General features: G+C 68.5%; 56 protein-coding genes and 1 riboswitch (2 of these 57 only partly in view). Of the genes, 32 read left to right on the forward strand and 24 right to left on the reverse strand.

Annotation, left to right across the window (positions count from 1 at the left end; genetic code table 11):
• Positions 1-399, reverse strand: partial view of an ATPase gene (locus GON09_RS00805; RefSeq protein WP_213930178.1) — the 5' portion only. It extends 60 nt beyond the left edge of the window; only the first 399 of its 459 coding nucleotides appear in the window; its start codon is at positions 397-399; the stop codon falls past the left edge of the window.
• Between the two features lie 187 nt (positions 400-586).
• On the opposite strand from GON09_RS00805, the gene GON09_RS00810 reads away from it, so the two are divergent.
• From GON09_RS00810 to GON09_RS00820, 3 genes are read left to right on the forward strand one after another with little or no spacing between them, the layout of a single operon-like run.
• The gene (locus GON09_RS00810; protein WP_213930179.1) at positions 587-3,835 is read left to right on the forward strand and encodes an error-prone DNA polymerase; all 3,249 of its coding nucleotides are present in this window, start codon (positions 587-589) and stop codon (positions 3,833-3,835) included.
• 11 nt (positions 3,836-3,846) lie between these two features.
• Positions 3,847-4,689, forward strand: a complete 843-nt coding sequence (locus GON09_RS00815; RefSeq protein ID WP_213930180.1) for a DUF4349 domain-containing protein — start codon at positions 3,847-3,849, stop codon at positions 4,687-4,689.
• Positions 4,682-4,990 (forward strand): rhodanese-like domain-containing protein, encoded by a 309-nt coding sequence (locus GON09_RS00820; RefSeq protein ID WP_213930181.1) that lies wholly within the window; start codon positions 4,682-4,684, stop codon positions 4,988-4,990. The genes GON09_RS00815 and GON09_RS00820 overlap by 8 nt, the downstream gene beginning before the upstream one ends.
• On the opposite strand, the gene GON09_RS00825 is transcribed toward GON09_RS00820, so the two are convergent.
• Positions 4,987-5,451, reverse strand: coding sequence for a tRNA (cytidine(34)-2'-O)-methyltransferase (locus GON09_RS00825; RefSeq protein ID WP_213930182.1), 465 nt, complete (start codon positions 5,449-5,451; stop codon positions 4,987-4,989). The genes GON09_RS00820 and GON09_RS00825 overlap by 4 nt on opposite strands.
• 124 nt (positions 5,452-5,575) lie before the next feature.
• On the opposite strand from GON09_RS00825, the gene GON09_RS00830 reads away from it, so the two are divergent.
• From GON09_RS00830 to GON09_RS00845, 4 genes are all read left to right on the forward strand, one after another.
• Positions 5,576-6,190 (forward strand): maleylpyruvate isomerase N-terminal domain-containing protein, encoded by a 615-nt coding sequence (locus GON09_RS00830; protein WP_213930183.1) that lies wholly within the window; start codon positions 5,576-5,578, stop codon positions 6,188-6,190.
• Between the two features lie 260 nt (positions 6,191-6,450).
• On the forward strand, positions 6,451-6,741 hold the full coding sequence (locus tag GON09_RS00835) for a WS/DGAT domain-containing protein (protein ID WP_213930184.1): 291 nt from the start codon (positions 6,451-6,453) through the stop codon (positions 6,739-6,741).
• 90 nt (positions 6,742-6,831) lie between these two features.
• A complete protein-coding gene (locus GON09_RS00840) occupies positions 6,832-7,686 on the forward strand; it encodes a bifunctional methylenetetrahydrofolate dehydrogenase/methenyltetrahydrofolate cyclohydrolase (protein WP_213930185.1) in 855 nt (284 codons plus the stop codon).
• Between the two features lie 24 nt (positions 7,687-7,710).
• On the forward strand, positions 7,711-7,995 hold the full coding sequence (locus GON09_RS00845; protein ID WP_213930186.1) for a DUF3017 domain-containing protein: 285 nt from the start codon (positions 7,711-7,713) through the stop codon (positions 7,993-7,995).
• Here GON09_RS00845 and metX read toward each other — a convergent pair.
• Positions 7,992-9,119 (reverse strand): homoserine O-acetyltransferase MetX, encoded by a 1,128-nt coding sequence (gene metX, locus GON09_RS00850; protein WP_213930187.1) that lies wholly within the window; start codon positions 9,117-9,119, stop codon positions 7,992-7,994. The genes GON09_RS00845 and metX overlap by 4 nt on opposite strands.
• Before the next feature lie 134 nt (positions 9,120-9,253).
• Positions 9,254-9,365: riboswitch (SAM riboswitch) on the reverse strand.
• Between the two features lie 268 nt (positions 9,366-9,633).
• On the opposite strand from metX, the gene GON09_RS00855 reads away from it, so the two are divergent.
• The 6 genes from GON09_RS00855 (at position 9,634) to GON09_RS00880 (ending at position 15,542) form a co-directional block, all read left to right on the forward strand.
• The gene (locus GON09_RS00855) at positions 9,634-10,851 is read left to right on the forward strand and encodes an NADP-dependent isocitrate dehydrogenase (protein ID WP_213930188.1); all 1,218 of its coding nucleotides are present in this window, start codon (positions 9,634-9,636) and stop codon (positions 10,849-10,851) included.
• Positions 10,852-11,001: 150 nt separating this feature from the next.
• Positions 11,002-12,216, forward strand: a complete 1,215-nt coding sequence (locus GON09_RS00860; RefSeq protein ID WP_213930189.1) for a hypothetical protein — start codon at positions 11,002-11,004, stop codon at positions 12,214-12,216.
• Positions 12,217-12,277: 61 nt separating this feature from the next.
• Positions 12,278-13,081, forward strand: coding sequence for an exodeoxyribonuclease III (locus GON09_RS00865; protein WP_213930190.1), 804 nt, complete (start codon positions 12,278-12,280; stop codon positions 13,079-13,081).
• Positions 13,082-13,156: 75 nt separating this feature from the next.
• On the forward strand, positions 13,157-14,197 hold the full coding sequence (gene trpS, locus GON09_RS00870) for a tryptophan--tRNA ligase (protein ID WP_213930191.1): 1,041 nt from the start codon (positions 13,157-13,159) through the stop codon (positions 14,195-14,197).
• A gap of 16 nt (positions 14,198-14,213) precedes the next feature.
• Positions 14,214-15,242, forward strand: coding sequence for a YhjD/YihY/BrkB family envelope integrity protein (locus GON09_RS00875; RefSeq protein ID WP_213930192.1), 1,029 nt, complete (start codon positions 14,214-14,216; stop codon positions 15,240-15,242).
• A gap of 114 nt (positions 15,243-15,356) precedes the next feature.
• Positions 15,357-15,542, forward strand: a complete 186-nt coding sequence (locus GON09_RS00880; RefSeq protein WP_244865331.1) for a LapA family protein — start codon at positions 15,357-15,359, stop codon at positions 15,540-15,542.
• A 117-nt stretch (positions 15,543-15,659) separates the two neighbouring features.
• Here GON09_RS00880 and GON09_RS00885 read toward each other — a convergent pair whose 3' ends face one another.
• Genes GON09_RS00885 through sdhC form a run of 4 tightly spaced genes read right to left on the reverse strand, consistent with a single transcriptional unit; the run spans position 15,660 to position 19,052 of the window.
• On the reverse strand, positions 15,660-16,436 hold the full coding sequence (locus tag GON09_RS00885) for a succinate dehydrogenase iron-sulfur subunit (protein WP_064063861.1): 777 nt from the start codon (positions 16,434-16,436) through the stop codon (positions 15,660-15,662).
• Positions 16,436-18,187, reverse strand: coding sequence for a succinate dehydrogenase flavoprotein subunit (sdhA, locus tag GON09_RS00890; RefSeq protein ID WP_213930193.1), 1,752 nt, complete (start codon positions 18,185-18,187; stop codon positions 16,436-16,438). The genes GON09_RS00885 and sdhA overlap by 1 nt, the downstream gene beginning before the upstream one ends.
• Positions 18,188-18,202: 15 nt before the next feature.
• Positions 18,203-18,643: a succinate dehydrogenase hydrophobic membrane anchor subunit gene (locus GON09_RS00895; RefSeq protein WP_213930194.1), complete on the reverse strand. Its 441-nt coding sequence runs from the start codon at positions 18,641-18,643 to the stop codon at positions 18,203-18,205.
• 1 nt (position 18,644) lies between these two features.
• The gene (sdhC, locus tag GON09_RS00900; RefSeq protein ID WP_159417853.1) at positions 18,645-19,052 is read right to left on the reverse strand and encodes a succinate dehydrogenase, cytochrome b556 subunit; all 408 of its coding nucleotides are present in this window, start codon (positions 19,050-19,052) and stop codon (positions 18,645-18,647) included.
• 253 nt (positions 19,053-19,305) lie between these two features.
• Here sdhC and GON09_RS00905 point away from each other — a divergent pair, with 253 nt between their 5' ends.
• From GON09_RS00905 to GON09_RS00915, 3 genes are read left to right on the forward strand one after another with little or no spacing between them, the layout of a single operon-like run.
• Complete coding sequence (locus tag GON09_RS00905) at positions 19,306-19,725, forward strand: cytidine deaminase (RefSeq protein WP_213930195.1); 420 nt, start codon at positions 19,306-19,308, stop codon at positions 19,723-19,725.
• Positions 19,718-21,001, forward strand: coding sequence for a thymidine phosphorylase (locus GON09_RS00910; protein WP_213930196.1), 1,284 nt, complete (start codon positions 19,718-19,720; stop codon positions 20,999-21,001). Before GON09_RS00905 ends, GON09_RS00910 begins: the two co-directional genes overlap by 8 nt.
• A gap of 56 nt (positions 21,002-21,057) precedes the next feature.
• Positions 21,058-22,143: an adenosine deaminase gene (locus GON09_RS00915; RefSeq protein ID WP_213930197.1), complete on the forward strand. Its 1,086-nt coding sequence runs from the start codon at positions 21,058-21,060 to the stop codon at positions 22,141-22,143.
• A gap of 65 nt (positions 22,144-22,208) precedes the next feature.
• Here GON09_RS00915 and GON09_RS00920 read toward each other — a convergent pair whose 3' ends face one another.
• The 5 genes from GON09_RS00920 to GON09_RS28665 form a co-directional block, all read right to left on the reverse strand.
• Complete coding sequence (locus GON09_RS00920) at positions 22,209-23,447, reverse strand: primosomal protein (protein WP_213930198.1); 1,239 nt, start codon at positions 23,445-23,447, stop codon at positions 22,209-22,211.
• A 60-nt stretch (positions 23,448-23,507) separates the two neighbouring features.
• Positions 23,508-23,855, reverse strand: coding sequence for a YbaB/EbfC family nucleoid-associated protein (locus GON09_RS00925; RefSeq protein WP_213930199.1), 348 nt, complete (start codon positions 23,853-23,855; stop codon positions 23,508-23,510).
• On the reverse strand, positions 23,852-24,166 hold the full coding sequence (locus GON09_RS00930) for a hypothetical protein (protein ID WP_213930200.1): 315 nt from the start codon (positions 24,164-24,166) through the stop codon (positions 23,852-23,854). The genes GON09_RS00925 and GON09_RS00930 overlap by 4 nt, the downstream gene beginning before the upstream one ends.
• 61 nt (positions 24,167-24,227) lie before the next feature.
• The gene (locus GON09_RS00935; protein ID WP_213930201.1) at positions 24,228-25,226 is read right to left on the reverse strand and encodes a C40 family peptidase; all 999 of its coding nucleotides are present in this window, start codon (positions 25,224-25,226) and stop codon (positions 24,228-24,230) included.
• On the reverse strand, positions 25,223-25,558 hold the full coding sequence (locus GON09_RS28665) for a type VII secretion target (RefSeq protein ID WP_213930202.1): 336 nt from the start codon (positions 25,556-25,558) through the stop codon (positions 25,223-25,225). Before GON09_RS28665 ends, GON09_RS00935 begins: the two co-directional genes overlap by 4 nt.
• Positions 25,559-25,671: 113 nt before the next feature.
• Here GON09_RS28665 and upp point away from each other — a divergent pair, with 113 nt between their 5' ends.
• Positions 25,672-26,295: a uracil phosphoribosyltransferase gene (gene upp, locus GON09_RS00945; RefSeq protein WP_213930203.1), complete on the forward strand. Its 624-nt coding sequence runs from the start codon at positions 25,672-25,674 to the stop codon at positions 26,293-26,295.
• A 219-nt stretch (positions 26,296-26,514) separates the two neighbouring features.
• Positions 26,515-27,162, forward strand: a complete 648-nt coding sequence (locus GON09_RS00950; RefSeq protein ID WP_213930204.1) for an MspA family porin — start codon at positions 26,515-26,517, stop codon at positions 27,160-27,162.
• Between the two features lie 36 nt (positions 27,163-27,198).
• Here the strand turns inward: GON09_RS00950 and GON09_RS00955 are convergent, their stop codons facing one another.
• Positions 27,199-28,698, reverse strand: a complete 1,500-nt coding sequence (locus GON09_RS00955; protein WP_213930205.1) for a phospho-sugar mutase — start codon at positions 28,696-28,698, stop codon at positions 27,199-27,201.
• The gene (locus GON09_RS00960) at positions 28,695-29,507 is read right to left on the reverse strand and encodes a purine-nucleoside phosphorylase (RefSeq protein WP_213930206.1); all 813 of its coding nucleotides are present in this window, start codon (positions 29,505-29,507) and stop codon (positions 28,695-28,697) included. The genes GON09_RS00955 and GON09_RS00960 overlap by 4 nt, the downstream gene beginning before the upstream one ends.
• Before the next feature lie 66 nt (positions 29,508-29,573).
• Between GON09_RS00960 and GON09_RS00965 the strand changes: the two genes are divergently transcribed.
• From GON09_RS00965 to GON09_RS00990, 6 genes are all read left to right on the forward strand, one after another.
• On the forward strand, positions 29,574-30,272 hold the full coding sequence (locus tag GON09_RS00965) for an enoyl-CoA hydratase/isomerase family protein (RefSeq protein WP_213934203.1): 699 nt from the start codon (positions 29,574-29,576) through the stop codon (positions 30,270-30,272).
• 102 nt (positions 30,273-30,374) lie between these two features.
• Positions 30,375-31,535 (forward strand): M20 family metallopeptidase, encoded by a 1,161-nt coding sequence (locus GON09_RS00970; RefSeq protein WP_213930207.1) that lies wholly within the window; start codon positions 30,375-30,377, stop codon positions 31,533-31,535.
• Positions 31,532-32,689, forward strand: coding sequence for a M20 family metallopeptidase (locus GON09_RS00975; protein ID WP_213930208.1), 1,158 nt, complete (start codon positions 31,532-31,534; stop codon positions 32,687-32,689). Before GON09_RS00970 ends, GON09_RS00975 begins: the two co-directional genes overlap by 4 nt.
• Positions 32,690-32,760: 71 nt before the next feature.
• Positions 32,761-33,804, forward strand: coding sequence for an iron ABC transporter substrate-binding protein (locus tag GON09_RS00980; protein WP_213930209.1), 1,044 nt, complete (start codon positions 32,761-32,763; stop codon positions 33,802-33,804).
• 107 nt (positions 33,805-33,911) lie between these two features.
• Positions 33,912-35,366, forward strand: coding sequence for an ABC transporter permease (locus GON09_RS00985; protein ID WP_213934204.1), 1,455 nt, complete (start codon positions 33,912-33,914; stop codon positions 35,364-35,366).
• Entirely contained in the window at positions 35,363-36,409 is a 1,047-nt protein-coding gene (locus tag GON09_RS00990) for an ABC transporter ATP-binding protein (RefSeq protein ID WP_213930210.1), read from the forward strand. The genes GON09_RS00985 and GON09_RS00990 overlap by 4 nt, the downstream gene beginning before the upstream one ends.
• Positions 36,410-36,421: 12 nt before the next feature.
• Here the strand turns inward: GON09_RS00990 and GON09_RS00995 are convergent, their stop codons facing one another.
• A complete protein-coding gene (locus GON09_RS00995; protein ID WP_060651290.1) occupies positions 36,422-36,892 on the reverse strand; it encodes a gamma-glutamylcyclotransferase in 471 nt (156 codons plus the stop codon).
• Between the two features lie 201 nt (positions 36,893-37,093).
• Here GON09_RS00995 and GON09_RS01000 point away from each other — a divergent pair, with 201 nt between their 5' ends.
• Positions 37,094-38,491 (forward strand): NAD(P)H-quinone dehydrogenase, encoded by a 1,398-nt coding sequence (locus tag GON09_RS01000; protein WP_213930211.1) that lies wholly within the window; start codon positions 37,094-37,096, stop codon positions 38,489-38,491.
• Positions 38,492-38,530: 39 nt separating this feature from the next.
• On the opposite strand, the gene glpK is transcribed toward GON09_RS01000, so the two are convergent.
• Complete coding sequence (gene glpK / locus GON09_RS01005; RefSeq protein ID WP_213930212.1) at positions 38,531-40,045, reverse strand: glycerol kinase GlpK; 1,515 nt, start codon at positions 40,043-40,045, stop codon at positions 38,531-38,533.
• A 122-nt stretch (positions 40,046-40,167) separates the two neighbouring features.
• On the opposite strand from glpK, the gene glpD reads away from it, so the two are divergent.
• Positions 40,168-41,898 carry a glycerol-3-phosphate dehydrogenase gene (gene glpD / locus GON09_RS01010; RefSeq protein ID WP_213930213.1) on the forward strand — a complete coding sequence of 577 codons (1,731 nt, stop codon included), beginning with the start codon at positions 40,168-40,170 and terminating at the stop codon, positions 41,896-41,898.
• A gap of 22 nt (positions 41,899-41,920) precedes the next feature.
• Here the strand turns inward: glpD and GON09_RS01015 are convergent, their stop codons facing one another.
• Together GON09_RS01015 and GON09_RS01020 are read right to left on the reverse strand one after the other, a co-directional pair.
• Positions 41,921-42,442, reverse strand: coding sequence for a hypothetical protein (locus tag GON09_RS01015; RefSeq protein WP_213930214.1), 522 nt, complete (start codon positions 42,440-42,442; stop codon positions 41,921-41,923).
• Between the two features lie 53 nt (positions 42,443-42,495).
• Positions 42,496-43,521 (reverse strand): oxygenase MpaB family protein, encoded by a 1,026-nt coding sequence (locus GON09_RS01020; protein ID WP_213930215.1) that lies wholly within the window; start codon positions 43,519-43,521, stop codon positions 42,496-42,498.
• Positions 43,522-43,546: 25 nt separating this feature from the next.
• On the opposite strand from GON09_RS01020, the gene GON09_RS01025 reads away from it, so the two are divergent.
• A complete protein-coding gene (locus GON09_RS01025) occupies positions 43,547-44,215 on the forward strand; it encodes a TetR/AcrR family transcriptional regulator (RefSeq protein WP_213930216.1) in 669 nt (222 codons plus the stop codon).
• On the opposite strand, the gene GON09_RS01030 is transcribed toward GON09_RS01025, so the two are convergent.
• Genes GON09_RS01030 through GON09_RS01050 form a run of 5 tightly spaced genes read right to left on the reverse strand, consistent with a single transcriptional unit; the run spans position 44,185 to position 53,105 of the window.
• Complete coding sequence (locus GON09_RS01030) at positions 44,185-44,985, reverse strand: DNA-formamidopyrimidine glycosylase family protein (RefSeq protein WP_213930217.1); 801 nt, start codon at positions 44,983-44,985, stop codon at positions 44,185-44,187. The genes GON09_RS01025 and GON09_RS01030 overlap by 31 nt on opposite strands.
• Before the next feature lies 1 nt (position 44,986).
• Positions 44,987-49,549 carry an ATP-dependent helicase gene (locus tag GON09_RS01035; RefSeq protein WP_213930218.1) on the reverse strand — a complete coding sequence of 1,521 codons (4,563 nt, stop codon included), beginning with the start codon at positions 49,547-49,549 and terminating at the stop codon, positions 44,987-44,989.
• A 28-nt stretch (positions 49,550-49,577) separates the two neighbouring features.
• On the reverse strand, positions 49,578-50,138 hold the full coding sequence (locus GON09_RS01040; protein WP_213930219.1) for a hypothetical protein: 561 nt from the start codon (positions 50,136-50,138) through the stop codon (positions 49,578-49,580).
• Positions 50,139-50,175: 37 nt separating this feature from the next.
• The gene (locus tag GON09_RS01045; protein ID WP_213930220.1) at positions 50,176-51,561 is read right to left on the reverse strand and encodes an FAD-binding oxidoreductase; all 1,386 of its coding nucleotides are present in this window, start codon (positions 51,559-51,561) and stop codon (positions 50,176-50,178) included.
• Positions 51,558-53,105 carry an AMP-binding protein gene (locus GON09_RS01050; RefSeq protein WP_213930221.1) on the reverse strand — a complete coding sequence of 516 codons (1,548 nt, stop codon included), beginning with the start codon at positions 53,103-53,105 and terminating at the stop codon, positions 51,558-51,560. The genes GON09_RS01045 and GON09_RS01050 overlap by 4 nt, the downstream gene beginning before the upstream one ends.
• A 100-nt stretch (positions 53,106-53,205) precedes the next feature.
• Here GON09_RS01050 and GON09_RS01055 point away from each other — a divergent pair, with 100 nt between their 5' ends.
• The 3 genes from GON09_RS01055 to GON09_RS01065 are packed head-to-tail and all read left to right on the forward strand — an operon-like array spanning position 53,206 to position 54,320.
• Positions 53,206-53,463: a DUF7218 family protein gene (locus GON09_RS01055; RefSeq protein WP_016692801.1), complete on the forward strand. Its 258-nt coding sequence runs from the start codon at positions 53,206-53,208 to the stop codon at positions 53,461-53,463.
• Between the two features lie 39 nt (positions 53,464-53,502).
• Positions 53,503-53,877: a hypothetical protein gene (locus GON09_RS01060; RefSeq protein WP_213930222.1), complete on the forward strand. Its 375-nt coding sequence runs from the start codon at positions 53,503-53,505 to the stop codon at positions 53,875-53,877.
• On the forward strand, positions 53,874-54,320 hold the full coding sequence (locus GON09_RS01065) for a pyridoxamine 5'-phosphate oxidase family protein (RefSeq protein ID WP_213930223.1): 447 nt from the start codon (positions 53,874-53,876) through the stop codon (positions 54,318-54,320). Before GON09_RS01060 ends, GON09_RS01065 begins: the two co-directional genes overlap by 4 nt.
• A 4-nt stretch (positions 54,321-54,324) precedes the next feature.
• On the opposite strand, the gene amaB is transcribed toward GON09_RS01065, so the two are convergent.
• Positions 54,325-55,830: an L-piperidine-6-carboxylate dehydrogenase gene (gene amaB, locus GON09_RS01070; RefSeq protein ID WP_213930224.1), complete on the reverse strand. Its 1,506-nt coding sequence runs from the start codon at positions 55,828-55,830 to the stop codon at positions 54,325-54,327.
• 36 nt (positions 55,831-55,866) lie between these two features.
• Here amaB and GON09_RS01075 point away from each other — a divergent pair, with 36 nt between their 5' ends.
• Both GON09_RS01075 and lat read left to right on the forward strand, forming a co-directional pair.
• Complete coding sequence (locus GON09_RS01075) at positions 55,867-56,331, forward strand: Lrp/AsnC family transcriptional regulator (protein ID WP_213930225.1); 465 nt, start codon at positions 55,867-55,869, stop codon at positions 56,329-56,331.
• A gap of 67 nt (positions 56,332-56,398) precedes the next feature.
• Positions 56,399-56,961: the start of an L-lysine 6-transaminase gene (lat, locus tag GON09_RS01080; protein ID WP_213930226.1), read on the forward strand. Its footprint extends 772 nt past the window's final position; the window shows 563 of its 1,335 coding nt (coding positions 1-563); the start codon lies at positions 56,399-56,401; its stop codon lies beyond the right edge, outside the window.

Here is a 56,961-nt window from a genome sequence, read left to right on the forward strand (position 1 = left end):
GACCCAGCCGCGGGAGTTCTCTTCGAAGCGAGCGCGGCGTTCGCCCGCGTCGCCGGGCAGGGAGCCGAATCCGCTTTCGATGACGCGTAATTCGGTCGTCCCGGTGTCGAGTGCGGTGAGCCGGAACTCGACGAGGGTGGACGGGCTGTCGGGATCGGTGTAATCGGCGAGCCACCGGAAGGCCGCGTAGTGCGGTTCGTCGAGGGCTACGGTACGGAAGACGAAGGCGCCGTGGACCGGGTCGTGCACCGTGGTCAGGTCTCCGTCGCGTTCGAGTCGATGCTCGGTCCACTCGTGGTCGTTGATGTACCAGCCGGGTTCGGACACGAGCGTCCACACCCGCTCGACGGGAGCGCCGATCGTGATGTCGCGTTCGATGCGATCGAGTTCGTCGGTCATGACTGTCTCCTCCGATGGGAATGCAACTCCAGGGTTGCACTGTAGTTGCCATGATGCAACCCCTTGGTTGCAGTCGATCGCGCAGTTCTCGTCGACGACTCCCGGCGTGTCGCGACGAGAACCGAGCGTGTTCGAACGTCTCGTTCGAACGCATGTGCGATACTGGGTCGGTCGAGGAGGTGCCGGAGTGGGATGGGGAAACGGTCCGCCGACCTGGTCGGAGATGGAACGTGTGCTCTCGGGACGGCCCGGTGCTTCCCGTCGCGATGCCGAACATCCCGGCGACGGGAGCGACAGCCCGGCGTGGTCCCGCACCCGTGCCGAGTACGAGGCGCGGGTCCGTCGGCCGGAAGGGCCGGTCGTGCCCTATGCGGAGCTGCACGCCCATTCCGCGTTCAGCTTCCTCGACGGTGCGTCGACCCCGGAGGAGCTCGCCGAGGAGGCGGCACGACTCGGGCTCGAGGCTCTCGCGGTGACCGACCACGACGGACTGTACGGAGCGGTGCGATTCGCCGAAGCCGCACGCGGACTCGACATCCGCACCGTCTTCGGGGCAGAACTGGGACTCGGCGAGGCACACCTGCTCGTCCTCGCCCGCGGTCAGGAAGGCTATCGGCGCCTGTCGCGGCAGATCGCCGACGCCCACCTCGCGGGAGGGGAGAAGAACAACCCGACGTACGACTACGAGGCGCTCACCGACGCCGCCGGCGGGCACTGGCAGATCCTCACCGGCTGTCGTCAGGGGCATCTGCGACAGGCGCTCGCCACCGGCGGGATCCCCGCTGCCGAAACGGCGCTGCTCGACCTCGTCGAGCGGTTCGGTGCCGACCGTGTGACCGTCGAACTGACCCGGCACGGATATCCCGACGACCACGAGCGCAACGCCGCTCTCTTCGATCTCGCCGCGCGACACGGCATCCCGTGCATCGCGAGCACGGCGGCGCACGTCGCGCACCCCCGCCGGCGGCGTCTGGCCATGGCCATGGCGGCGATCTCCGGCCGGCAGAGTCTCGACGACGCCGCCGGCCGGATCCCGCCGACCGGCGGCGGGCATCTGCGGTCGGGGGAGGAGATGGCCCGGCTGTTCGAAGCCTTTCCGGGTGTCGTGCACAATGCCGCCGAGCTCGGTCGTGAATGTGCCTTCGACCTGCGTCTCGTCGCACCGAAGCTGCCGCCCTTCGACGTTCCCGAGGGACACACCGAGTTCACCTGGCTGCGTGAGCTCACCTACGACGGAGCACGTCGCCGCTACGGGCCGGTCGAGCGTCGTCCCGACGCCTATCGGCAGATCGAGCACGAACTCGACGTCGTCGGCCGGCTGGGATTCCCGGGATACTTCCTCGTCGTCCACGACATCGTCGACTTCTGTAAACGGAACGACATCCTGTGTCAGGGAAGGGGATCGGCCGCCAATTCGGCGGTCTGCTACGCCATCGGCATCACCAACGTCGATCCCGTCGGCAACAAGCTGCTGTTCGAACGCTTCCTCTCACCCGAACGCGACGGTCCGCCCGACATCGACCTCGACATCGAGTCCGACCGGCGGGAGGAGGCGATCCAGTACGTCTACCGGAAGTACGGCCGGATCAATGCGGCGCAGGTCGCGAACGTCATCACCTATCGCGGTCGATCCGCCGTCCGCGACATGGCCCGCGCCCTCGGATATTCGCAGGGGCAGCAGGACGCGTGGAGCAAGCTGATCGGCCGGTGGGGTGGTGTGCGGGTCGAGACCGACGAGCGGATCCCCGGGGCGGTTCTCGATCTCGCCGAACAGATCGAAGGTCTGCCACGGCATCTGGGTATCCACTCGGGCGGCATGGTGATCTGCGACCGGCCCGTCGCCGACGTGTGCCCCGTCGAATGGGCGCGGATGGAAGGGCGCACCGTCCTGCAGTGGGACAAGGACGACTGTGCCGCAGCGGGTCTCGTGAAATTCGACCTGCTCGGCCTCGGCATGCTCTCCGCGCTGCACTACATGATCGACCTCGTCGACGAACACGAAGGAGTGCGGGTCGATCTCGCGCAACTCGACCTCTCCGAGCCGGGGGTGTACGAGATGCTGTGCCGCGCAGATTCGGTGGGCGTCTTCCAGGTGGAGTCGCGGGCGCAGATGGCCACTTTGCCACGGCTGAAACCGCGATGCTTCTACGATCTGGTCATCGAAGTGGCCATCATCCGGCCCGGCCCGATCCAGGGCGGTTCGGTGCACCCTTACATCCGGCGACGCAACGGTCTCGAAGCTGTCACCTACGACCACCCCTGCCTCGAGAAGGCCCTCGAACGCACCCTCGGCGTTCCGCTCTTCCAGGAACAACTCATGCAGATGGCTGTCGACGCCGCAGGATTCAGTGCGGCGGAAGCCGATCGGTTGCGGCGCGCGATGGGATCGAAACGGTCGACGGAGAAGATGGAACGTCTGCGGGGGCGCCTCTATCAAGGAATGCGGGACCTGCACGGCATCACGGGCGACGTCGCCGACCGCATCTACGAGAAACTCTATGCCTTCGCGAATTTCGGTTTCCCCGAAAGCCATTCGCAGAGCTTCGCTTCACTCGTGTTCTATTCGGCGTGGTTCAAACTGCACCATCCCGCAGCGTTCTGTGCGGGTCTGCTGCGCGCTCAGCCGATGGGTTTCTACTCGCCGCAATCGCTGGTCGCCGATGCTCGACGTCACGGCGTCGTCGTCCACGGCCCCGACATCGGTGCGAGTCTCGCGCACGCCACCCTCGAGAACTCGGGTCGGGAGGTCCGGCTCGGCCTGGCCACGGTTCGGCACATCGGCGACGACCTCGCCGAACGCATCGTGACCGAACGCGACCACGGCCCGTACACCTCACCTGCCGATCTCGCCGCGCGGGTCGGTCTCACCACAGCACAGGTCGAAGCACTGGCCACAGCGGGAGCGTTCTCCTCGTTCGGCGTCACCCGCCGCGAAGCGCTCTGGGCTGCGGCTCCGGCCGCGGCGCAACGTCCCGGACGGCTCCCCGGGATCGGGATCGTGTCGGCGCCCGCCCTGCCGGGGATGAGTGCTCTCGAACTCGCCGCCGCCGACGTCTGGGCCACGGGAATCTCGCCGGACAGCTATCCGACGCAGTTCCTGCGTGAGCGACTCGACGAACTCGGGGTGATCCCCGCTGTGGAGCTGCTCCGGGTCCCGGACGGGACACGCATCCTCGTCGGCGGGGCCGTGACCCACCGGCAGCGACCGGCGACCGCCGCCGGTGTCACCTTCCTCAACCTCGAGGACGAGACCGGAATGGTGAATGTGGTGTGCTCGGTGGGGTTGTGGGCGCGCTACCGCACCGTGGCCCACACCGCACCCGCCCTGCTCGTCCGTGGCCGGCTCCAGAACGCCGAGGGGGTGGTCACGCTCCTCGCCGATCACCTCGAGCCCATGGATCTGCGGATGCCGAGCAGATCACGCGATTTTCGTTAGCATCCCCGAGTGTGAAACGCCTGTCGGTGGTGGTGTTGGCTCTGTTCGCGCTGGTCGTCACAGGATGTGACGAGGGCGGGGGAGGCAGCGACTCGTCAGCCTCCGCGCCCGCGATTGTCGACGGCGGTCTTCGGGAGTCGCAACCCGTCGAAGAGTCCCATCGCAAGGAGGTCGTCACCGGCTACCTCGAAATGGAGACCGGCGATCCCGTGGCGACGGGCCGCCGGGTCGCGACGGTGGTCGAGGAGGCCGGTGGACGCGTCGACTCGCTCACCGAGCAACCCGAGGCGAGCAGCGTGCTGACCGTGCGGGTGCCCGCCGACCGGCTCGACGAGGTCGTCGACGAGATCCGCACGCTCGGTCGTGTCACGAGCCTGAGTACCACCCGCGACGACGTGACGATGCAGTACACCGACCTCGAGGCGCGGGTGGGTGCGCTGCGGGCCTCGGTGGACCGCCTGCGGGCGCTGCTCGAGTCGTCGGCGGACGTCGAGGCGCTGATCGCCGCCGAGACCGCGCTCGCCGAACGCCAGGCCGAACTCGACAGTCTCGAGGCACAGCGACGGCAGTTGGGCGACAGGATCGAACTGTCCACGCTCACCGTCGACATCACCACCGATCGCCTTCCCTCCGAGCAGGACAGCTTCGTGGACGGGCTCGTTGCGGGATGGAACAGCCTGTGGGCCGCACTGGGGGCCGCGGTGGTCGGTATCGGCGCCGCGATACCGTGGGTGGCGTTCCTGTTCGTGTGCGCTGCTGTCCTCTACTCGGTCATCCGGCTCATCACCCGACGGGGACGTTCGTCCGGAACCACCGGGACGCCCGATACCGAGAGGACCGACAGCGATGCGTGAGGTCGACCTGGCCGCACTCGAATCCGCACTCACCGACGGGGCGACCGTCATCGACGTGCGTGAACGCGACGAATACGCCCAGGTACGTGTGCCCGGCGTCACGAACATCCCGCTCAGCGAGTTCGTCGCGCGAGTCGACGAGATCCCCACCGAGGGCACCGTCTACGTCGTGTGCGCAGTGGGTGGGCGCAGCCTGCAGGCCGCGCAGTATCTCGCCGGTCGCGGTGTCGACGCCGTGTCCGTCGCGGGCGGTACCGACGGATGGGCCCGTTCGGGTCGTCCGGTGGAGAGCGGAGCCTAGACCGCGCCGGGGAAACCGTGCTGTCGCCACGCCTCGTAGCAGGCGACAGCGGCGGCGTTCGACAGATTCAGCGAACGACGCCCGGGCAGCATGGGGATGCGGACCTGCTCGGTGATGTGCGGGTCGGCCAGCACCTCGGGCGACAGCCCGGTCGGTTCGGGTCCGAACAACAGCACGTCGCCGGCCCGGTACTCGATCTCCGCGTAGCTCGACGTGCCGTGCGCGGTGAACGCGAAGACCCGCTCGGGAGCCAGCGCCGCCCACGCGGCGTCGAGACTGCTGTGCACGGTGACCGACGCGAGGTCGTGGTAGTCCAGGCCCGCGCGGCGCAGCTTCGGCTCGGATAGGTCGAAACCGAGGGGTTCCACCAGGTGCAGATCCGCGCCGGTCGCGGCGACCATCCGGATGGCATTGCCGGTGTTGGGGGGAATGCGCGGCTCGTGGAACATCACTCTGAACACAACGCAGGTTAACAAGACGGCAGTGTGTCGGTGTCGACCCGCGTGCGCACACCGGCGGTGTAGCCGCGGGACGCGTGCTTTCATTCTCGTGTCGGATTCGATTCGGTCGGCCGCGGGAGATGTCATGGAGTCACCGGTAGCGACGTACGTCTCGGCGGTACGCAGCTTCTCGGAGTTGGTCCGTGCCGTGCCGGAGAACCGCTGGGACGGTCCGGGCCTGGGCGAGTGGGACCTCCGATCGTTGATCGGCCACACCTCACGCTCGTTGACGACCGTCGCGACCTATCTCGACAGTCCAGCCGACACCGAGGACCTCGCGAGCGCGGAGCAGTACTACGTCCACGTCAAGGAATTGAGCGCCGTCCTCGGCGCGGGCGACATCGTCGAACGCGGACGGCGTGCCGGTGCCGACCTCGGCGACCACCCGGTCGCGTCGATCGATGTCCTGTCGACCGCGGTGATCGAGCGGCTCGGTGCCGGTGAGGACCGGCTCATCCGGGTGATCGGAGGCATGGGAATCCGGCTGCATTCCTATCTGCCGACGCGGACCTTCGAACTGGTCGTCCACGGCCTCGACATCGCAGCGGCCACGGACGTCCCCTTCACGCCTCCGGCAGACGCCCTCGAAGAGGCGACCCTGCTGGCCGCAAGGATCGCGCTGGCACTCGGCGATGGCAAGACCGTGCTGCGGGCATTGACCGGTCGGACGGCGCTGCCGAGCGGCTATTCCGTCGTGTGAGCGGGAGAGGTTCGGCGCGGCCGGGTCCGGAACATCGAATCCTCCAGCTGTGCAAGGACGGACGTCGAGGAGAAGACCCGACGGGAACCTTCGATTTCGTGGAGGACACGGACCCCGAAGCTCCGCAGTCGACCATGATGAGTGTCTATGTGTTCGATGCCCGAGCGGGCCAGGCCCCCATTCGCACCCGTGAGGACGCCGTCATCTGGATCTGAGAGCGCCTGCACCGCACACCGGCACTCACCCGACGCCTGCACCGCGTGCCGGCGAACCTCGACTTCCCCTACTGGGTGGAGACGGACGTCGATCCGGACCACCAACTGGCCGACACCGTCGTGACGAATGTCCCCCACGGCCCGGTCGAGGGACTCCGCTTCGGTGACAGTCCGGCCGTCGAGGCGATCGGTACTCCGATGCTCAACCGGAATTTCGGTCTCGTCCACTCCGCGACGTCGCTCGGTGAGGTCCTCACCTTGTCTTTTCTGGCATCGGAATCCTTGCATGCCCGACCGGGACGAGTACGAGCGGCATCTCACCGAGGCCTTCGCTGAACTGTCCCGGCACTGCCTGCCTCCACGCGGACGGACAGTCGCCGGTACCGGCGCTTCGACGTCGGGCGGGCGCCTGGAAGAATGAGCGACGTGACTGCGACGATCCTGGACGGCAAAGCAACCCGCGACGAAATCTTCGAGGACCTGAAGGTCCGCGTGGAAGCGCTGAAGGACAAGGGCGTCACGCCCGGCCTCGGCACGATTCTCGTCGGCGACGATCCGGGATCCGCGGCCTACGTGCGCGGCAAGCACAACGACTGCGCGAAGGTCGGCATCACGTCGATCCGCAAGGATCTGCCTGCCGACATCACCCAGGAGCAGCTGTTCGAGGCGATCGACGAGCTCAACGCCGATCCCGCCTGCACCGGTTACATCGTCCAGCTCCCGCTGCCGAAGCATCTCGACGAGAACGCGGCGCTCGAGCGTATGGATCCGGGCAAGGACGCCGACGGTCTGCACCCGGTCAACCTCGGCCGTCTGGTCCTCGGCAAGGAGGCCCCGCTGCCGTGCACGCCGCGCGGCATCATCCACCTGCTGCGCCGCTACGACGTGGAGATCGCCGGTGCGCACGTGGTGGTGGTCGGCCGTGGAGTCACCGTCGGTCGCCCGATCGGGCTGCTCCTGACCCGTCGCTCGGAGAACGCGACGGTCACTCTCTGCCACACCGGTACCCGCGATCTCGCCGCCGAGGTGCGTCGCGCCGACATCATCGTCGCGGCCGCGGGTGTGCCCGGCCTCGTGACGGCCGACATGGTCAAGCCCGGCGCTGCGGTGCTGGACGTGGGTGTCTCCCGCACCGAGGACGGACTGCGCGGCGACGTCGCCGCGGACATGCGTGAGGTCGCGGGCTTCGTGTCTCCGAACCCCGGCGGTGTCGGCCCGCTCACCCGTGCATTCCTTCTGAGTAACGTCGTGGAGCGGGCCGAGCAGCTCGCCGCCCGGTAACGGGTCGACACCCCGGGAGACGAGATGGCTCAGGCTCTGCGATTCACGCGTCTGAACCTGCCGCTGCTCGCGGTCACCCTGGTGATCGCGGCAGCGGTGATCCTGGTGATCGCCGACCGATGGCGACGCGGAGCGTTCGTCTTCGGCGGCGCGACGATCCTCGCCGGCCTGTTCCGCTGGGTTCTCGACGAGGACAAGGTCGGTGTCCTCGCGGTACGCAGCAAGGGATTCGATGTCGCGTCGATGATGGTTGTCGGCGGCATCGTGGTGGCGCTCGCCGCGTCGATCGACCCGCTGGGGACCGACTAACCCTCGGCGAGTTTCATCAGCTCGGCGAGGAGCTTGGCGACCTCGTCGGCCTCGGTGAGGAAGCCGTCGTGTCCGTCGCGCGAGACGAGTACACGCAGCTCGTCCGATCCCGGGAGGAGATCGGCGATCTCCTGCTGCAGGCGCAGCGGATACAGCCGGTCGGAATCGACGCCGGCGACGATCGTCGGCACCGGGGTGGACCCGAGTGCGGCTTCGACACCGCCGCGTCCGCGCCCGACGTCGTGCCGGTTCATCACGTCGGACAACAACACGTAGGTACCGGGATCGAAGCGCGCGACGAGTTTGCGCGCCTGGTGCTCGAGATAGCTCTGCACGGCGTACCGGCCGCCCCGCCACGGATCCTCACCGTCCTGGGGGAGATTCCCGAAGCGTGTGTCGAGCTCGAGTTCGGTCCGGTAGGTGAGGTGCGCGATGGTCCGGGCGATGGCAAGTCCGGCTTCGGGGCGCCGCCCCGTGCCGTAGTAGTCGCCGCCCTGCCAGTCGGGGTCGGCCGTGATGGCCGTCATCTGCGCGCTCTGGGTGCCGATCTGGTCGGCAGTGGCGCGGGCGCCGGTAGCGAGGACGAGCGACGCCCGTACGCGCTCGGGATGGGTGATGATCCATTCGAGGGTGCGCATGCCGCCCATCGAGCCCCCGGTCACGGCCGCGAGAACGTCGATGCCGAGCTTGTCGAGCAGGGTCACTTCGGCGGCCACCTGATCGCGCACGGTGATCAGAGGGAAGCGGGAACCCCACGCCTTGCCGTCGGGTGCGGCGCTGCCGGGACCGGTGGTTCCGCGGCAACCGCCGAGGATGTTGGTCGAGACGACACACCAGCGATCGGTGTCGATGGGGGCACCGGGGCCGACCATGCCCGACCACCACCCGGGGGACGGATGATCCGGGCCGGCGGGGCCGGTGACGTGCGAGTCGCCGGTGAGGGCGTGTTCGACGAGCACAACGTTGTCGCGGGCGGGGGACAGCTCACCCCACCTCTGCATAGCGATCGTGACGTTCGGCAGTGTCTCACCGCTCTCGAGGGCGAGATCTCCGATGTCGATGGTTTCGAGGCGTCCGTCCGCCGGGGGCAGTTCGACGCGACGACGCTCGGTGCCCGCCGTCAAGAGGTGACCGCCTCGACGCTCGGGGAGGGGTGGCAGCGCCGGCTGCGGATGTCGGTCATCGTGTCCTTCCGGCGGTGGTGGGAGGTTCGATCGTGGTTTGCGTGCGACAGCACATCATCATGTCAATCCTCCCGGCAGCAGGCTTGTCGGCGGGGTCCCGCCGACCGTGTCCTCACCCGGAGCACCCCACCCCGGTCGGAGGGTTGCCGGCCAGCAAGCCGGGGCTTGACGCTGGCACTCATGACTATCCCGGCAGTCTAGCGACTCTCCGGCGCAGGGTCTTATGCACCCTCTGAACAGCCCTGACCAGCATGAAAGTTACCGGTCGGTAAGGCTGGAGGGTAAGACGAGGCGCTTTGCGGACGCCGCGAATAGCAGTACGCTTGTCATGTTTGGCCGGGGTCCAGGACGTGGACACGGCCATGCTCGCGCATAGCGAGCCGACGGCGATCGCACCCACAAAGTGCGGTCGATTGGGGACCACAGAAACGTCCTAGGAGGACACGAAGCGCATATGTCCAAGATCAAGGTTGAGGGTAAGGTCGTCGAGCTCGACGGCGACGAGATGACCCGCATCATCTGGCAGTTCATCAAAGACAAGCTGATCCACCCGTACCTGGACGTGGATCTCGAGTACTACGACCTCGGCGTGGAACACCGCGACGCCACCGATGATCAGGTGACGATCGACGCGGCGAACGCCATCAAGAAGCACAACGTCGGTGTCAAGTGCGCCACCATCACTCCCGACGAAGCGCGCGTCGAAGAGTTCGGTCTGAAGAAGATGTGGCGGTCGCCCAACGGCACCATCCGTAACATCCTCGGCGGCACCATCTTCCGTGCGCCCATCATCATCTCGAACGTGCCGCGTCTGGTTCCGGGCTGGACCAAGCCGGTCATCGTCGGCCGCCACGCGTTCGGTGACCAGTACCGCGCCACCGACTTCAAGGTCGACCGCCCGGGTACCGTCACCATCACCTTCACGCCGGAGGACGGCAGCGAGCCGATCCAGCACGAGGTCTGCCAGATCCCCGAGGACGGCGGCGTCGTCATGGGTATGTACAACTACAAGAAGTCCATCCAGGACTTCGCGCGCGCCTCGCTCTCGTACGGCCTGCAGCGCAACTACCCGGTCTACCTGTCGACCAAGAACACGATCCTGAAGGCCTACGACGGCATGTTCAAGGACGAGTTCCAGCGGATCTACGAGGAAGAGTTCAAGGCGGAGTTCGACGCCGCCGGACTCACCTACGAGCACCGCCTCATCGACGACATGGTCGCGTCGTCCCTCAAGTGGGAGGGCGGCTACGTCTGGGCCTGCAAGAACTACGACGGCGACGTCCAGTCCGACACCGTCGCCCAGGGCTACGGTTCGCTGGGCCTGATGACCTCCGTCCTGATGACCCCGGACGGCAAGACCGTCGAGGCGGAGGCCGCACACGGCACCGTCACGCGGCACTACCGCCAGCACCAGCAGGGCAAGCCGACGTCGACCAACCCGATCGCATCGATCTTCGCCTGGACCCGTGGCCTCGAGCATCGCGGCAAGCTGGACAACACCCCCGAGGTGATCGAGTTCGCGCAGCAGCTCGAGGACGTCGTCATCAAGACCGTCGAGAGCGGACAGATGACCAAGGACCTCGCTCTGCTGGTCGGCCCGGAGCAGTCCTGGCTGACCACCGAGGAGTTCCTCGGCGCACTCGACGAGAACCTGCAGAAGGCTCGCGCCTGACCTTCCGCTCTCTTCTCGACAGCACGAACACGGGACGCCCGCACCGGGCGTCCCGTGTTCGTGTTTCCCGAGCGTTCCGGGCACGCGCTACCGTTCCGTGTACCACTGTCAGTCGCATCACCGTCGTAGGGCCCGGGAGGAGGTACGGCCGTGACCACCACTGCCACCGATTCCGAAGGTCGCGGCGGGGCGCATGCCCGCCGGCGGTTCTGGACCCGGGTATGGACGCTGATGTTCGGCTCGGCGCTGGCCTATCTGCCGGTCGCCCTCGCCCCGAACATGATCCACGCGATCGCCCGCCGCACCGACGAAATCGCCTACGACCGGTCCACGCCGGTGCGTAGCGGCGTGCTCACCACCCTCACGATGGGTGAGGCCGCCGCCGTTCTCGGGGTGCTCGCCGCCCTCGTCATCGCGCTCAATCTCATCGCCTGGTCGCTCGGGCCGGCCGTCACCTCCGACGGTGCGCCCCGCGCGACCGAGGCCCTGCGCCTCGAACACCTGGAACTGTGCGGGTCGGTATTCGGGGTGGGGGCGACGATGGCTTTCGTCGCAGCGCTGCTCGACGGCCTCCCGCATTCCGTCGATCTGGCGGCGCTGCTGCTGTTCCCCGCGGTGTTCGTGATCGTGGTGCTCAGCCAGGATCTGTTCCTCGCGACCCAGCGCGGTGTCGGTGCCCGTCGCCTGCTGCGCCGGGAGGCCTCGCTGCTGCGCCGACGCGAACTGCTCGCCACGGCGGCGAGACTCCGGCCGCGCGACTCGCGGGCATCCGCCCACCCCTTCGCGGCGCTCGCCGTCGAACTCGTCCTTCTGGCAGTCGTCACGGTGGCGACGGGATTGCTCATGATCATGGTGTTCGACGAGGAGCGGGGCGGCGGACCCGCGCTGGATTCCTCGGACGTCACCTTCGTGGTGGTGACCTCGGCGATCACGATGTTCACCGCGGTCGTGCTCGTGCTGTGGACGGTCCGCTGCTGGTTGCTCCGCCGGTACGTCGGTGCGGTCCTGGCCGCGGCCCTGGGCGGCACCCTCTACGTCGTGGTCGGCGCGGGAATCGTCTGGGCCGCGCTCGACGAGGTCGCCGTCGCCGAAGCGATCGCGTCCGCCGCCGTCCTGTACGCCTGGATCCTCCTGCCGGCGGCCGTCCTCCTCGCCGGCACGATCGGGATCGGCGGGCGGGGTCGATTTCCCGGTGTCACCGCCACGTTGCGTGCCGCGCTGCTGCGCGAGCGTTATCGGCTGCGGCGCGCCGACAGCGACGGTGGCCGGAGAGCCGGTCGCCCCGAGGGGTCCGTCCCACCGCTCCGTCATCTGATGGTGCGGGCGCGCACCGTCTCCCACTCCGGTCCGGCGAACCGGAGGTGACGACGGCGGGGACTTCCCACGGTGGCGCAGCCGCGTCGCCGATGTCCGCTACGGTGACCCGGTGCCTCTCGTCATCACCACCGTGAACGTCAACGGCGTGCGCGCCGCCGCAGCCAAGGGTCTCGTCGACTGGCTCGCCTCGTCGGCCGCCGACATCGTGTGCCTGCAGGAGGTGCGCGCCACCGAGAAGCAGTTCCACGCCGCCATCGCCCCGGCACTCGAGGCCGGCTGGCACTGCGTCGGCGCGGAGTCCTCGGCCAAGGGTCGCGCCGGGGTTGCGATCCTCTCGCGCGTACCGGCGGATGCCGTGCGGGTCGGCTTCGACGTCGACGAGTTCGCGTCGGCCGGTCGCTACATCGAAGCCGACTTCGGCGACGTGACGGTCGGAAGCCTCTACCTGCCGACCGGGGAAGCGCAGACCCCGAAGCAGGACGAGAAGGAACACTTCATGAAGAGCTTCGCGACCTACCTCGCCGAGCGGTACGCCGCGGCGACGGCCGCGGGCCGCGACATGGTGGTGTGCGGCGACTGGAACATCGCCCCCAGCGAACGGGACATCAAGAACTGGAAGGGCAACGTCAAGAAGTCCGGCTTCCTGCCCGAGGAACGCGCCTGGGTCGGCGACCTCCTCGAGGCGGGTTGGCACGACGTGGTGCGCACACTCCACGGCGACGTCGCAGGTCCCTATTCGTGGTGGTCGTACCGCGGCAAGGCATTCGACACCGACGCCGGCTGGCGCATCGACTACCACCTCGTGACCCCGGCTCTGGCGGCCCGCGCGACCGAGGCCCGCGTCGAACGTGCAGCGAGCTACGACCAGCGCTGGTCCGACCACGCGCCGGTGACGGTGGCCTTCGATCGCTGATCGCTTCTGCGGCATGCCGCAGAAGTGCCCACCTCGGTCGCAGCGCGGCGCGGCCTGCGTGAAATCATCGACGGCATGTCGAGCACTGCAGAACAGAACGCCACGAAGCCGAAGGCCCGCCCCCGTGTGCTGTCCGGCATCCAGCCCACCTCGGATTCGTTCCATCTCGGGAATTTCCTCGGGGCGCTGGCACAGTGGGTTCCGGCGCAGGACGAGAACGACGCCTTCTATTTCATCCCCGACCTGCACGCGATCACCGTTCCGCACGAGCCGAAGCTGCTGCGCAAGCGCGTGCTCGTCTCGGTGGCGCAGTTGCTCGCCATCGGTATCGATCCGGAGAAGTCCGTCCTGTTCGTGCAGAGCCAGGTGCCCGAGCACGCCGAGCTCGCCTGGGTCCTGAGCTGCATCACCGGTTTCGGTGAGGCCAGCCGGATGACCCAGTTCAAGGACAAGTCGGCCAAGCAGGGCACCGAGCACGCCGGAGTCGGCCTGTTCACCTATCCGATCCTCATGGCCGCCGACATCCTGCTCTACCGCGCCAGCCACGTGCCGGTGGGGGAGGACCAGCGTCAGCACCTCGAACTCACGCGAGATCTTGCGCAGCGCTTCAACTCCCGCTTCGGTAAGACTTTCGTCGTCCCCGAACCGATGATCGTGAAGGAGACCGCGAAGATCTACGACCTGCAGGATCCGACGTCGAAGATGAGCAAGTCCGCGGCGACCGACGCGGGCCTGATCAACCTGCTCGACGATCCGAAGGTCTCGGCGAAGAAGATTCGCTCGGCGGTCACCGACAACGAGCGCGAGATCCGCTTCGACCGCGAGAACAAGCCCGGCGTGTCGAACCTGCTCACCATCCAGTCGGCGCTGTCCGGCCGCAGCGTCGACGAACTCGTCGCCGGTTACGAGGGCAAGGGCTACGGCGATCTCAAGGCCGACACCGCCGAGGTGCTCACCGAGTTCGTCACCCCGATCCGCGCGAAGGTCGACGAATACCTCACCGATCCCGCCGAGCTGAACCGTATCCTCGCGGGCGGCGCGGACCGTGCCCGTGAGGTCGCGTCCCGCACCTTGGCTCAGGTCTATGACAAGGTGGGTTTTCTGCCGCGGACATAGACGAAGGAGCACCCGGATGGCCGGCGAACCCGACGAGAAGCCGGGATTTCTCGATCGTCAGCGGGCGGCACATCCGGTGCTCGACCGCATCCTCCGGGCCGGTGTGCGGTACCAGGACAACAAGGGCGACTACTACGCGGCCGGTCTGACCTACTTCACGGTGCTGGCCGTCGTCCCCATCATCATGCTCGTGTTCTCGGTGGCCGGCTTCGTACTCGCCGGACGACCCGAACTGCTCGATCAGATCCAGCAGGTCATCTCCGAGAACATTCCCGGTCAGCTCGGCGGCACCGTACAGAGCCTGATCGACTCGGCGATCGAATCCCGTGGCGCGGTCGGTCTCATCGGCCTGCTCACCGCGTCGTATGCGGGCCTGGGCTGGATCACGAATCTGCGCGAGGCCCTCACGGCCATGTGGGAACATCCGCGCGACAAGGGCAACTTCTTCGTGGTCAAGCTGCGCGACGGCGGGGCTCTCGTGAGTCTCGGACTCGCGATGGCTGTGTCGTTGGCGCTGTCGGCGCTCAGTAGCGGTCCGGTCGCGCACCGGCTCGTGGAGCTGTTCAACATGGAGAACCTCATCGGCATCGGTGTGGGACTGCGGGTGTTGGCGCTGGTCATGGCCACCGCCGCCTCGAGCCTCGTGTTCACCTGGGTGATCGCGCGCCTGCCCCGGGAACCCGTTCCGTTCCGAAGTGCGCTCGTTGCGGGTGTGATCGCCGGGATCGGTTTCGAACTGCTCAAGCAGACCGGTTCGCTCTACCTCGAACGCGTGCTCAACGGGCCGGCGGGCGTCGCCTTCGGTCCCATCCTCGGCATCCTCGTGTTCGGGAACCTCACAGCGCGTCTGGTGCTCATCTGCACCGCGTTCGCAGCGACGTCACGGGCGAGCCTGGCGCTCGCTCACCATCCCGCGCCCACAGGAGCGGTCATCACGCCCCGTCTCGAAGTACACGAGGGCCTCGACGCGCGCCGCGGCGCCGCTCTCCTGGGTGCGGGTCTGCTCGGTGGTCTCCTGGCCGGACGGCGACTCCGGCGGAAGTGAGCGAACTTCCGGGGTGAAAACCCCGATTCGGGGTGTCGCTCGTCCCGTGGGCGGACGACGATGGAAAGCGTGGGAAAACAGACGCAATCCGCCACGCCCCGACGCTCGTTCCGGATGACTCCGCGCAGAGTGTTCGCGGCCGTTCTGGTGCTGCTCGCCGCGCTGTTCGTCCTCCAGAACCGGAACAGTACGAGCATCGATCTCTTCTGGATCTCGCTCCAGGCGCCGCTGTGGCTGGTGCTCGTCGTCATCTTCGCGGTCGGGTGGCTGGCCGGCTTCCTGTTCGAGCGCGGCCGCTGACCGGCGTAGGTATCACCGTTCCCTCGAAGGGCGCGGCTCCGCCGGGTCCTCGGGGAGTGAGCACAGACGAGAGCAGGCCCGTCCCCGAAGGGGCGGGCCTGCTCACGTGCGAGGTGATCAGCGAGCGAACATGAGCGCGCGCTTGACCTCCTGGATCGCCTTCGTCACCTGGATGCCACGGGGGCACGCGTCGGTGCAGTTGAAGGTGGTGCGGCAGCGCCACACACCTTCCTTGTCGTTGAGGATGTCCAGACGCTCCGAAGCACCCTCGTCACGCGAATCGAAGATGAACCGGTGCGCGTTGACGATCGCGGCGGGGCCGAAGTAGCTGCCGTCGCTCCAGTACACCGGGCACGACGTGGTGCAGCACGCGCACAGGATGCACTTGGTGGTGTCGTCGAACCGGGCACGGTCGGCCTGCGACTGGATGCGCTCGCGAGTCGGCTCGTTTCCGGTGGTCATGAGGAACGGCTTCACGGCGCGGTACGCGTCGAAGAAGGGCTCCATGTCGACGACGAGGTCCTTCTCGACCGGCAGGCCACGGATCGGCTCGATCGTGATCGTGACGTCCTTGCCGTTCTTGTCCAGCAGATCCTTCATGAGGATCTTGCAGGCCAGACGGTTGACGCCGTTGACACGCATCGCGTCGGAGCCGCACACGCCGTGCGCGCAGCTGCGGCGGAAGGTGAGCGTGCCGTCGAGGTAACCCTTGACGTAGCCCAGCAGGTTGAGCAGACGGTCGGACGGCAGCGCCGGAACCTGGAACGAATCCCAGTGCTGGCCCTTGTCGTCCTCCGGGTTGAACCGAGCGATCTTGAGGGTGACCATCGTCGCGCCCTCGGGCACGGGCGGCAGGGTCGAAGCGCCTGCGTCGGTCTTCTCGATGGTAGTCATCAGTACTTACGCTCCATGGGCTCGTACCGGGTCTGGACCACCGGCTTGTAGTCCAGGCGAATGTCGGAGATCAGGTCCTCGCCCACCTTGTACGCCATGGTGTGCCGGAGGAAGTTCTCGTCGTCGCGCTTCGGGTAGTCCTCGCGGGCGTGGCCGCCGCGCGATTCCTTGCGGTTCAGGGCGCCGACGACCGTCACCTCGGCCATTTCGAGGAGGAAGCCGAGCTCCACGGCCTCGAGCAGGTCGCTGTTGTAGCGCTTGCCCTTGTCGTGGACGGTGATCTCCTTGTAGCGCTTCTTCAGCTCGTGGATGTCGTTGAGCGCCTGCGTCAACGTCTCCTCGGTGCGGAACACCGACGCGTTGTTGTCCATCGTCTGCTGCAGCTCGGTGCGGATGTCGGCGACCCGCTCCTTGCCACCCTGATGCAGGATCAGGTCGAGCCAGTCGTCGACGTACTTCGTCGGTTGCTCCGGCATCTCGACGTGCTTCGTGCTGTTGGCGTACTCCGCAGCGGCGATACCCGCGCGGCGACCGAAGACGTTGATGTCGAGCAGTGAGTTGGTGCCGAGACGGTTGGCGCCGTGGACGGACACGCACGCGCACTCGCCGGCCGCGTACAGGCCGGGCACGACGTTCTCGTTGTCGCGCAGGACCTCGCCGTCGACGTTGGTCGGGATACCGCCCATGACGTAGTGGCAGGTCGGGTACACGGGCACGAGCTCGGTGACGGGGTCGACGCCGAGATAGGTGCGCGAGAACTCGGTGATGTCGGGCAGCTTCTCCTCGAGGACGTCCTCGCCGAGGTGGGTCACGTCGATGTAGACGTAGTCCTTGTTCGGTCCGGCACCGCGACCCTCGAGCACCTCGAGCACCATCGACCGGGCGACGATGTCGCGCGGTGCGAGGTCCTTGATGGTGGGGGCGTAGCGCTCCATGAACCGCTCGCCGTCGGCGTTGCGGAGGATGCCGCCCTCACCACGCACGGCCTCCGAGATGAGGATGCCGAGCCCGGCCAGGCCCGTGGGATGGAACTGGTGGAACTCCATGTCCTCGAGCGGCAGGCCCTTGCGGAAGATGATGCCGAGGCCGTCACCGGTGAGGGTGTGGGCGTTCGAGGTCGTCTTGTACATACGGCCCGAGCCGCCCGTCGCGAAGACGATCGCCTTGGCGTGGAAGACGTGGATCTCGCCGGTCGCGAGCTCGTACGCGATGACACCCGTCGCGACGGGACCGTTCTCGGTCTCGGTGAGGGTGATGTCGAGCGCGTAGAACTCGTTGAAGAACTCGACGTCGTGCTTGACACAGTTCTGGTACAGCGTCTGGAGGATCATGTGACCGGTGCGGTCGGCGGCGTAGCACGCGCGACGGACCGGCGCCTTGCCGTGGTCGCGGGTGTGACCACCGAAGCGACGCTGGTCGATCTTGCCCTCGGGCGTCCGGTTGAACGGAAGACCCATCTTCTCGAGGTCGAGGACGGCGTCGATGGCCTCCTTGGCCATGATCTCCGCGGCGTCCTGGTCGACCAGGTAGTCGCCACCCTTGACGGTGTCGAAGGTGTGCCACTCCCAGTTGTCCTCTTCGACGTTCGCGAGGGCGGCACACATGCCACCCTGAGCGGCGCCGGTGTGGCTGCGGGTGGGGTAGAGCTTCGTGAGCACTGCGGTGCGCGCACGCGGGCCGGCTTCGATGGCCGCACGCATGCCGGCGCCGCCGGCGCCGACGATGACTACGTCGTAACGATGTTCCTGCATGAAGGTTCGGCTCCCCTAGCTCGCCGTGATGTTCGGGTCGAAGGTGAAGATCACGTAGGTGCCCAGGCCCATGATCAGGATCATCGACACGACGAGGATCGTGTTGAGCCAGAACCGGGTGGAGTCCTTACGTGCGTAGTCCGCGATGACGGTGCGCAGACCGTTACCGCCGTGCAGCTGCGCGAGCCACAACATCGACAGGTCCCAGACCTGCCAGAACGGGCTGGACCAGCGGCCCGCGACGAACGCGAAGTTGATGCGGTGCACGCCCTCGTCGAGCATCAGCATGATGAAGAGGTGACCGAGGACCAGGATGATCAGAGCGAGGCCGGACAGGCGCATGAACAACCAGGCGTAGAGCTCGAAGTTGTTCTTCGCGGCGCGACGCGGCGAGCGCGGGTTGTCCAGACCGGCGGGCCGGTCGTATTCCTTACCGAGGGTCTTCGCTTCGGTCATGTCAGTGCCCCGCAAATGTGTTGTAGAGGATGCGAACGGACGCGGGGATCATCACCACGAACCAGATCGCGAGGATCGTCCAGAGCATCACGCGCTGGTACTTCGGGCCCTTCGACCAGAAGTCCACGAGCATGACCCGCAGGCCGTTGAGTGCGTGGTACAGGACCATCGCAACCAGGCCGAGCTCCATGAGGCCGACGATCGGATTCTTGTACGTTTCGATCACCGCGTCGTAGGTCTCGGGGTTGACCCGGACGAGTGCGGTGTCGAGGACGTGGACGAAAAGGAAGAAGAATGTCGCCACGCCGGTGATCCGGTGCAATACCCAGGACCACATGCCGGGGTCTCCCCGGTAAAGCGACCGTGTGCGCCCCGCCTTTGCGGGGGCGGCTTCAGTCGTGCTGCTCATCGAGTGCTGTGCCTCCAACGTCAATGGTGGACGCGTCGAGCTGCTCCTACCTGTGGGGGATTCCGCAGTACGGGCCCGACGTGAACCTGAACCGACTTGGATCGACTCTAGACCCATCCCAAACTCGGGAACTAATCTCCTGCCCCATTCGTACAGGCCCCAAAAGCGAAGTTAGGTTTGCCTTTCCAATTGTGATCTGGCGCGGCAGGGGTCGTCTACCGTCGCCCACGCCACCGTGACAGGATGGTGAACCATGCCGGACATCGACTGGAAAATGTTGCGCGCCAAAGCACATGAGGTGATGGAGCGAGCCTACGCGCCCTACTCCGGATTCCCGGTGGGGGCTGCCGCCCTCACTGTCGACGGTCGAATGGTCCTCGGGTGCAATGTGGAAAATGTCTCACACGGACTGGGTCTGTGTGCCGAATGTGTACTGGTCGGTAACTTGTTCGCGCAGGGTGGAGGCCGCCTCCGGGCCGTCGCCGTGTGCGACTCCCGGGGCCATGTCCTGACCCCGTGCGGGCGGTGCCGGCAGGTGCTCCTCGAACACGGCGGCCCCGACCTCGAGGTGGACGCCCAGGACGGCCCCCGTCGCCTGTCCGACCTCCTCCCCGATGCGTTCGGTCCCGACGATCTCGCGGCCGTTCGGAAGAACGAGGACCGCCGTGCCTGACATCGTCACCGTCATCCGCCGCAAGCGCGACGGGCACGAGCTCTCCGGCACCGAGATCGATTGGGTCATCGAAGCGTTCACCCACGGCGTGGTCTCCGACGCTCAGATGTCCGCCCTGGCGATGGCCGTCTGGTTCCGTGGCATGAGCCGGGCGGAGACGGCGCGGTGGACCACCGCGATGATCGACTCCGGTCGCCGTCTCGATTTCTCCGCACTCGGCCTGCGCACCGTCGACAAGCACTCGACCGGGGGAGTGGGGGACAAGATCACCCTGCCGCTCGCGCCGCTCGTCGCGGCGTGCGGCGTCGCCGTCCCGCAGCTGTCCGGCCGCGGCCTCGGTCACACCGGCGGAACCCTCGACAAGCTCGAGGCGATCCCCGGGTGGAAGGCCGACCTGAGCACCGCGGAGATAGCCGAAATCCTCACCGACCCGGCCGTCGGCGCGGTCGTGTGCGCGGCGAGCGCCGACCTCGCCCCCGCCGACCGCAAGCTGTACGCGCTCCGCGACGTCACGGGAACCGTCGAGTCGATCCCGCTCATCGCCAGTTCGATCATGAGCAAGAAGATCGCCGAGGGCACCGGAGCGCTGGTCCTCGACGTGAAGGTCGGCAGCGGTGCCTTCATGAAGGAGCTCGGCGAGGCCCGCGAGCTGGCGCGCACCATGGTCGAGCTCGGTACCGACGAGGGGTTGCACACCACCGCCCTGCTCACCCGCATGGACAGCCCGCTCGGCCGGACCGCGGGTAACGCACTCGAGGTGCGGGAGGCCGTCGAGGTACTCGCAGGTGGCGGGCCCGACGACGTCGTCGAGCTGACCCTGGCCCTCGCCCGCGAGATGCTCGAGGCCGCCGGTGTCGACGACGTCGATCCCGCCGACCGGCTCCGTGACGGCACCGCGATGGACCGATGGAACGCGATGATCAACGCCCAGGGAGGCGACCCGGCGGCACCCTTGCCGGTCGCGACGCACACCGAGACCTTCCACGCAGACGCGGACGGGGTGCTTTCCGAACTCGACGCCTACGCGGTCGGTATCGCGGCCTGGCGCCTCGGAGCCGGCCGCGAACGGCAGGGGCAGGACGTGCAGCCCGGGGCAGGTGTCGAACTGCACGCGGTCCTGGGAGACCGCGTCCGTGCGGGACAGCCCGTCGCGACGCTGCACACCGACACTCCGGGACGTATTCCCGACGCCCTCGCCGCCCTCCGCAAGGGTGTCCGCATCTCCGACACTGCGCCCGCCCGGCAGCCGCTCGTGATCGAACGTATCCGGGCGTAGGGGCACGGCGGCCGGAGACCGAGCGGAACCGGCCGCCGCCGACTACCGTCCCGATCATGAACGGCCGGCTGACTCCCGAACTCGTCCGCACCGCACCCAAAGTGGTCCTTCACGACCACCTCGACGGCGGTCTCCGTCCGCGGACGGTCCTCGAACTCGCGGACGCGTGCGGTTGGTCGCTGCCGGCGCACACCGAGTCGGATCTCGCGCGGTGGTTCCGCGAGTCCGCCGACAGCGGCTCGCTCGAGCGCTATCTCGAGACGTTCGAGCACACCGTCGCCGTGATGCAGACGGCGCAAGGGCTCGAACGTGTCGCCCGGGAATGCGTCCTCGACCTCGCCGACGACGGCGTGGTGTACGCCGAGGTGCGGTTCGCACCCGAACAGCATCTCGAGAAAGGGCTGTCGCTCGACGAGGTCGTCGAGCACGTCCTCGAAGGCTTCCGGGCCGGGGAATCGGAGGTGGCGGCGAGCGGTCGGCGCATCCGGGTGCGCTGCCTGCTCACCGCGATGCGGCACGCGGCCCGGTCGTTGGAGATCGCCGAGCTCGCCGTGCGCTTCCGCGACCGCGGAGTGGCGGGCTTCGACATCGCCGGCGCCGAGGCGGGCAACCCGCCCAGCCGGCATCTCGACGCCTTCGAATACACCCGCGCGGCCAACGCCCACTTCACTATCCACGCCGGGGAGGCGTTCGGGCTCCCGTCCATCCACGAGGCCGTTGCCTTCTGCGGCACCGACCGGCTCGGCCACGGCGTGCGGATCGTCGACGACATCGACGTGCGCGACGACGGAACCGCAACCCTCGGCCGGCTCGCGAACTACATCCGCGACAAACGCATCCCGCTCGAACTGTGCCCGTCCTCGAACGTGCAGACCGGCGCGGTGCGTGCCCTGTCGGAGCATCCCTTCGACCTGCTGGCCCGCCTGCGCTTCCGTGTCACCGTCAACACCGACAACCGGTTGATGAGCGACACCACGATGACGCACGAGATGGTGCGGCTCGTCGACACCTTCGGCTACGGGTGGGTCGACCTCGAACGGTTCACGATCAACGCCATGAAGTCGGCCTTCCTCCCGTTCGACCAGCGGCTCGAGCTGATCGACGACGTCATCAAACCGGGATACGCCGTCCTCGTCGGGTAGGACGCCTGTCGCGTCGGTGCCGACCCGACGCGGGTCGCGTCAGTGCCGGCCCGACGCGGGGCGCGTCAGTGCCGGCGCAGTCGCGCTTCGAACTCGCGCTCGAGTTCGCGCCAGGCGAGCGCCTCGGTGTCGAACGGCGGCTTGGGTTCCGGGCGCCCCGAGTCGGGCTCGATCACGTGGTTGACGAACCATCCGAGGTCCGTGGACCCGGCGAGAGCGGCGTCGGTCGACTCGTCGTCCGCGAAGTTCGCTGCATCGACGAACAGTTCGACCGCGAGTTCGAGCTGGTCGGGGTCGACGGCCGCGACACCCTCGGAGATGTCGTCGGCGATTCCGGTGAGCACGTAGACGTTGTCGTCGGTGACCGTCACGTCGAGCGAACCGTCGACGGCCGCGAGCTGGATCTCCGTGTACGGCTCGAGTGTCGCGAGGTCGTGGTCGTGGTTGTCGGCGAGATGGCGGGCCAGCGCGCGCTCGGACGGAAAGACGTCGATCGTCCCGTCGTGACCCAGGAAGACGGCGTCGTCGTTCACGTAGCACCGCAGCGAGTACCAGGTGCCGTCGGTCGTGATGATCCGGATGGGGTCGATGCCGACCCTGCCCCAGAACTCGTACCCGTCGTCCTCTTCGTCTCCGTCGATGAACTCGTATTCGTCGTCGGCGTCGACGTCCTCGACCGTGTCGTCGGCCTCGACCTCGTTCTCGTCGACCGCGACGAGCTCGGATTCGATCTCGGCGACCACCGCGGCGTCGACGGCGGGTGTGGTGATCACCGCGTCGAGGGCGTCGATCACGGCGTCCCAGTCCTGAGCGACCGCCGTCCCGATGCGGTTCCACAAGTCGAGACCCTCACGGGTGCGGAAGGCCGAGACGCCGTGCTGCAGCAGGGTGTCGATCTCTTCGCGTTCGAAGAACTTGGTCACGACGTCGATATCGCAGACGTCGCCGAGGATGCTCACGATGTCGAAGGTGTCCTGCAGTTCGGACACCGAGACCGGATCGGGGTCGTCGGCCACGAGTTCGGGCACGCCGACGAGGTCGTAGGTGTGCGGCTCGTCGGGTTCGAACTCCGAGGCCGCGAGCTTCGAGACGATCGGCCACGCCTCGTGCTCGACGAGGTCGTTGTCGGCTCCCGACCGCACGAATGCGACGAGCTCCGGGACCGACGGGAAGGCGTACAGATCATCGCCGTGGCCGAGGAATGCCTCCCACTCGTCGTCGCCTTCGCGCCAGCGCGGCGCCCAGAGCGTCACGAGGTTGCCGTCGGTGAGACCGAGCTCGATCGGGACGATGTCTCCAGCCATGGCGCGAAGCCTAGCCATGTCGGCGCCGAGAATATAGCCGGGGGCAGCTCCGTCGGTGGTTCACCGCTGTACCGGGTGGTCGCCGGCGGTGTCGGAAGCGTCGTTGCCCACGGCGAGTGACACGCGCAGCTCCTCCATCGCGGTGACGCGCGCGGCCGCGGCGTCCCGGGCGGCCTCGTGCACGGTCGCGAGGATCACAGTCGCCAGTTCCCGGGCATCGGCACCGCCGATCGGTCCGGACAGCCACAGTCCTTCGAGCGCTCCCGACCCGTCCACGCGGGCGGTCACGCGCCTGTCGGGACTGCTTGCGATGCCCCGGAGCGCGTCGAGCCGCTCGATCGTGCGTTCGAGCGCGTCGAGCCGGACGTGCGCCCGGTCGACGATTGCCTCCACCAACGGTTCGCTCATCGGACGAGACCTCGGGGCAGGTCGGCGGGCCCGGCTGCGAGGTCTGCGCGGGACGGGAGCCGCATCCGGTCGAGGATCTCGCGGGGGACACCCTCGGCGGCGAGGCGTTCGCCGCGGATCACTGCGGCCTCGAGGGCGGCCTGCCTGTTCAGGGCGAGGATCCGATCGGCCAGTTGCTGTGCTCCGAAACGCAACTCGCGTGGGTCGATGCGGAGGTCCACGGGCAGGCCGCCGTCCGTCGTCCGCACCGAGATCGTCCCGGTCGGGTTGTGGGCGGTGGCCGTGATCGGTTCCGTCGTCGTGCTGTCCATATCGGGTTGGACGCAGCACGAGCGTGACCGGTTCCCTTGCTGTGGGAATCTTCTGTCGATATCAACCGGAGGTGGGCCGGTAGATGCCCTGGAACGCCATTGCGCCGTTCGTGGTGCGTATCGGCGTCACCGCCACCGGGTCGCCGGCCTCGACCATCATGCCGTTGCCCACCACCATCGCCACGTGTCCGTCCCACACGACGAGGTCTCCGGGCAGGGCAGCTGCAGAATCCACCCGCGTACCGACGTCCTGTTCCTGGGCCAACCGGGGCAACTCCAGACCCGCCTGCGCGTAGGCGTACTGCGTCAGGCCGCTGCAGTCGAGTCCGGAACCAGGCGTCGTGCCGCCCCAGACGTACGGGGTGCCCTGCTGTGCGAGGGCGTGGCGCACGGCTGCCGCGGCAGTCTCGTTCGGCGCCCGGCTGATGCTGCCGTCCGGAAGCCGGACCTCGACGCCGCCGGAGAATCCTCCGCGGAAGGCATGCAACTCCCGCGAATCGTCGGCGGCCGAAGGATCGGCGCTTCGGGGATCGCCGGGTCCGGCGGCGGGGGCCGAGGGGTCGGGCGGGAGGAGCGCGGTCGCCCGATCGGTCAGCTCCGCGAGCGTGCCGGTCACCCGCGTCAGCACGTCCAGCCCGGCGACGAGATGATCGATCGCCACGGCGAGAAGCGCGAGTTGTCCCTGCGGGAGAGCGGTTGCGGGTGCCGACTGCTCGGCGTAGGTGACGAACGAGTCGACGAGACCAGCCAGTTCGGCTGCACCGGTGAGCGCCGTGGCCGTGGCCTCGAGCGCGATTCCGGCGAGCGCCACGCCACGATCGGCCGCCGAGAGCACGTCGGTGAGCACCTGCTCGGCACTCGCGATCGCCTGTGAGGCGGCCGGACCGCACCAGGCCCAGGCGAGCTCGGCGACGGCGTCGCGACCGACCGTGTGCACCTCCTCGGCCCAATGCGCGCCGATACGGATCATCTCGCCCGGGTCGACCCCGGGCGGCACCGCGGTGCCGAATGCCCCGAGCAGGTCGGTCAGCGGCGCGACGAGCAAGTCACCCGCGATCACGGTGTCTCCGAGGTGGAGTCCAGCCGGGTGGCGGTCTCGGTCGTGGTCCGTTCATAGGCGGCGGCGGAGGCCGTCGCGGCGTCCCCCATGCCGCCGAGCAGGGCGCCGAGCCGGCCGAGATCACGTGTGTGGGCGTCGTGGGTGGCGGTGAGCGCGGCGAGCACCGGCGCGCCGATCGGTCCCAGTACGGCGCACAGCGCCGAGGGAGCGCCGTGACGCGTCCTGTCGGCAGCCTCATGGAGGCGCGCGGCCAGATTCGCAGCCTCCTCGCCGAACCTCCTGACAGTGGTCGTGTCGATCCGTATCGCGTCCTGGTCGCAGTACTCGGTCACCTCGTTGCCTCTCGCGTCGCTCCTGTGGGATTCGGCACCTCCGGGAGGGTTCCGTCCCTGTCGGGTTCGACGCACCCGCAGGCCGGTCGGTTCCGTCGTTCTATCCTTCGGGCATGGATTCGCTCGTCGTCGACCACCCGCTCGCTGCTTCGCTCCTGACCATTCTTCGCGACGAACGCAGCGACAACGCTGCCTTCCGGCACGCGTTGAGCCGGCTCACCCAGATGCTTGTCTACGAGGCGGTGCGCGATGCGCCCACCGCAACGTTCGAGGTCAGGACGCCGGTTGCTATGACGACCGGAGTGCGGTTGCAGCAGCCGCCGCTGCTCGTCCCGGTCCTGCGCGCCGGTCTCGGCATGGTCGAGCAGGCCCACGCCCTCATCCCTCAGGCCCAGGTCGGTTTCGTCGGTCTCGCCCGCGACGAGAAGACCTTCGAGCCGGTGCCCTATCTGGAGTCGCTGCCGGAGGACCTGTCGGGTCTTCCGGTCTTCGTTCTCGATCCGATGCTCGCGACCGGCGGGTCGATGGTGCACACCCTCGACATCCTCGCGCAGCGCGGAGCCACCGATATCACCGCGATCTGTGTGGTGGCGGCGCCGCAGGGTGTGGAGGCTCTCGCTTCGTCCGGTCATCCGGTTCGGTTGGTCACGGCGTCGGTCGACGAAGGTCTCAACGAGAACAAGTACATCGTGCCGGGTCTCGGTGACGCGGGAGACCGGCAGTTCGGCCCGCGATAACCCCGGGTTACCTGTTACTCGTGTGACTGACGGTACGCATGTGACACCGGACCGCTGTCATCTCGTTATCGAAAAAGAACCCGTCGGTCTCGGTTGTTCCATACGCTCGGTGTGCTCCCGTGTGAAGTCCACTGTGTAGGTACAGCCAGAGATGGGGTCGGCGGAATGGCAAAGTTTTTCTCTCGCAAACTGATTCGTGGAAGCGCCAGGGTCGCTTCGGTGAGCGCGGTGGCCGTCCTCGCCGCGGTGACGAGTCACGGTACGGCTGCGGCCGCCGTCGACAACTCGCGGATCCTTCCGTTGGACGGTGGGAACGCGATCGAAGTGATCCAGGCCGACACCTCGACACAATCGGTGCCGCCGCTCGACAGCTCACCGCTGAGTGTCGAATTCTTCCACGACGAGGTTGCGACTGTTCGGATCACCGGTCCGAACGCCGCGAGCTTCGCCGGGACGGCGGTGGAGGTCGGTTTCCAGGTCGGCTATCCGGTCGCTCTACCGGGGGCGACGGTCACCGTCGTCACCCCGAGCCTGTCGTGGGGGGTGGACAACAATGTGGGCGTCGGCATCCAGCTCGACAGTGAAGGTGGGGCCTCGCTCGACCTCGGTTTCGATTCGGGCGGTTCGCTCAGCGGCGACATCATCCCGTCCCAGGAAATCGAGATCCCGCTCGAGCCCGGCGGTATCACGTCTGTCCCGATCGTGGAGGACTTCCAGTTCGACGGCAGCTCGACGACCATCCGGATCGCCGGCGTGCACGGTTCGGTCTCGGGGGCCATCGGTCCGGTGATGATCCGGCCGTACCTGAAGGCCGTCACCGCAGACCGGGACACCGTCGTGACCTACGGTGTGCCGCAGCGGGTCTGACCGCGTTCGGGCCTGACCGGGTAAGGGCGACAGGTATCAGAGGTTCTCGTCACCGAGCGAGGCCGCCCATCCGCGCAGGGCGTCGAGTACCGCCTTCGCCGCTGGGCGGTCCCGCTCCGTGACCACCTCCAGATAGACCTTGAGCTTCGGCTCGGTGCCGGACGGACGCACCACCACGCGCACCGTCGGCCCGTGGGCGGACTCCTCGCGACTCTCGAAGACGAGAGCATCGGTGTGCATCGGTCCGGCGCTCTCGGCGAGGTCGGTCGCGGTCACCGGAAGACCCGCGAGGCTCGTCGGCGGATCTGATCTCAACCGTGTCATCACGGTGCCGATGCGTTGCAGGTCGTCCACGCGGATCGACACCTGACCGCCGACATGGATTCCGAGTTCACGATGCAGGTCGTCGAGTGCGTCGATGAGGGTCCGGCCGGCCTGCTTCAGCGCGGCGGCGTAGTCGGCGGCCACCACGGCCGTCGCGATGCCGTCCTTGTCGCGCACCGCCTCCGGGTCCACGCAGTGCCCGATCGCCTCCTCGTAGGCGTAGACGAGACCGTCGCCTGCGCGGGCCAGCCATTTGAATCCCGTGAGCGTCTGCACGTACCGCGCGCCGCGCGCAGCTGCGAGCCGGCTCAGCATGGTCGACGAGACGATGGTGGTCGCGACCAGCGAGCCGGGCGGCGACGACGCCAGGATGCGGTCGCCGAGCAGAACTCCGGTCTCGTCACCGCGCAACATCGTCCACCGCTGCGGAGTTCGCACGCCCACGGCGCACCGGTCGGCGTCGGGATCGAGCGCGAGGGCGATGTCGGCGTCGACCTCCGCCGCCAGCGCGAGCAGGGCGTCTGTCGCGCCGGGTTCCTCGGGATTGGGGAAGGCGACGGTGGGAAACGCCGGGTCCGGCGCGAACTGGGACGGCACGACGTGGATGTCGTCGAATCCCGCGGCGCGCAGGGCCGCGACCGCCGTCTCACCGCCGACACCGTGCAGGGCCGTCAGAGCGATACGCACCGCCCGGTGCGGGCAGCGGGGGAGCGACGCGACCCGGGCGAGATAGCGATCGACGAGTTCGTCGCCCGACGGCACGACCGGCACCCGGGGCACGTCCGCGACATCACCGACGGCGTCGATCGCCGCTTCGATCTCGCGGTCGGCGGGTGCGGCCAGCTGCGCCCCGTCCGCGAGGTAGACCTTGTAGCCGTTGTCGGCGGCGGGATTGTGCGACGCCGTGATCTGCACGCCCGCAACGGCATCCAGTGCCCGCACCGCGAAGGCGGTCACCGGGGTGGGCAGCGGCTGCCCGAGTGCGACGACGTCGAAACCCGCGGCGGCGAGGACTTCTGCGGTAGCGGTGTGGAATTCCGCGGAGCCCGTACGGGCGTCGCGGCCGACGACGACGGTGCCGCCGCCGTGGCCGTTCGCCTCGAGCCACGCCGCGAGCCCGGCGGTGGTGCGGACGACGACGGGCACGTTCATGCAGTCCGGTCCGTCGCCGACCGGTCCGCGCAGACCGGCGGTGCCGAATCGCAGCGTCACAGCCGGGCCGCCAGATCACGCAGGAGGTCGCCCATCCGGGTCGCTGCCGCGCGACCCGCGGCGAGCACTTCGAGGTGGTCGAGGGGAGCGCCGGTGATGCCGGCCGCGGCGTTGGTCACCAGCGAGACCGCGAGCACCCGTGCCCCGGCCGCGCGCGCCGCGATGGTCTCGTGGACTGTGGACATGCCGACGAGGTCGGCACCGAGCGTGCGCAGCATCCGGATCTCCGCCGGTGTCTCGTAGTGCGGGCCGGGCAGCCCGGCGTAGACCCCTTCGCGCAGCGAGGGATCGATCTCCCGGGCGAGGGCGCGGAGTTCCGGCGAGTAGGCGTCGACGAGGTCGACGAACTGGGCACCGACCAAGGGCGAGCGGCCGGTGAGATTGAGATGGTCGGAGATGAGAACCGGCTGCCCCACGGAGAACTCGGGGTCGATCCCGCCCGCCGCATTGGTGAGGACGACGGTGCGGGCACCCGCCGCGACCGCCGTGCGCACGGGGTGGACCACGCGGGCGAGGTCGTGGCCCTCGTAGGCGTGGATCCGGCCCGCGAGGACGAGGACGGCGTTGTCTCCGGCGCACACCGAGTGGATGTTCCCGGCATGTCCTTCCGCGGTCGGAGGGGCGAAGCCGGGCAGGTCGCTCATCGGGATCGTGGCGACAGGGATGCCGAAACTCTCGACCGCGGCCCGCCAGCCGGAGCCGAGGACGACGGCGACGGGGTGTTCGGCGACTCCCGTCCGTTCGGCGAGTGCGGCGGCTGCGGCATCGGCGGCCGCGGCGGGGTCGAAGACGTGATCGGGTGCTCCCATGGCATCGGACCCTAATCGCTCACAGTATGTTACTCACGGGTAAGGAGGCGCGGTATGCTGACGCGCATGCCTTACCTCGAACGTGACGGCGACGTCTTCGTCCTGCATCTCGGTGACCGTGACGTGGAGGTCTCCGAGAACCGGTTCCACCCGGACCGCCTCGCCGCGATCCATTCCCTCCTCGACGAGGTGGAGGCGCACGACGGGCCTACCGCCCTCGTGACCGCGGCGACCGGCAAGTTCTGGAGCAACGGACTCGACATCGACTGGGTCGGCGCGAACCTGCCGGATCTGCCGACCTATCTGGACTCGGTCCACGATCTCTACGTCCGTCTCCTCACCTTCCCCGCGGCGACGGTCGCGGCCGTCCAGGGGCACGCCTTCGGTGCCGGTGCGATGCTCGCGCTCGTGCACGACTTCCGGGTGATGCGCGCCGACCGTGGGTACTGGTGCCTGCCCGAGGTGCAACTGAACATGCCCTTCACCGTCGGAATGTCCGCGCTGATCCGTTCCCGCCTGCCGATCCAGACGGCGGTCGAGGCCATCACCACCGGCCGCCGCTACGGCGGTGAGGACGCCGTGGCCGCGGGCATCGCCGAGCAGGCGGTCACCGGTGACGACGTCCTCGCCGCTGCGGTCGAGCGGGCTTCGGCGCTCATCGCCACCCGGGGACCGAATCTGTCGGGCATCAAACGAGGACTGCACGCACCGCTGATCTCGGCGCTGGAGATCCGGACCGACGCGTCGAACTTCCGGCTGGGCTGATCACGGCCGGGGAAGCTGCCGAACCATCACGGCCGGGAAGCTGCCGGAGGGGTCGTACGCACCGATCGATCGGGGTGCGGTGAGCATGACAGACTGGACCCCGTGACGACCGAATACGCCACGGCGATCGAGGCTGCCTCCGACACCCTCGTCGGCCTGTCGCATTCGATCCACGCCGAACCGGAACTCGCGTTCGAGGAACACCGGAGCGCCGCGAAGATCGTCGAGGTGCTGCGCGCCCACGACTTCGACGTGACGACCGGCATCGCCGACCTTCCCACCGCCTTCGACGCCCGGTTCGGCAGCGGCGAACTCGTTCTCGCGTTCTGCGCCGAGTACGACGCGTTGCCGGGAATCGGGCACGCGTGCGGCCACAACATCATCGCGGCCTCGGCCGTGGGTGCCGGGATCGGGCTCGCCGCGCTCGCCGACGAACTCGGCGTGACCGTGCGCGTCATCGGGACACCCGCGGAGGAGACCGGCGGCGGCAAGGTTCTCATGCTCGAGCGCGGCGTCTTCGACGGCGTCGGTGCGGCGATGATGGTGCACCCCGGCCCGTTCGACATCACCGGCGCGACGTCGCTCGCCCTCGCCGACATCGCCGTCGAATACGACGGCCGGGAGGCGCACGCCTCCGCCGCCCCCGAGTACGGGCTCAACGCCGCCGATGCGGCGACCGTCGCCCAGGTCGCGGTCGGTCTGCTGCGACAACATCTGCATCCCGGGCAGCAGATCCACGGGATCGTCGCGCAGGGCGGGACCGCGCCGAACATCGTGCCGAGCCACACCGAACTGCTGTACTACCTGCGGGCGGGGACGAGTGAACTCCTCGACGACCTCGTCGAACGCGCACGCAACTGCTTCGCCGCCGGTGCGCTGGCCACCGGATGCAACCACCGGATCCGGACCGTGTCGCCGACCTATACCGAACTCACTCCCGACGCGTGGCTGGTGCAGGCATATCGTGAGGAGATCATCGGTCTCGGGCGCCGACCGCTGCCCGTCGAGGAGGAAGGAGCGCGCCCCCTGGGCAGTACCGACATGGGAAACGTGACGAATGTGGTGCCGGGAATCCATCCGGTCATCGGACTCGACTCCGGTGGCGCGGTGACACATCAGGCGGCGTTCGCGGCCGCCTGTGTCACCGAGTCCGCCGATCGGGCAGTGCTCGACGGAGCGCGCGCGCTCGCAGCGACCGCCGTGCGCGCGGCGACCGATCAGGTCCACCGGGCACGCCTCCTCGAACGGGTCGGACGCCGATGAATCCGTACGTGGAGAAGTGGTTGGACCGCCACACCGAGGACCTCTCGCTCTGGCGCCGTCACATCCATGCGAATCCCGAACTCGCCCGGCAGGAGTACGCCACCACCGAGTTCGTCGCGAAGCACCTGCGCGCCGGCGGACTGGAACCGAAGGTCCTCCCGCGCGGCACCGGCCTGATCTGCGATCTCGGTCCGGCCGACGGGCCGCGGATCGCCCTGCGGGCCGACATGGACGCCCTGCCGATGCAGGAGACCACCGGCCTGCCCTTCGAATCGACCGTCCCCGGCGTCTCGCACGCGTGCGGGCACGACGCCCACACCACGGTGGTGCTCGGTGCGGGCCTGGCCCTCGCCTCGATGCCCGAACTGCCGGTCGGTGTCCGGCTGGTCTTCCAGCCCGCGGAGGAGGTCATGCCCGGCGGAGCGCTCGACGTCGTCGCGGCCGGCGGTCTCGACGGGGTCTCACGCATCTTCGCGCTGCACTGCGACCCGCGTCTCGAAGCGGGCAAGGTCGGCATGCGGGTCGGGGCGATCACCTCGGCGGCCGACACCGTCGAACTCGTCCTCGACTCGCCCGGCGGGCACACCTCGCGGCCACATCTGACCGGCGATCTCGTCTACGGTCTCGGCGCCGTCATCACCGGTCTTCCCGGGATGCTCAGCCGCCGCATCGATCCGCGCACCGGCACGGTCATGGTGTGGGGCGCGGTCAGCGCCGGCAAGGCCCCCAATGCGATCCCGCGCACCGGCATGCTCGCGGGCACCGTCCGTACCGGCGACCACGACACCTGGGAGCTGCTCGAACCGATGGTCCGCGAAATCGTGCACGGCCTGCTCGCGCCGACCGGCGTCAGCTACGAACTGAACTACCGCCGCGGCGTCCCGCCGGTGGTCAACGACGAGGGGTCGGCGCGCATGTTCGAGGACGCGATCCGCGCGACCGGCCCCGACGCTCTGGCGGACACCCCGCAATCCGGTGGGGGAGAAGACTTCTCGTGGTATCTCGAGCACGTCCCGGGGGCTATGGGCCGGCTCGGTGTGTGGTCGGGGACAGGACCCGAGTTGGACATCCACCAGCCCACCTTCGATCTCGACGAGCGGGCGCTGGCCGTGGGTGTGCGGGTGATGACGAATCTGGTTCTCGGCGCTGCGTGACGCAGTCCGAAGTGAGCTCAGGCTTACCTGAACGGTAGGATGTGTGAGCTCACCCATACCAGGAGGAATCAATGTCCCTTCGACACCGGATCGGCGCAGGGCTGACGGCAGCCACGCTCGTCGCCGTTCTCGCCGCGTGCAGCGACAGCGGCTCGGGCGACACCACCCCGGACGCTTCGAACGGGGAGGCGCTCACGCTCTATTCCGGGCGTAGCGAGAACCTGGTGGGCCCGCTCGTCGAACAACTCGAAGGCACTCTCGGCTTCCCGATCGACGTCGTCTACGGCGGCACGCCGGAGATCACGGGCAAGCTCGTCGAAGAAGGTGCCGCATCGCCCGCCGATGTGGTCTTCAGCCAGGACGCCGGTGCGCTCGGCCTGCTCGACCGTTCGGGTCTGCTCGAGCAGCTGCCCGCGAGTGTGACGGATCAGGTGCCCGAGAACTACCGCGCGGAGGACGGAACCTGGGTCGCCACCTCTGCCCGGGCTCGCGTCCTGGTCTACAACGACGACAAGGTGCAGCCGCAGGACCTGCCGAGCGGGATCGACGGGCTCCTGGACCCGAAGTGGAAGGGTCAGGTGGGCTTCGCGCCGACCAACGCGTCGTTCCAGTCGTTCGTCACCGGACTCCGTGTCTCCCGCGGTGAGGACGGTGCCCGTGAATGGCTCGAGGCGTTCAAGGCCAACGAACCGGTCGCCTTCGAAGGCAACGGACCTCTCATGGAGGGCGTCGACACCGGCCAGGTGACCCTCGGTCTCACCAATCACTACTACTGGTACGGGCTCGCGGACGAGAAGGGCGCCGACAACCTCGCCGTGCAGCTCCACTTCTTCGACGCGGGCGATCCCGGTGCCCTGGTGAACATCGCCGGCGCCGCGGTGCTCGCCACCACCGACCAGCGCGAGCAGGCCGAGCAGTTCGTGGCGGCGTTGCTCTCGCCCGAGTCGCAGACCTATTTCGCCGACGAGACCGCGGAGTATCCGGTCGTCGAGGGGACCGAAACCCAGACCGATCTGCGCCCGCTCTCCGAGATCGGGACCTCCGACATCGAACTGGCCGAACTGGCGTCCCTGGCCGAGACACAGGCGCTCCTGCAGGAACTGGAATTCATCTGATCACCCTCGCTACTCCGCGCGACGGCACCCGACGCGGCCGGCCGATCCTGGCCACGGCCGCGCTGGGTGTTGCCGTGTTCGCGCTCGCACCCGTCGTGCACCTGGTGATGCGCGCGTTCGCGGACGGACCCGAGCGGGTCGTCTCGCTCGTGTTCCGCCCACGCACTCTCGAACTGGTGTGGCGCAGCGGCGCGCTCGCCGTGACGGTCACGGTGGCATGCCTGATCCTGGGGCTCGCCGCCGCATGGTTGACGACCCGCACGGATCTCCCCGGCCGTCGCTGGTTCGCGTTGGCCCTGAGTCTGCCCTTGGCGATCCCCTCGTACGTGTCGGGCTTCGTCTGGATCGCCCAGTTCCCCGCGCTCGAAGGTTTCGTCGGTGCTGCCCTCGTCCTGACCTGCGCGTCCTTTCCTTACGTCTATCTGCCCGTGGCGGCGGCACTCGCCTCGGCCGACCCGGGGCTCGAGGAAGTGGCCCGCACTCTCGGCCGGTCCCGGCCGGCCGCCATCCTCACCGTCACCTTGCGGCAGGTATGGCCGACCGCGGCGGCGGGCGGACTGCTCGTCGCGCTCTACACGCTCAGCGACTTCGGCGCCGTCGCATTGATGCGCTACGAAGCGTTCACCCTGGCGATCTACGGAAGCTACCGGGGACTTCTCGATCGCACGCCCGCCGCTGTCTTCGGTCTCGTGCTGGTCGCGATCGCGGTGGTGCTGACGGTCGCCGAACGGAGAGCGCGCCGCGGCGCCACCGCGCGGATCGGATCCGGCACCGCGCGCACGGCCGAACCCGTGATGCTCGGCTCACGGCGATGGCCGGCGATCGGCTTCCTCACCGCTCTGCTCGTCGTGAGCGTGGGAGTTCCGGTCGCGGGGCTGGCCCGCTGGTTGTGGAGGTCACAGCAGATCGCGGTCGACTGGTCCGGTATCTGGACCGCCACCACCTACACGCTGTGGGTGTCCGCGCTCGGTGCGTTGCTGACCACGGCGCTCGCACTTCCCGTGGGCATCTACGCCGCACGGTCGCACTCCCGATTGTCCCGCTTCACCGAGAGCGCCGCCTACATCGGCTTCGCGCTGCCCGGCATCACCGTCGGTCTGGCGCTCGTGTTCTTCGGCATCCGACTGCTCCCGCAGTGGTACCAGCAGACCCCGATGCTGGTGATCGCCTACGCGGTCCTGTTCCTCCCTCTCGCGGTGGGGTCGATCCATGCGGCGGTCGCCGCGATCCCCCGGGGTCTCGAAGATGCGTCCGCGACTCTCGGTTCCGGACGATTGCTCACCGGACTGCGGGTGACGATCCCGATCGCCGCACCCGGCGTGGTCGCCGGTGCGGCATTGGCATTCCTGACCATCGCCAAGGAATTGCCTGCGACGCTGCTGCTCGTCCCCATCGGGCACGACACGCTCGCGACAGGGATGTGGCGACATACCGAAACCCTCGCGTACGGCTCGGCAGCACCCTATGCGGTGATCCTCGTCCTCATCGCGGCACTGCCGTCGCTGGTGCTGGGACGTCTGTTGCGCGGCCGGGTCGACGCGGAAAGTGGAGGCGAAGAGTGACCGGTCTGACCATCGAGAATGTATGCGCGCGGTACGGCGCCGCCGAAGTCGTCACCGATGTGACCCTCGACGTGCCGCGCGGCGACCTGCTCGCGGTCCTCGGACCGTCGGGTGGCGGCAAGACCACGCTGTTGCGAGTGGCGGCCGGGCTGCATCCCGCAGCGTCGGGACGGGTCGCCGTGGACGACGTGACCGTGACCGACGTGCCACCCGAACGTCGCGGGGTGGGCCTCGTGCCGCAGGAAGGCGCGTTGTTCCCGCATCTGAACGTGGCGCGCAACATCGGCTACGGTCTGGGGCGAGCGAACCGGCCGTGGCGCGGAGGTGCGCGGGAGGAACATCGGCGCCGGGTCGAGGAACTACTGGATCTCGTCGGTCTTCCGGGAGTGGGGCACCGTAAGCCGAGCGCGCTCTCCGGCGGGCAACAGCAGCGGATCGCTCTGGCTCGTGCACTGGCACCGCGACCGTCCGTGGTCCTGCTCGACGAGCCGTTCAGCGCGCTCGACGCCGGTCTGCGCGCGAGTCTGCGCGCGGATGTCCGTACGCTGCTGCGCGAACAGTCGGTCGCGGCGGTGCTCGTGACCCACGACCAGACGGAGGCCTTGGCCATGGCCGACAGGCTGGCGGTGATGCTCGACGGCCGGATCGCCCAGGTGGGCTCGCCCGAGGAAGTCTACGGGAGGCCGGCATCCGTCGCGGTGGGCGAGTTCGTGGGGGAGGCGATCGTGCTCGAGGCCGAGGCGTTCGGCGACTGCGCGCAGACCCCGCTCGGGAAGGTTCAGCTGATCTCGCCCGGACACGGCGTGGGCCGCGTCCTGCTGCGACCGGAACAGATCGAAGTCGGGGCGGCGCCGACGAAATGCCCTGCTGCCGGATCGTTCACGGTGCGCGACACGGCATTCGGCGGTGCACACAGCGAAGTGCGGGTCGAGGGGATGGGAATCGCCGTCCGGGCCCTGTGCACCACCCTGCACGGTCTGCAGGCGGGCGACCCGGTGACGGTGAGCGTCCGGCGACCGGTGCCCTTCTATCCCGGAGGGTAGGACGGCCGGCGTCTAGAAGCCGTCGGGACGCCCCGGACCCACATTGCGACTGTTGCGGGTACGCAGATCCCGCACGTATTCGGCGGGTGCCCCGGCGATCTCGGCGGCGTCGGCCATCACACCCAGATAGCGAGCGGAGGGAAGGCCGCCCTCGTATCCGTCCACGACGTACAGCCAGGCCAGGACCGGGCCGTCGGCGGTGTCGACGCGCACGCGGATCTTGCGGTGGAACCCCAGTTCGGCTCCCTCCCACCGATCGAGGCTGCGCTCGTCGTCCTCCGGCACGTCGTAGAGCACGACGAACACTTTCGAGTCCGAATCCTCGACGACGGTCGCGAGGGCGCCTTCCCAGCCGATGTCGGCGCCGGCGAAGGTCAGGCGCCAACCGTGCAACCAGCCGGTTCCCGCCATCGGCGAATGCGGGCAGCGCGTCAGCATCTGCTCGGGATGCATGTTGGACCCGTAGGCGGCGTAGATCGGCACGAGGATAAGGCTAACCCGTCGTCCGCCGGAGTCGTCGGAGGGGGAGCAGAGGAGCGCCGGAGAGCCGGAGCGTGCAGGGTCGGCCGGTCCCTGTGCGCGAGGCGGGGTCGGTGGCATAGCGTTGAACCCGACGTGTGCGCCCACCAGGTGCGCACGTGCAGCCCGACCCGGCACCCTTCGGAATCGATACAGAGGAGAACAATGACCCGGATCGTCATCATCGGCGGCGGCCCCGCAGGATACGAGGCGGCGCTGGTGGCATCCCAGTACGGCGCGACGGTGTCACTGATCGATTCGGACGGGATCGGCGGCGCCTGTGTGCTCTTCGACTGCGTTCCCTCCAAGACCTTCATCGCCTCCACCGGTGTGCGCACCGACATGCGCCGCGCCGCCGACCTGGGCATCGAACTCGAACGCGCCGAGGTGTCGCTGCCGCAGGTCCACGGCCGTGTGAAGAGCCTCGCCCGCGCCCAGTCCGCCGACATCCGCACCAAGCTCGAGGCTGCCGGGGTCAAGCTGTTCTCCGGGTACGGCGAACTCGTCGACGCGCAGCCCGGCATGGCCGCCCACCAGGTACGCGCCAAACTGCTGACCGGAGAGGAGAAGGTGCTCGACGCCGACGTCGTGCTGATCGCGACAGGCGCGAGCCCGCGCATCCTGCCCGGCGCGGAACCGGACGGTGAGCGGATCCTCACCTGGCGTCAGCTCTACGACCTCGAGAAGCTGCCCGAGCATCTCGTCGTGGTCGGTTCGGGTGTCACCGGCGCCGAGTTCGTCTCCGCATACACCGAGGTCGGAGTTCAGGTCACCGTCGTCTCGAGCCGCGACCGGATCCTGCCGCACGAGGACGAGGACGCGGCTCTCGTGCTCGAGGACGTCCTCACCGAGCGTGGCGTGACCCTCGTCAAGCACGCCCGTGCCGACCGGGTCGAACGCACGGAGGACGGCGTCCGCGTGCTCCTCGCCGACGGCCGGATCGTCGAGGGCAGCCATGTGCTGATGACCGTCGGCTCGGTGCCCAACACCCGGAATCTCGGTCTCGACAAGGTCGGACTCGAACTCGACCGGGGTGGCTACCTTCCCGTCGACCGGGTCTCCCGCACCGCCGTCCCCGGCATCTACGCCGCGGGCGACTGCACCGGCCTGCTGCCTCTCGCGTCGGTCGCGGCCATGCAGGGCCGCATCGCGATCTATCACGCGCTCGGTGAGGGCGTGAGTCCGATCAAGCTGAAAACCGTTGCAGCGGCAGTGTTCACGCGTCCCGAGATCGCCGCCGTCGGTGTCAGCCAGGCGACGATCGACAAGGGCGAGGTGCCCGCCCGCACCGTCATGCTCCCGCTCAACACCAACCCGCGCGCCAAGATGTCCGGCCTGCGGCGAGGTTTCGTGAAGATCTTCTGCCGCCCCGCGACCGGCGTGGTCATCGGGGGCGTGGTGGTCGCACCGACCGCCTCCGAGTTGATCCTTCCCATCGCACTGGCGGTGCAGAACAACCTGTCGGTCAACGATCTCGCGCAGACCTTCTCGGTCTACCCCTCGCTGAGCGGATCGGTCACCGAGGCCGCCCGTCAGTTGATGCGCCACGACGACCTGGACTAGATGCCGGACGGGGCGGGATCGGTGTGGATCCCGCCCCGCTCAGGCCCAGTCGTAGGTGCGTTCGACCGCCTTGTTCCACTCGTCGAACAGGCGCTCGCGTTCGTCGACGGGCATCGCGGGTTCCCACGTGCGGTCCGCGGCCCAGTTGCGGCGGATCTCCTCTTCGTCCTTCCAGAAACCGACGGCGAGCCCGGCTGCGTAGGCGGCACCGAGTGCGGTGGTCTCCGCGACGGTGGGCCGCACGACCGGGACACCGAGGATGTCGGATTGGAACTGCATGAGCAGGTCGTTGGCGACCATGCCGCCGTCGACCTTGAGGGTGCGCAGATCCACGCCGGAGTCGGCGTTCATGGCCTCGATGACCTCCCGGGTCTGGTAGGCCGTCGCCTCGAGGGCAGCGCGTGCGAGGTGGCCCTTCTCGACGAAGCGTGTCAGGCCCGCGATGACACCCCGCGCGTCGGGGCGCCAGCGCGGCGCGAACAATCCCGAGAAGGCCGGCACGAAGTACGCCCCGCCGTTGTCGGGGACGCTCGCGGCGAGCGCTTCGATCTCGTCGGCGGAGCGGATGATCCCGAGATTGTCGCGCAACCACTGCACGAGCGAACCGGTCACGGCCACCGAACCTTCGAGGGCGTAGACCGCGGGTGCCTCGCCGATGCGGTAGCACACGGTGGTGAGCAGCCCGTGCTCGCTGCGCACCGGGGTGGTGCCGGTGTTGAGCAGCAGGAAGTTGCCGGTGCCGTAGGTGTTCTTCGCTTCGCCGGGGGACAGGCAGCCCTGACCGAAGGTCGCGGCCTGCTGGTCGCCGAGGATGCCGGCGATCGGGACCCCGGCGAGCGGTCCGCGTTCGCGGGCATGCCCGTACACCTCCGACGAACTGCGGATCTCCGGCAGCATCGGCTCCGGGATGCCGAGCTCGGCGCAGATCGCCGGATCCCACTGCTGCGTAACGATGTTCATGAGCAAGGTCCGGGAGGCGTTGGTCACATCGGTGATGTGCAGACCGGGTGGCTGACCCTCCTCGCCGACACCGCCGGTGAGATTCCACAGGATCCAGCTGTCGACGGTGCCGAACGCGAGATCGCCGGCCTCGGCGCGTTCGCGGGCACCGTCGACGTTGTCGAGGATCCACCGCACCTTGGGCCCGGCGAAATAGGTCGACAGCGGCAGGCCGGTGATCTCGCGGTAGCGATCGGGCCCGGCGTCGCCGGCGAGTTCCTCGACGAGCTTGTCGGTGCGGGTGTCCTGCCAGACGATCGCGTTGTACACCGGTTTCCCGGTCGTGCGATCCCACACGACCGTGGTCTCGCGCTGGTTCGTCAGGCCGATCGCTGCGATGTCGCTGCGCCGTAGATCCGCTTTGGCGAGCGCCGCGGCTCCCACCTCACGGGTGTTGAGCCACAGTTCTTCCGGGTCGTGCTCGACCCATCCCGACCGCGGGAAGAACTGGCGGTGTTCCTTCTGCGCGATCGACACGATGTGCCCGTCGTGGTCGAAGATGATGCACCGGCTGGACGTGGTGCCCTGGTCGATCGCCGCGATGAACTGGTTCACAGGTGGTCCTCGGGTGAAGGGGACGGCTCGGGTCGGCAACGCTTCCATTGCGCGCTGCGTCGCTCAAGCTACTAGCCTTGATCGGGATACGTCGGCGACTCACGGGAGCGGGTGCGGGTGCGGTGACCAACCAATCGGGTGTGCAACTCCTCGGACCGCAACAACGCGCCGACGCCTGGCGGCGGCTCGCCACCGAACAGTTCGACGTCGTCGTCATCGGCGGTGGTGTCGTCGGAGCGGGCGCGGCGCTCGACGCCGCGACCCGGGGCCTACGGGTTGCGCTCGTCGAGGCCCGGGACTTCGCGTCCGGCACGTCGAGCAGATCGTCGAAGATGTTCCACGGTGGCCTGCGCTATCTCGAACAGCTCGAGTTCGGCCTGGTCCGGGAGGCCTTGCGCGAACGCGAACTTGCTCTGACGACGCTCGCCCCGCACCTGGTCAAGCCGCTCGAGTTCCTGTTCCCGCTCACCCGCCGGGGGTGGGAGCGGCCGTACGTGGCGGCGGGGATCTTCCTCTACGACCGGATGGGCGGCGCGAAGTCCGTTCCGCCGCAGAAGCACCTGACCCGTTCGGGTGCCCTGCGGATGGTTCCCGGTCTCAAGCGGAATTCGCTCGTCGGCGGAATCCGCTACTACGACACGGTCGTCGACGACGCCCGGCACACGATGACGGTCGCCCGGACGGCCGCACACTACGGTGCGGTGGTGCGCACGTCCACACAGGTCGTGGGTTTCCTGCGCGAGGCCGACCGCGTCTCGGGTGTGCGTGTGCGCGACAGCGAGGACGGCTCGGTCACCGAGGTGCGGGCGCACGCCGTGATCAACGCGACCGGCGTGTGGACCGACGAGATCCAGTCGTTGTCGCGGCAGCGCGGCCGGTTCCGGGTCCGCGCCTCGAAGGGCGTGCACATCGTCGTTCCCCGCGACCGGATCGTGAGCGACTCCGCCATCATCCTGCGTACTGAGAAGTCGGTGCTGTTCGTCATCCCGTGGGGCAACCACTGGATCATCGGCACCACCGACACCGACTGGAATCTCGACCTGGCGCACCCGGCCGCGACGAAAGCCGACATCGACTACATCCTCGACCACGTCAACCGCGTGCTCGTCGCCCCGCTCACCCACGACGACATCGACGGTGTCTACGCCGGTCTGCGACCGTTGCTGGCGGGGGAGAGCGACGAGACGTCGAAGCTCTCGCGCGAGCACGCCGTCGCGCGGGTGGCACCGGGACTCGTGGCCATCGCCGGTGGCAAGTACACGACCTACCGCGTCATGGCCGAGGACGCCGTCGACCTCGCCGCCGAGGACATTCCGGCCCGCATCGCGTCGTCGATCACCGAGAAGGTGCCCCTCGTCGGGGCCGACGGATACTTCGCGCTGGTCAACCAGACCATGCATCTCGCCGAGCAGTACGGTCTGCACCCCTACCGGGTCAAGCATCTTCTCGACCGCTACGGCTCCCTTGTCGAGGACGTGCTGAGCCTTGCGAAGGGGCGCCCCGAACTGCTCGAACCGCTGACCGACGCCCCGCAGTACCTGCAGGTCGAGGTCGTCTACGGTGCGGTGGCCGAAGGGGCCCTGCACCTCGAGGACCTCCTGGCGCGCCGGACCCGCATCTCGATCGAATACCCGCACCGCGGTCTGCACTGTGCGGAACAGACGGCTCGTCTGGTCGCTCCGGTTCTGGGCTGGGACGACGCGACCGTCGACCGGGAGGTCGCGACTTACCGGGCGCGGGTCGAGGCCGAGATCGAGTCGCAGAGCCGGCCCGACGACGAGTCTGCGGATGCGCTCAGGGCAGCGGCGCCCGAGGCCCGGCCGGAGATCCTCGAACCGGTGCCGATCAAGTAGCCGCGGACGGTGCGTGACGGTCTCAGTGCGTGAGCACGACCTTCACGACGACCACGATCGTCGCGATCAGAGCCACTCCCACCGCGGCGACCACGGTCCGGTGGTTCGGTCTGCGGTTCTGCAACCGGCGCACGACGAATACGGTCGAGCCGATACGGATCAGCACGGCGACCTCCGCGAGGATGTGTGCCGTACGCGGCTCGAGCCAGCCGATCCAGGCCGTGGCGAGCACGAGACAGGGCAACACCGCCGACGACAGGATGGGAACCGAGTCGCGGAGTTCCTCGATGCGTTCGCTGCGTGAGAGTTGTTCACCGGACCGAACGGACTGGGCGACCGACTCCGCGAAGACATGGGCGATGAACGTCGAGAGCGCCGTGCCGACCACGATCGCGATCCCGATGTATTCGGGGGACGTCGTGATGGGGACGAGCGCGGCCAGCACCAGGATGTTGCCGTAGACGTAGGCGCTGATTCGGGAGGCTGCCGACTCCGGAGACAGAGGGCGGCGCCGTCCCGACGACAGGTACGAAGGCGTGGACACCTCGATAGCGTGACACAGACCGGCCTCGCCGATCCGGTGTCGGGCGGGATGCGTCAGGGTGAAACGGCGGTGGGGCGGCGCCGGTTCGTCACGTCCGGGCTGTAGTGCATCGGTGAGTCGCGGCGGTCGAGGGGCGGCAGGTTGCGCCCGGGTGTCTCGAGCAGGCCGGTATCAGCCGGGATCCGCCCGAATGCGCGGTCCCAGCCGGCGCGGGCCCGTGGGTGGTAGCGGTACCGCCACGGCACGAGTTTCGTGCCGAATCCGATCGCGCGCCCGACGAGCGTGTGCAGTGTCTGCTCGGGACGGCTCCACCGGTAGCCGAGCAGCTCGCGTACCGGTGGGTCGTACAACCCGACGGTGAGCCACAGGAAACCGGTGGTCACCGGCGGGCGGATCACATTCCAGACCCCTTCGGGGAACCACCGCAGGAAGGGCGGGCGGTCGAGATTCGACAGGTCGAGCACGTCGCGGGTGGCCTTGTTGTCCTCGAGCACGGAGCGGCACATGCGGTCCCAGTACGCGAGGAAGTCCTCCCAGGACTCGGGGACCGAGTGCATCGGCATGCCGTACAGCCGGTACCACTGCACGTGCTCGTCGAACAGCCGGTACTTCTGCTCGAGGGTGAGCGGTCCGTCGAACCACTCGATGGAGACGACGAGGCTGTAGAAGAAGGTCGCGTGCGCCCAGTAGAAGGTATCGGGATCGAGCGCGTGGTACCTGCGGCCGCGCTTGTCGACTCCCTTGATGGTGTTGTGGTAGCCGCGCACCTTCGCCGCGGTCTGCGGGGCGCGGGGGCCGTCGAAGACGACCCCGTAGATCGGGTACAGCGACCGGTAGAGGCGCTCCCAGCGCTCGTCGAAGAACTTCGAGTGTTCCTCGACGCCGGCCCCGAGACCAGGATGCATGTTCTGCATCGATCCCGCCCACGGCCCGAAGAGCATTCCGCGCCACCCACCGAAATATCTCCACGTCAGCGACTCGGGACCCAGTGGCTGCGGTGGTTCCGGGGGTGCCGGTCGCGGTGTCGCGGCCTGTGACGACTCAGCTGTGTCGGACCCGGCGGAAACCTGACTACGCATGTTGTCAGAGTAGGATTCGGCGGGCATGCAGTCAACGACGGGAAGCAACAGGGTGGACACCACGCGCCGCAGCTGGGCGGGCGTCGGCATCGACGAACGCCGTCGGCTGCGCAGAGAGCGTCTCCTCGCAGTGGGCGTCGAACTGCTCGGAGCGCCGGACGGCGCGGCAGCGAACGTGCGGGCCGTGTGCCGTGCCGCCGAACTCACCGAACGCTATTTCTACGAGAGTTTCACCGACCGCGACACCTTCGTCCGGGAGGTCTACGCCCATGTCGCCGACCGCGCCCGCGACGCGCTGACCGACGCGGTGATCTGCGCGTCGACCACCGGGCGGGCCGAGGCCGCCGTGCGGGCGTTCGTGGAACTCATGGTCGACGATCCCGCGAAGGGGCGCGTGCTCCTCCTCGCCCCGCTGCGCGAACCCGCCATCAGCCGGCGCGGCATCGAGCTCGCGCCGACCTTCGTCGCGCTCGTGCGCGACCAGCTGCCCCCGGGCGGCGACGACGGTCATCGCCACATGGTCGCCGTGGGCGTCGTCGGGGCTCTCACCAGCCTGTTCATGGGGTACCTCGAAGGAGATCTCGCGGTCTCGCGTGAGGCCCTCGTCCGGCACTGCGTCGCGCTCGTCGAACAGGGCGGCCGGGCGGGGTGCCTGCAGGACGATCAGGCAGGAGACCCACCCGGGCGCGGCTGACACCGAGGGCACCGGTAGACCACCCGTTCGGGGTCGGTCGCGGTGCCGATCTCCCCGGACCGGATCGGGGTCCGACATCGTCGGCACGGCTTGCCGCGCCGCCCGTACACCCACAGGTTGCGGCCGGGACGCCGGTCGCCGGTGGTGATGCGCGTGGTCCGGTCGCGATTGGCCACCAGCAGCCGGTGCGCGAGGTCGACCCACGCCGCCGGATCACCGGCCTGCGCGACCGGAGTCCACGGATCGGTGCCCCGCAGGAAGCACAGTTCGGAGCGGTACACGTTGCCGACGCCGGCCATGATGCGCTGATCGAGCAGTGCCACACCGATCGGGCGATCCGGGTCGCGCGCGAGGTTCGCTGCCGCGAGCGCGGGATCCCAATCGGGTCCGAGCAGATCTGGACCGAGATGCCCCACGGCGTCGTCCTCCCGGTCGCGGGCGAGTACCTCGACGATGCCGAGTTCGAACCCCACCGCCTGTACGTCCTCGGTGCCGAGCACGAGGCGGGCCTTGTATCCGGGCTTGCGCCAACGAGTTCCACGCGGGTAGACGTGCCATTCGCCCTCCATCTTCAGGTGCGAATGGATCGAGACGTCGGCGACCCGGATCAGCAGGTGCTTACCGCGGGAGAGGACTTCGTCGACCGTGTGTCCGGTGAAATCGGCGGTGGCGAAACGCGGTACGCGAAAGTCCGTCTCCGTGAGGACCTTTCCTTCCAGAGCGGTACGGAGGCGGCGCGCGGCACGGAAGACGGTATCTCCCTCGGGCACGTCAGAACCTCAGCCGGTAACCGCGAGGTGTCGCCGCAAATCCCGCCTCGGCGAGGAATTCGGCGAACTCGTGCCCGTGGATCGATGCGCCGTCGACCTTCTCGACGACGATCTTGTCGACCCCTCCGCGCTTGACGGTCGCCGCGAGCGACGCACACGCAGTGCGCAACCGGCCCGGATCGTCGTCGAAGGAGAGCAGAGTGCGGCCCCCACGTTCGACGAACAGCACGAGCGCACCGTCGACGAGCACCACGAGACCACCGGCCTTGCGGCCCGGCCGGTGTCGCGGGGCGTCGTCGTCGGCGGACGATGCCGGCCACGGGAGTGCCGCGCCGTACGGATTGGCCGGATCGCAGGCCGCCAGGGTGACGGCCGCGGTCTCCGAATGCCGGCCCTCGATCGAATCCGAGAACGAACGCAGACGGTCGACGACCGACGGGGTCGAGAACTGGGCCCCGCCGAGCGAATCGACGAAATAACCCCGCCGGCAGCGACCTGTCTCCTCGAACCGGGTGAGCACCTTGTACATCGTCGCGAAACCGCCGGGTACGCCCTCGCCGACGACGACCCCGCGGGTGACGACGCCGTACCGCTCGAGCAGCAGTTCGGCGGTGGTGTGCGCGCGGACCGTCGCGTCGGTCTCGCGTTCCGGCAACATCGACCAGCGCCCGCTGACGGTAGGTGGTCCGGTACGGCTCGGCAGTGCGGGCCGTGCCCGGTACATCCGGGCCCGCGGTGCCCTTCGCGGGGTGCGGTGGGCTGGCTTGGCGCGCGAGGTGTCGCCGATCAGGGCGCGTAGCGGGGCGAGGGTGTCGCCCGCGACGTGCCCGCTCCATACCAGTTCCCACAGCGCGTCGGCGACCGTCGTGTCGCTCGCCGTGGTGTGCAGTGCGGTGACCGCATCGGCAAGTTGCCGGAAGAAGTACGCACCTCCACCGGACAGCGAATCGAGGATCGCCTGATGCACCGGGCCGAGTTCGATGTCGTCGACCGGTGCCAGGCTCACCGGCGCCAGGTCGGCCGGATGCAACGCCACCCAGCCGTCCTTCCCGGAGATCGATCCGGCACCCGACCACAAGATTTCGCCGGTCGTGGTGAGCTCGTCGAGCATCGTCGGTGTGTAGTCCCGGACCCGGGGAGCGAGGATCAGCGGTTCGAGGGCGCTCGCGGGCACCGGCACCCCGGCGAGCTGTTCGACGACGGTGAGGACGCCGTCGATGCCGTAGAGCGCACTCGTGCCCGGCCCGGTACCGAGATGATGCCAATCGGGGAGGAACCGTCCGAGCGTCGTGGTGCTGACCGGCTCGACGTCCTGCCTGGCGGCGGCCAGCGACCGGCGCCGCAACCGCCGCAGCACCTCCGTGTCGCACCATTCCGATCCGGTTGCACCCGGGCGGAATTCGCCGGCAGTGACGCGTTTCTCGGATGCGAGCCGTTCGAGGACGGACTCGACGACCGCCGTGCCCAGCCCGAACCGGGCGGCGGCCTGCGCGGTGGTGAACGGGCCGTGGGTGCGGGCGTGCCGGGCGACGAGATCGCCGAGCGGATCGGAGACCGGCTCGACGAAGACGGTCGGCACCCCGATCGGCAGGGGAACGCCCAGCGCGTCGCGCAGGCGGGAGGCGTCCTCGATCGCTGCCCACCAGTGCTCACCCGCGTACGACACGCGCAGTGCGCGTCGCTGCGCCGCGAGGTCCTCGATCCAGGTGCTCGGATCGTCGGTGGTGCGCTCGCGCAGTTCGGCGTCGGTGAGCGGGCCGAGCAGCCTCAGTAGGTCGGCGACACCCTCGGCGTCGCGTGCGCGTCGCTCCGGAGTCAGCCGTTGCAGTTCGTGTTCGGCCTCGGTGATGACGTCGGCGTCGAGCAGTTCGCGCAACTCGACCCTGCCGAGCAGTTCGGCGAGCAACGTCGAGTCGAGCGACAGTGCCGCGGCCCGGCGCTCGGCGAGCGGACTGTCGCCCTCGTAGAGGAACTCGCCGACATAGGAGAACAGCAACGACGTCGCAAACGGCGAGGCCGTCGGAGTCTCCACCTCCACCAGGCGGAGCTTGCGCTGGGCGATGCTGCCGAGCAGGTCGCGCAGAGCAGGTAGGTCGTAGACGTCCTGCAGGCACTCACGGACCGTCTCGAGCAGGATCGGGAAGTCCGGATAACGACGAGCGACGTCGAGCAACTGCGCGGAGCGCTGACGCTGTTGCCACAGCGGGGCGCGCTTGCCGGGATTTCGGCGGGGCAACAGCAGTGCCCGCGCCGCGCACTCGCGGAAGCGGGAGGCGAACAGTGCCGAGCCGCCGACCTGTTCGGTGACGATGTCGTCGATCTCGTCGGTGTCGAAGACGAAGATCTCCGAACCCGGTGGGGCATCGTCGGTGTCGGGCAGCCGGACGATGATGCCGTCGTCGGACGGGGTGGGATGCGATTCGACGCCGTAGCGCTCGAGCAGACGTGCCCCCACCGCGAGGGCCCACGGCGCGTGCACCCGTAAACCGAAGGGCGAGTGCAGCACCAGACGCCAGTCGCCGAGTTCGTCGCGGAATCGTTCGACGACGAGCGTGCGGTCGGTGGGCAGGTGCCCGGTGGCCGTGCGCTGCTCGTCGAGCAACCGGATCAGATTGCCCGTCGCGTAGTCGTCGAGGCCGCCCTTACGGCAGCGGGTCTCGGCATCCTCCGGCGAGGCGTGCCCCATCTCGCGTAGGAAGGCGCCGAGCGCGGCGCCGAGTTCGGCGGGGCGTCCCTGACTGTCGCCGTGCCAGAACGGCAATCGGCCGGGCCGCCCGTAGGCGGGGGAGACCAGGACCCGGTCGAAGGTGATCTCCTCGATCCGCCAGCTCGTGGCACCGAGCGCGAAGACGTCGCCCACCCGCGACTCGTAGACCATCTCCTCGTCGAGTTCGCCCACGCGCGTGTTCTTCTCGCCCACCATGTACACGGTGAACAGACCGCGGTCGGGGATCGTGCCGCCGGAGGTGACGGCGAGTCGCTGGGCACCGGGCCTGCCGGTGAGGGTCCCCGCCGTGCGGTCCCACACCACCCGCGGCCGCAGCTCGGCGAACTCGTCGGACGGATAGCGTCCGGCGAGCAGGTCGAGCACGGATTCGTAGACCCCGCGGGACAGGCTCGCGAAGGACCCGCTGCGCCGGACCGTGTCGAACCAGTCGTCGACGTCGACGGGTTCGAGGGCCGTGGCCGCGACCGTCTGCTGGGCGAGCACGTCGAGCGGATTCGCCGGGACCTGCAGGGCCTCGATGTGCCCCTCGACCATCCGCTCGACGGTCACCGCGCAGTGCACGAGATCGGTGCGGTGCTTGGGGAACAGCACACCGCGCGAGGTCTCGCCCACCTGATGTCCGGCACGGCCGACGCGCTGCAGACCGCTGGCCACCGACGGAGGGGCCTCGACCTGGATCACCAGATCGACCGCACCCATGTCGATGCCGAGTTCGAGGCTCGATGTCGCCACCACGCACCGCAACCGGCCCGACTTGAGGTCGTCCTCGATCAGTGCGCGTTGATCCTTGCTCACCGACCCGTGGTGGGCGCGGGCGAGCACGGGTGCGGCGCCGGCGGACGTCTCGGTGGGGGAGCCGAGTTGCGCGGGCGGTGCACCCTCGCGCTCCACCTCCGCGCCGAGACGTTCGGCGTGGATCTCGTTGAGCCGGGCAGTGAGACGTTCGGACAACCGCCGGGAGTTGGCAAACACGATCGTCGACCGGTGCTCGGTGATGAGATCGACGATCTGCTCCTCGACGTGCGGCCAGATCGACCCGGCCTGCGGAGTGGGGGACAGTGACTCCTCGTCGGGCTCGGAGACCCCGAGTTCGGTCATGTCCTCGATCGGGACGCGCACCGTGAGATCCCACGTCTTCGCCGACGGCGGCGCGACGATCCGGATGGGAGCGGAACCGGCGAGGAACCGGCCGACCTCCTCGTGCGGTCGCACGGTGGCGGACAACCCGATGCGCTGTGCCGGGGCGCGCAGGAGCTGATCGAGACGTTCGAGCGACAGCGCGAGGTGCGCCCCGCGTTTCGTGGCGGCCACGGCGTGGACCTCGTCGACGATCACCGTCTCGACCCCTACGAGGTTCTCCCGTGCGGACGAGGTGAGCATGAGGAAGAGGGACTCGGGCGTCGTGATGAGGATGTCCGGTGGTGTGCGGGCCAGGGCGCGACGATCGGCCTGGGAGGTGTCGCCGGAACGCACGCCGACGGTGATGTCGGGCGGGGTCAGACCGAGCCGTTTCGCGGTCTGCGTGATGCCGACCAGCGGGGAGCGCAGATTGCGCTCGACGTCGACGGCGAGGGCCTTGAGCGGTGAGACGTACAGGACGCGGGTGCGGTGCTCGCGCGCGGCGTGCTCGTCCGCCGGGGTGGACGCGAGCCGGTCGAGCGACCACAGGAACGCCGACAGGGTCTTGCCGGAGCCGGTGGGGGCGACGACGAGCGTGTGGGCTCCCGAGGCGATCGACTCCCACGCGCCGAGCTGGGCCGGGGTCGGGGACTCGAATGCCCCCGCGAACCACGCGCGGGTCGGCGCGGAGAAACGATCGAGGATGTCGGTCACCATCCCATCGTCTACCCGCCGACCGACACGCTCAGTCGTCGTACGCGAACCGGGCGATCTGACGGCAGTGGTCGTCGGCCCGTGAGTTACGTCCGACGCGCATCAACTCCGAGACGAGCGACCGTGCCGGGGCCCGCCAGGGCAGGGCCGCGAACTGCTCCCGGGCAGCGGGTTCGTCGCTCCACACCACGGACACGACGGAACCCTCGTGGACGAAGGTGAGGGCGGGGAAGTCCGCCGCGAGCTGCTCACGTGTCGAGCCCGAGGCCTGCTCGAGTTCGGTTCCCGACACGCGGACGTAGCCGGCGAGGCTCCGCCGGCCGTCGGAGAGATCGAGGAACACCCCGGCGACCGCCATGTCACCGGCGTGCACCGACACAAGCGGCTTCCGCGGGTCGGCCGGATCCTCGGCGGGAAGACACACGACGGACCAGTACTCGCATTCGCTCATCCGGGCGTTCGGCACGATCGACGATACGACGTCTCGGAGCCACGCCGTGACGGACCCGAACTCCGGATAGCGTTCGAGTTCGCGGTACTTGGTCTCGCGCAGCGGCAGGGCGGCCGTCGACGGGGGCACACGGGTGTTCACGCGACGATTATGACCGCTGCCGATGTGGTGCGGGTCATCAGATCACCACGCCGGGATTCAGGATCGAGTTCGGGTCGAGCGCGGCCTTGATCCGCTCGGTCAACGCCATCACGTCCGGCCCCACCTGATCGGGCAGCCAGGCCTTCTTGAGCCGGCCGACACCGTGCTCACCGGTGATGGTGCCGCCGAGTTCGATCGCCAGATCCATGATCTTCCCGAACACCACCTGTGCCCGCGCCGTCATGTCCTCGTCGGCGGGGTCGTAGACGATCAGCGGGTGGGTGTTGCCGTCGCCGGCGTGTGCGATCACGGCGACGGTGACGTCGTGTTCAGTTGCGAGCTCGGCGATCCCGCTCACCAGCGCCGGCAGGGCGGGGATCGGTACCCCGACGTCCTCGAGCAGCAGACTGCCGGTGCGTTCGACGGCGGGGATCGCCATGCGGCGGGCGACGGTGAACGCCTCACCCTCCTCCGGATCGTCGGTCGCGAAGACGTCGTCGGCCCCGGCCTCGCGGCAGGCCCGCACCATGATCTCGATCTCCTCGGCGGCCGCCGCGCCCGGCGCGTCGGAGCGGGCGATGAGCATCGCCTCGGTGCTGCGTTCGAGTCCCATCCGCAGCATGTCCTCCACCGCCCCGACGGTGGCCCGGTCCATGAATTCGAGCATGGCCGGTCGCAGCACGGCGGTGATGGCGACGACCGCGTCGGCGGCGGCCTGCACCGACGAGAACGTCGCGACCATCGTGGATCCGGGTGGCGGTGGTGGGACGAGACGCAGTGTCACCTCGGTGATGACGCCGAGCGTCCCTTCGCTTCCGACGAACAGTTTCGTCAGCGACAGGCCCGCGACGTCCTTGACCCGTGGCCCGCCGAGCCGCACTGCGGTGCCGTCGGCGAGGACCACTTCGAGTCCGAGCACGTAGTCGGTCGTCACCCCGTACTTCACGCAGCACAGGCCGCCGGCATTGGTGGCCGCGTTCCCGCCGATCGTGCAGATCTCGAACGACGACGGATCGGGCGGATACCACAGGCCCTGCTCGGCAGCCGCCTTCTTCACCTCGACGTTGAGCAGGCCGGGCTGGGCGACCGCGGTGCGTGTCGCGGTGTCGACCGTGATCGCCCGCATCTTCTCGGTGCTGAGCACAATGCCGTCGGCGAGTCCGCCGGACCCACCGGACAGGCTCGTGCCCGCACCTCGGGGCACCACCGGCACTCTGTGGGTGTTCGCCCACCGCAGCGTCGCCTGCACGTCTGCGGTGGACGTGGCCCGTACGAGCGCGAGGGGAACCGCGGCGTCCGGGTCCTGCGCTCGGTCCTGCCGGTAGCCGGCGAGGATGTCGGGATCGGTGATCAGCACGCCGGCGGGTAGTTGCCCGGCGAGGTCGTCGAGCAGGTGGGTCGTGCCGGTCTCGGGGCGGCTCATCCGCGCACCGGCTCCACGTACCGCGCACGCAACTTGTGTTTGACGAGCTTGCCCGTCGGGGTGCGCGGCAGGTCGTCGGAGAAGTCGATGCTGCGCGGCGCCTTGAAATGCGACACGCGCTCGCGCACGTAGGCGAGCAGTTCCTGTTCGAGTTCGGGACTCGGCTCGACCCCCTCGACGAGCTGGACGACGGCCTTGACCTCCTCGCCCATCTCCTCGTTCGGCACGCCGATCACCGCGACGTCGAACACCTTCGGATGCAGGGTGAGGACGTTCTCCGATTCCTGCGGGTAGATGTTCACGCCGCCGGAGATGATCGTGAAGGCGGCCCGGTCGGTGAGGTAGAGAAATCGCTCCTCGTCCAGATAGCCGATGTCGCCGCTGGTGGTCCACGTCGGATGCTCGGGGTGTGTCGCCTGCTCCGTCTTCACCGGGTCGTTGTGGTACTCGAACGGCCGCTCGTCGCGTTCCCACCACACCGTGCCGATCGAGCCGGTGGGCAGTTCCCGTCCCTGGTCGTCGCAGATGTGGACGGTGCCCAGGGCGCCGTCGCGGCCCACCGAGCCGGGACGGGCGAGGGCCTGGTCGGAGTCGATGAAGGTCGCGCCGGCGCCTTCGGTGGAGGCGTAGTACTCGTTGATCACCGGCCCCCACCACTCGATCATGGCGCGCTTGATCTCGGGCGGACACGGCGCGGCGGCGTGGACGGCGACCTTCATGCTCGACACGTCGTACCTCGCACGGGTCTCCTCGGGGAGCTTGAGCATCCGGACGAACATCGTCGGCACCCACTGGCTCGCCGTGACCGAGTACCGGTCGATGAGTGCGAGCGCCTCCTCGGGATCGAAACGGTCCATGAGGATCACGGTGCCGCCGACCGACTGGATCGTGCCGCAGAACCGCAGCGGCGCAGCGTGATACAGGGGTGCGGGGCACAGGTAGACGGTGCTGTCGTCGAATCCGTACATCGGGGCGAAGACCGCGGTGTAGGGATCGGGGATGTCCTGCACCTGCCCCTCGGGAAGCTTCGGCTTGATGCCCTTGGGCCTGCCCGTGGTACCCGACGAGTACAGCATGTCCTGGCCGCGGGGCTGGTCGTCGAGCGGTGTCGCGTCGAACGCGGAGAGCGCGGCGTCGTACTCCTCGAAACCGTCCAGCGACCCGCCGAACACCAGGCGGTGGGTCACGCCGGGATAGGCGTCGGGGGACAGGTCGATCGCATCCACGGCCTCCGCCGACACGACGAGGGCCTCGGCGCCGCAATCGTCGACGATGTACGCGGCCTCCGCCGGGGTCAGGTGCCGGTTCACGACCGTGATGTAGAGGCCGGACCGCAGTGCCGCCCAGTACACCTCCATGACCCGCAGGTCGTTGTCGGAGATCAGGGCGATGTGATCGCCGCGCCCGAGACCGAGGGACCTCAGGTACTTCGCCAGCCGGATCGAATGTTCGTCGAGTTCGCGATAGGTCAGCGATTCCCCGGTGGCGGGGCGGATGATCGCGGGTTTGTCGGGCGTGGTGGCGACGAAGTTCCCTGGATACATGCCCAAGGTCTACCACAGGATGTGTCGCAGGCCACATATCCTCTGATTGGGCGCAGTGTCGTCGGGTACTCGTTCGGAAGGACACGGAAAGGGGAAGGCGATGCCGAATCCGTCGATCAAGAACGAGAAGATGTACGAGGAATTGCGCGAGGACGGTGCCTCGAAGGAGAAGGCGGCCCGGATCTCCAACGCAGCTGCGAACGAGGGCAAGTCGGAGGTCGGGAAGAAGGGCGGCAAGTCCGGCTCGTACGACGACTGGACCGTCGACGACCTGAAGAAGCGCGCGAAGGAACTGGGCATGACCGGTTACTCCGACATGAAGAAGGACGAGCTGATCGACGCGCTGCGCAATCACTAGCGTTCTTCCCCAGGGATGGGCTCTCCGCAGGGGGTGGATATGGGGCGCATCACCCAGAGGGTCGATCCGCGGTCGATCGCCGACGATCTCGAACGTTGCGGTCGGGCCGCGGTCGCCGTCCTCGTGGCGGGGCGCATCGAGGCGTTTCCGGCGCGGGTCGTCCGACGAGACGACCTCTACGTCGGGCTGGACCCGTCTGCCCTCACCTCCGAGGGTGGGTTCGGCAGGGCGACCCTGATCCTCGACGACGGGTCGTTCTGGTTCGACCTGCGCGCGGCGAATCTGCGCGGATCCATGCTCCCGGCGCAGAGCGTCCCGTCCGGCGCCCCGGACGACCTCGCGTGGTTCGTCTTCCGCGCCGAACGGGAAACCGCCTGGGATTACGGAAGTCTGCACGAGGAGCCGGAAGAATGAGTCCCGACGATCCGCTCGTCCGGGTCTATCTGGAGTCGTCGATGGTCGCGCGCGTCGCGACCCGCACTCCGAAGGGCCGACCCGCGATGACGCCACTGTGGTTCCTGGCGCACGGCGGCCGGATGTATCTCGGGACGTCGCGCACGTCCGTGGTCGTGCGCAATGCGACCGCGAACCCCGACGTCGAGGTGCTCCTCGATCTGCCCGGCCCCGTGAGCGCGTCGAGTCACGTCCTGCGCCTGAGGGGCCGCGCAACCGTCCGTGAAGGCATCCCTTCGCTGCCGGTCCTGTTCGGACTGGTCCGGAAGTACTATCTCGCCGGATGGCGCTCGGAACTCGCCCATGCCCGGCTGTGGAGATTGCGGACCGCGTACTACGCGCAGGCCGACGGTGCGGTCCTCGAGATAGAACCGCTCGACGCCGAACTTCTCCGGCAACCCTGACGACTCATCCGAATTCGACGCCCTGGGCGAGCGGCAGCTCCGTCGAATAATTGACGGTGTTCGTCGCCCGCCGCATGTATGCCTTCCAGGAGTCCGATCCGGACTCGCGACCTCCACCGGTGTGCTTCTCCCCGCCGAAGGCGCCGCCGATCTCGGCACCCGAGGTACCGATGTTGACATTGGTGATGCCGCAGTCGGATCGGGCCAGGAACAGTTCGGCCTCGCGCTGGTCGAGGGTGAAGATCGACGACGAGAGTCCTTGCGGCACACCGTTGTGCAATGCGATGGCCTCGTCGAGGTCGTCGTAGTCGAGGACGTACAGGATCGGGGCGAAGGTCTCCTCACGCACCACCTCGCTCTGCGCGGGCATCCGGACCAGCGCGGGGGAGACGTACACACCGCCCCCCGCGACATCCACTCGCTCACCGCCGACGACGAGTGTGCCTCCGTCGGCCCGGGCGCGGTCGAGTGCCGCGGTCATCGCCTCGTACGACCGTTCGGAGATCAACGGACCCACGAGGACACCCTCGTCCAACGGATTTCCCACCCGCAGACGCGAGTACGCCTTCGCGATCCGCTCGACGAACTCGTCGGCGATCGATCGGTGCACGATGAGCCGGCGCAGGGTGGTGCAGCGTTGACCGGCCGTGCCGGCCGCGGCGAACACGATGCCACGGACGGCGAGTTCCCGGTCTGCGGACGGAGTGACGATCGCTGCGTTGTTGCCGCCGAGTTCGAGGAGGCAGCGGCCGAACCGCGCGGCGACCCGCGGTCCGACGATCCGCCCCATCCGGGTGGAGCCGGTCGCGCTCACGAGGGCGATGCGGGGATCGTCGACGAGCGCCTCACCCACCGCGTGGTCGCCGAGAAGAAGATGATGGAGACCGTCGGGGGCGCCGACCTCGGTGGCGGCGCGGCGCAGCAGCGCGTCGCAGGCGAGCGCGGTCAGCGGGGTGGTCTCCGACGGCTTCCACACCACCGGGTCGCCGCACACCAGCGCGATCGCGGTGTTCCACGACCACACCGCCACGGGGAAGTTGAACGCTGAGATCACGCCCACCACACCGAGTGGATGCCAGATCTCCATCAGCCGGTGGCCTGGCCGTTCGGAAGGCATCGTCCGCCCGTACAGCTGCCGCGACAGGCCGACGGCGAACTCGCAGACGTCGATCATCTCCTGCACCTCGCCCGCGGCCTCCGACGGGATCTTCCCGGCTTCGAGCGTGACGAGTTCGGCGAGATGGGACTTGTGCTCGACGAGAAGTTCCCCGAGCCGTCGCACCACGCGACCGCGCACCGGGGCGGGAACGTGGCGCCACTGTTCGAAGGCGTCCGCCGCGGCGGTGATCGTCACGTCGACCTCGGCGGCAGTGTGGACGGGGACGTGCCCGAGCACGCTTCCGTCGACGGGGCTGGTCACCACGAGTGGGGCGTCGTCGGCAAGAGTGTGGACGCCGCACTGCCTCAGGGCGGTCGCGGCACGGTCGGCGAGATCGGTGGTCGCATTCATCGGTGAGCTCCTTTACTGCTCGGATACCCTGCGCTGGTGCCTGAATCCTCGAGAAACGACTCGTCGAAGGAGTCGCTGGACGACATCGATCGGATGCTGCTGCGTGAACTGGTCGCCGACGGTCGCGCAACCCTCGCGGCGCTCGCCGAGAAGGCGGGTCTGTCCGTCTCGGCCGTGCAGTCGCGGGTACGCCGACTCGAAGCGCGCAATGTGATCCGCGGATATACCGCGCGTGTCGATCCCGAAGCGCTCGGGTTGATGCTCTCGGCGTTCGTGGCGATCACCCCTCTCGACCCGTCACAACCCGATGACGCGCCGGCTCGACTCGGCCACATCGACGCGATCGAATCGTGTCACTCGGTGGCAGGCGACGAAAGCTACATCCTCCTCGTGCGTGTCGAGTCCCCTCGTGCCCTCGAACGGTTGCTTCAGGAGATCCGGGCGACCGCCGGAGTCACCACCCGCAGCACCGTTGTTCTTCAGACATTTTACGAGAGATAGGCCTCTGTACCGGAAGTCTTACTGTCATATCGAGTTTGTACCGTTTATTCTCGCGTACCGTGGGGGCATGAGCACTGCATTCCGAAACCTGGACGGTGCCGAGAACCTCGCCCCCGACCGGGTGCACAGCGCCCTCGGCAGGCACATGCTCGCCGACGGTTTCGGCCTCGTCCTCGATCTCGACCGTTCCCGCGGGGTACGTCTCGTCGACGCCCGGGACGGAACCACCTACCTCGACATGTTCGGGTTCTTCGCATCGTCCACGCTCGGAATGAACCACCCCGCGCTGACCGATTCGGAGGCAGCGCACGAGCTCGCCGCGGTGGCGGCGAACAAGCCCAGCAATTCCGACGTATACACCGTGCCGATGGCGCGCTTCGTCGAGACCTTCGTGCGCGTCCTCGGCGATCCGGCACTCCCGCACCTGTTCTTCGTCGACGGAGGCGGACTCGCCGTCGAGAACGCGCTCAAGGCCGCGTTCGACTGGAAGAGTCGCCTCAACGAGTCCCGCGGCCTGCCCGCGCACCTGGGTGGGTCGGTGCTGCACCTGACCGAGGCCTTCCACGGCCGCACCGGGTACACGCTGTCGCTCACCAACACCGATCCGGTCAAGACCGACCGGTTCCCCAA

Source organism: Rhodococcus sp. B50, assembly GCF_013602415.1.
Lineage (GTDB): Bacteria > Actinomycetota > Actinomycetes > Mycobacteriales > Mycobacteriaceae > Rhodococcus.

Excerpts from the sequence above, each read along its gene's own strand:
- GON09_RS00855 (WP_213930188.1), top strand. The coding sequence starts at position 9,634 with ATGTCCAAGATCAAGGTTGAGGGTAAGGTCGTCGAGCTCGACGGCGAC.
- GON09_RS01045 (WP_213930220.1), bottom strand. The coding sequence starts at position 51,561 with ATGAGCCGCCCCGAGACCGGCACGACCCACCTGCTCGACGACCTCGCC.
- GON09_RS00985 (WP_213934204.1), top strand. The coding sequence starts at position 33,912 with ATGCGCGCGTTCGCGGACGGACCCGAGCGGGTCGTCTCGCTCGTGTTC.
- GON09_RS00980 (WP_213930209.1), top strand. The coding sequence starts at position 32,761 with ATGTCCCTTCGACACCGGATCGGCGCAGGGCTGACGGCAGCCACGCTC.
- GON09_RS01060 (WP_213930222.1), top strand. The coding sequence starts at position 53,503 with ATGGGGCGCATCACCCAGAGGGTCGATCCGCGGTCGATCGCCGACGAT.
- GON09_RS01065 (WP_213930223.1), top strand. The coding sequence starts at position 53,874 with ATGAGTCCCGACGATCCGCTCGTCCGGGTCTATCTGGAGTCGTCGATG.
- GON09_RS00845 (WP_213930186.1), top strand. The coding sequence starts at position 7,711 with ATGGCTCAGGCTCTGCGATTCACGCGTCTGAACCTGCCGCTGCTCGCG.
- GON09_RS01055 (WP_016692801.1), top strand. The coding sequence starts at position 53,206 with ATGCCGAATCCGTCGATCAAGAACGAGAAGATGTACGAGGAATTGCGC.
- GON09_RS00895 (WP_213930194.1), bottom strand. The coding sequence starts at position 18,643 with ATGACCGAAGCGAAGACCCTCGGTAAGGAATACGACCGGCCCGCCGGT.
- GON09_RS01050 (WP_213930221.1), bottom strand. The coding sequence starts at position 53,105 with ATGTATCCAGGGAACTTCGTCGCCACCACGCCCGACAAACCCGCGATC.
- sdhC (WP_159417853.1), bottom strand. The coding sequence starts at position 19,052 with ATGAGCAGCACGACTGAAGCCGCCCCCGCAAAGGCGGGGCGCACACGG.
- GON09_RS00915 (WP_213930197.1), top strand. The coding sequence starts at position 21,058 with ATGAACGGCCGGCTGACTCCCGAACTCGTCCGCACCGCACCCAAAGTG.
- GON09_RS00905 (WP_213930195.1), top strand. The coding sequence starts at position 19,306 with ATGCCGGACATCGACTGGAAAATGTTGCGCGCCAAAGCACATGAGGTG.
- GON09_RS00875 (WP_213930192.1), top strand. The coding sequence starts at position 14,214 with ATGGCCGGCGAACCCGACGAGAAGCCGGGATTTCTCGATCGTCAGCGG.
- GON09_RS01035 (WP_213930218.1), bottom strand. The coding sequence starts at position 49,549 with ATGGTGACCGACATCCTCGATCGTTTCTCCGCGCCGACCCGCGCGTGG.
- GON09_RS00920 (WP_213930198.1), bottom strand. The coding sequence starts at position 23,447 with ATGGCTGGAGACATCGTCCCGATCGAGCTCGGTCTCACCGACGGCAAC.
- GON09_RS00930 (WP_213930200.1), bottom strand. The coding sequence starts at position 24,166 with ATGGACAGCACGACGACGGAACCGATCACGGCCACCGCCCACAACCCG.
- GON09_RS00925 (WP_213930199.1), bottom strand. The coding sequence starts at position 23,855 with ATGAGCGAACCGTTGGTGGAGGCAATCGTCGACCGGGCGCACGTCCGG.
- GON09_RS00965 (WP_213934203.1), top strand. The coding sequence starts at position 29,574 with ATGCCTTACCTCGAACGTGACGGCGACGTCTTCGTCCTGCATCTCGGT.
- trpS (WP_213930191.1), top strand. The coding sequence starts at position 13,157 with ATGTCGAGCACTGCAGAACAGAACGCCACGAAGCCGAAGGCCCGCCCC.
- upp (WP_213930203.1), top strand. The coding sequence starts at position 25,672 with ATGGATTCGCTCGTCGTCGACCACCCGCTCGCTGCTTCGCTCCTGACC.
- GON09_RS01000 (WP_213930211.1), top strand. The coding sequence starts at position 37,094 with ATGACCCGGATCGTCATCATCGGCGGCGGCCCCGCAGGATACGAGGCG.
- GON09_RS01020 (WP_213930215.1), bottom strand. The coding sequence starts at position 43,521 with ATGCGTAGTCAGGTTTCCGCCGGGTCCGACACAGCTGAGTCGTCACAG.
- GON09_RS00880 (WP_244865331.1), top strand. The coding sequence starts at position 15,357 with ATGACTCCGCGCAGAGTGTTCGCGGCCGTTCTGGTGCTGCTCGCCGCG.
- GON09_RS00975 (WP_213930208.1), top strand. The coding sequence starts at position 31,532 with ATGAATCCGTACGTGGAGAAGTGGTTGGACCGCCACACCGAGGACCTC.
- GON09_RS00960 (WP_213930206.1), bottom strand. The coding sequence starts at position 29,507 with ATGGGAGCACCCGATCACGTCTTCGACCCCGCCGCGGCCGCCGATGCC.
- GON09_RS00820 (WP_213930181.1), top strand. The coding sequence starts at position 4,682 with ATGCGTGAGGTCGACCTGGCCGCACTCGAATCCGCACTCACCGACGGG.
- sdhA (WP_213930193.1), bottom strand. The coding sequence starts at position 18,187 with ATGCAGGAACATCGTTACGACGTAGTCATCGTCGGCGCCGGCGGCGCC.
- GON09_RS00885 (WP_064063861.1), bottom strand. The coding sequence starts at position 16,436 with ATGACTACCATCGAGAAGACCGACGCAGGCGCTTCGACCCTGCCGCCC.
- GON09_RS00830 (WP_213930183.1), top strand. The coding sequence starts at position 5,576 with ATGGAGTCACCGGTAGCGACGTACGTCTCGGCGGTACGCAGCTTCTCG.
- amaB (WP_213930224.1), bottom strand. The coding sequence starts at position 55,830 with ATGAATGCGACCACCGATCTCGCCGACCGTGCCGCGACCGCCCTGAGG.
- GON09_RS01025 (WP_213930216.1), top strand. The coding sequence starts at position 43,547 with ATGCAGTCAACGACGGGAAGCAACAGGGTGGACACCACGCGCCGCAGC.